At 60.1% G+C, this 56196-nt stretch carries 52 protein-coding genes, 1 other RNA gene and 3 pseudogenes (1 of these 56 only partly in view); 29 read left to right on the top strand and 27 right to left on the bottom strand.

Annotation, left to right across the window (positions count from 1 at the left end):
- Positions 1 to 975 carry the 5' portion of a tryptophan synthase subunit beta gene (trpB, locus tag GOB82_RS07820; protein ID WP_166121835.1) on the bottom strand. Its footprint begins 273 nt before the window's first position, so only the first 975 of its 1248 coding nucleotides appear in the window; it begins with the start codon at positions 973 to 975; its stop codon lies beyond the left edge, outside the window.
- 295 nt (positions 976 to 1270) lie between these two features.
- Here trpB and GOB82_RS07815 point away from each other — a divergent pair, with 295 nt between their 5' ends.
- Positions 1271 to 2482: a magnesium transporter CorA family protein gene (locus GOB82_RS07815; protein ID WP_166121833.1), complete on the top strand. Its 1212-nt coding sequence runs from the start codon at positions 1271 to 1273 to the stop codon at positions 2480 to 2482.
- Between the two features lie 282 nt (positions 2483 to 2764).
- Positions 2765 to 4060 carry a transcription termination factor Rho gene (gene rho / locus GOB82_RS07810; RefSeq protein WP_166121831.1) on the top strand — a complete coding sequence of 432 codons (1296 nt, stop codon included), beginning with the start codon at positions 2765 to 2767 and terminating at the stop codon, positions 4058 to 4060.
- Positions 4061 to 4131: 71 nt separating this feature from the next.
- On the opposite strand, the gene GOB82_RS07805 is transcribed toward rho, so the two are convergent.
- Positions 4132 to 4428 carry a sulfurtransferase TusA family protein gene (locus tag GOB82_RS07805; protein WP_166121829.1) on the bottom strand — a complete coding sequence of 99 codons (297 nt, stop codon included), beginning with the start codon at positions 4426 to 4428 and terminating at the stop codon, positions 4132 to 4134.
- Positions 4429 to 4646: 218 nt separating this feature from the next.
- Here GOB82_RS07805 and GOB82_RS07800 point away from each other — a divergent pair, with 218 nt between their 5' ends.
- The 4 genes from GOB82_RS07800 (at position 4647) to GOB82_RS07785 (ending at position 8445) form a co-directional block, all read left to right on the top strand.
- Entirely contained in the window at positions 4647 to 5066 is a 420-nt protein-coding gene (locus tag GOB82_RS07800) for a Fur family transcriptional regulator (RefSeq protein WP_166121827.1), read from the top strand.
- The gene (locus tag GOB82_RS07795; protein WP_166121825.1) at positions 5063 to 5911 is read left to right on the top strand and encodes a GNAT family N-acetyltransferase; all 849 of its coding nucleotides are present in this window, start codon (positions 5063 to 5065) and stop codon (positions 5909 to 5911) included. Before GOB82_RS07800 ends, GOB82_RS07795 begins: the two co-directional genes overlap by 4 nt.
- Before the next feature lie 96 nt (positions 5912 to 6007).
- Entirely contained in the window at positions 6008 to 7627 is a 1620-nt protein-coding gene (gene lnt / locus GOB82_RS07790) for an apolipoprotein N-acyltransferase (RefSeq protein WP_166121823.1), read from the top strand.
- Positions 7628 to 7974: 347 nt separating this feature from the next.
- Positions 7975 to 8445, top strand: coding sequence for a helix-turn-helix domain-containing protein (locus GOB82_RS07785; RefSeq protein WP_166121910.1), 471 nt, complete (start codon positions 7975 to 7977; stop codon positions 8443 to 8445).
- A gap of 61 nt (positions 8446 to 8506) precedes the next feature.
- Here GOB82_RS07785 and GOB82_RS07780 read toward each other — a convergent pair whose 3' ends face one another.
- Entirely contained in the window at positions 8507 to 9295 is a 789-nt protein-coding gene (locus GOB82_RS07780) for a DUF2076 domain-containing protein (RefSeq protein WP_166121821.1), read from the bottom strand.
- Positions 9296 to 9539: 244 nt separating this feature from the next.
- Here GOB82_RS07780 and GOB82_RS07775 point away from each other — a divergent pair, with 244 nt between their 5' ends.
- Positions 9540 to 10424: a glycine--tRNA ligase subunit alpha gene (locus GOB82_RS07775; protein ID WP_166121908.1), complete on the top strand. Its 885-nt coding sequence runs from the start codon at positions 9540 to 9542 to the stop codon at positions 10422 to 10424.
- Positions 10425 to 10428: 4 nt separating this feature from the next.
- Entirely contained in the window at positions 10429 to 12489 is a 2061-nt protein-coding gene (glyS, locus tag GOB82_RS07770) for a glycine--tRNA ligase subunit beta (protein WP_166121819.1), read from the top strand.
- A 60-nt stretch (positions 12490 to 12549) separates the two neighbouring features.
- Here glyS and GOB82_RS07765 read toward each other — a convergent pair whose 3' ends face one another.
- From GOB82_RS07765 to GOB82_RS07720, 10 genes are all read right to left on the bottom strand, one after another.
- Positions 12550 to 12894 carry a tRNA-binding protein gene (locus tag GOB82_RS07765; protein WP_242007264.1) on the bottom strand — a complete coding sequence of 115 codons (345 nt, stop codon included), beginning with the start codon at positions 12892 to 12894 and terminating at the stop codon, positions 12550 to 12552.
- Between the two features lie 156 nt (positions 12895 to 13050).
- A complete protein-coding gene (locus GOB82_RS07760) occupies positions 13051 to 13218 on the bottom strand; it encodes a DUF1328 domain-containing protein (RefSeq protein ID WP_166121817.1) in 168 nt (55 codons plus the stop codon).
- Positions 13219 to 13347: 129 nt separating this feature from the next.
- Positions 13348 to 14112 (bottom strand): hypothetical protein, encoded by a 765-nt coding sequence (locus GOB82_RS07755; RefSeq protein ID WP_166121815.1) that lies wholly within the window; start codon positions 14110 to 14112, stop codon positions 13348 to 13350.
- Positions 14113 to 14229: 117 nt separating this feature from the next.
- The gene (gene purH / locus GOB82_RS07750; protein WP_166121813.1) at positions 14230 to 15807 is read right to left on the bottom strand and encodes a bifunctional phosphoribosylaminoimidazolecarboxamide formyltransferase/IMP cyclohydrolase; all 1578 of its coding nucleotides are present in this window, start codon (positions 15805 to 15807) and stop codon (positions 14230 to 14232) included.
- 91 nt (positions 15808 to 15898) lie between these two features.
- Positions 15899 to 16612 carry a tRNA (guanine(46)-N(7))-methyltransferase TrmB gene (gene trmB / locus GOB82_RS07745; RefSeq protein ID WP_166121811.1) on the bottom strand — a complete coding sequence of 238 codons (714 nt, stop codon included), beginning with the start codon at positions 16610 to 16612 and terminating at the stop codon, positions 15899 to 15901.
- Positions 16613 to 16626: 14 nt separating this feature from the next.
- Positions 16627 to 17814 carry a methionine adenosyltransferase gene (gene metK, locus GOB82_RS07740; RefSeq protein WP_166121809.1) on the bottom strand — a complete coding sequence of 396 codons (1188 nt, stop codon included), beginning with the start codon at positions 17812 to 17814 and terminating at the stop codon, positions 16627 to 16629.
- Between the two features lie 288 nt (positions 17815 to 18102).
- Entirely contained in the window at positions 18103 to 18897 is a 795-nt protein-coding gene (dapB, locus tag GOB82_RS07735; protein WP_166121807.1) for a 4-hydroxy-tetrahydrodipicolinate reductase, read from the bottom strand.
- Between the two features lie 100 nt (positions 18898 to 18997).
- Complete coding sequence (gene dnaJ / locus GOB82_RS07730; protein WP_166121805.1) at positions 18998 to 20146, bottom strand: molecular chaperone DnaJ; 1149 nt, start codon at positions 20144 to 20146, stop codon at positions 18998 to 19000.
- A gap of 150 nt (positions 20147 to 20296) precedes the next feature.
- Positions 20297 to 22210: a molecular chaperone DnaK gene (gene dnaK, locus GOB82_RS07725; protein WP_166121803.1), complete on the bottom strand. Its 1914-nt coding sequence runs from the start codon at positions 22208 to 22210 to the stop codon at positions 20297 to 20299.
- Positions 22211 to 22415: 205 nt separating this feature from the next.
- Complete coding sequence (locus GOB82_RS07720; protein WP_166121801.1) at positions 22416 to 23015, bottom strand: nucleotide exchange factor GrpE; 600 nt, start codon at positions 23013 to 23015, stop codon at positions 22416 to 22418.
- Between the two features lie 201 nt (positions 23016 to 23216).
- Between GOB82_RS07720 and GOB82_RS07715 the strand changes: the two genes are divergently transcribed.
- Both GOB82_RS07715 and GOB82_RS07710 read left to right on the top strand, forming a co-directional pair.
- Positions 23217 to 23930 carry a response regulator transcription factor gene (locus GOB82_RS07715; protein WP_166121799.1) on the top strand — a complete coding sequence of 238 codons (714 nt, stop codon included), beginning with the start codon at positions 23217 to 23219 and terminating at the stop codon, positions 23928 to 23930.
- 15 nt (positions 23931 to 23945) lie between these two features.
- Positions 23946 to 25733: an ATP-binding protein gene (locus GOB82_RS07710; RefSeq protein WP_377792255.1), complete on the top strand. Its 1788-nt coding sequence runs from the start codon at positions 23946 to 23948 to the stop codon at positions 25731 to 25733.
- Between the two features lie 32 nt (positions 25734 to 25765).
- Here GOB82_RS07710 and GOB82_RS07705 read toward each other — a convergent pair whose 3' ends face one another.
- Positions 25766 to 26083: a Rid family hydrolase gene (locus tag GOB82_RS07705; protein ID WP_166121795.1), complete on the bottom strand. Its 318-nt coding sequence runs from the start codon at positions 26081 to 26083 to the stop codon at positions 25766 to 25768.
- Positions 26084 to 26382: 299 nt separating this feature from the next.
- Here GOB82_RS07705 and rapZ point away from each other — a divergent pair, with 299 nt between their 5' ends.
- A complete protein-coding gene (gene rapZ, locus GOB82_RS07700; protein WP_166121793.1) occupies positions 26383 to 27366 on the top strand; it encodes an RNase adapter RapZ in 984 nt (327 codons plus the stop codon).
- 118 nt (positions 27367 to 27484) lie between these two features.
- On the opposite strand, the gene GOB82_RS07695 is transcribed toward rapZ, so the two are convergent.
- Entirely contained in the window at positions 27485 to 28525 is a 1041-nt protein-coding gene (locus tag GOB82_RS07695; protein ID WP_166121791.1) for a sulfate ABC transporter substrate-binding protein, read from the bottom strand.
- Between the two features lie 425 nt (positions 28526 to 28950).
- On the opposite strand from GOB82_RS07695, the gene GOB82_RS07690 reads away from it, so the two are divergent.
- Positions 28951 to 30666, top strand: coding sequence for an alginate export family protein (locus GOB82_RS07690; RefSeq protein WP_242007262.1), 1716 nt, complete (start codon positions 28951 to 28953; stop codon positions 30664 to 30666).
- Positions 30667 to 30672: 6 nt separating this feature from the next.
- On the opposite strand, the gene GOB82_RS07685 is transcribed toward GOB82_RS07690, so the two are convergent.
- Positions 30673 to 31278, bottom strand: a complete 606-nt coding sequence (locus tag GOB82_RS07685) for a YqgE/AlgH family protein (RefSeq protein WP_166121902.1) — start codon at positions 31276 to 31278, stop codon at positions 30673 to 30675.
- Positions 31279 to 31432: 154 nt separating this feature from the next.
- On the opposite strand from GOB82_RS07685, the gene GOB82_RS07680 reads away from it, so the two are divergent.
- Positions 31433 to 32329: a polyphosphate kinase 2 family protein gene (locus GOB82_RS07680; RefSeq protein WP_166121789.1), complete on the top strand. Its 897-nt coding sequence runs from the start codon at positions 31433 to 31435 to the stop codon at positions 32327 to 32329.
- A gap of 12 nt (positions 32330 to 32341) precedes the next feature.
- Entirely contained in the window at positions 32342 to 32842 is a 501-nt protein-coding gene (locus tag GOB82_RS07675) for a hypothetical protein (protein WP_377792256.1), read from the top strand.
- Positions 32843 to 32938: 96 nt separating this feature from the next.
- Here the strand turns inward: GOB82_RS07675 and clpA are convergent, their stop codons facing one another.
- Both clpA and clpS read right to left on the bottom strand, forming a co-directional pair.
- Positions 32939 to 35284, bottom strand: a complete 2346-nt coding sequence (gene clpA / locus GOB82_RS07670; protein ID WP_166121787.1) for an ATP-dependent Clp protease ATP-binding subunit ClpA — start codon at positions 35282 to 35284, stop codon at positions 32939 to 32941.
- Between the two features lie 152 nt (positions 35285 to 35436).
- Positions 35437 to 35817, bottom strand: coding sequence for an ATP-dependent Clp protease adapter ClpS (clpS, locus tag GOB82_RS07665; RefSeq protein ID WP_166121785.1), 381 nt, complete (start codon positions 35815 to 35817; stop codon positions 35437 to 35439).
- Positions 35818 to 36096: 279 nt separating this feature from the next.
- Between clpS and GOB82_RS07660 the strand changes: the two genes are divergently transcribed.
- From GOB82_RS07660 to ggt, 3 genes are all read left to right on the top strand, one after another.
- Positions 36097 to 37272 carry a D-alanyl-D-alanine carboxypeptidase family protein gene (locus tag GOB82_RS07660; protein WP_377792257.1) on the top strand — a complete coding sequence of 392 codons (1176 nt, stop codon included), beginning with the start codon at positions 36097 to 36099 and terminating at the stop codon, positions 37270 to 37272.
- A 110-nt stretch (positions 37273 to 37382) separates the two neighbouring features.
- Positions 37383 to 38183, top strand: a complete 801-nt coding sequence (gene map / locus GOB82_RS07655) for a type I methionyl aminopeptidase (RefSeq protein ID WP_166121783.1) — start codon at positions 37383 to 37385, stop codon at positions 38181 to 38183.
- Between the two features lie 113 nt (positions 38184 to 38296).
- The gene (gene ggt, locus GOB82_RS07650; protein WP_166121896.1) at positions 38297 to 40027 is read left to right on the top strand and encodes a gamma-glutamyltransferase; all 1731 of its coding nucleotides are present in this window, start codon (positions 38297 to 38299) and stop codon (positions 40025 to 40027) included.
- Positions 40028 to 40036: 9 nt separating this feature from the next.
- Here the strand turns inward: ggt and GOB82_RS07645 are convergent, their stop codons facing one another.
- Positions 40037 to 41086, bottom strand: a complete 1050-nt coding sequence (locus tag GOB82_RS07645; RefSeq protein WP_166121781.1) for a lysine-2,3-aminomutase-like protein — start codon at positions 41084 to 41086, stop codon at positions 40037 to 40039.
- 20 nt (positions 41087 to 41106) lie between these two features.
- Here GOB82_RS07645 and epmA point away from each other — a divergent pair, with 20 nt between their 5' ends.
- The 3 genes from epmA (at position 41107) to GOB82_RS07630 (ending at position 43693) form a co-directional block, all read left to right on the top strand.
- Positions 41107 to 42144, top strand: a complete 1038-nt coding sequence (epmA, locus tag GOB82_RS07640; RefSeq protein WP_166121779.1) for an EF-P lysine aminoacylase EpmA — start codon at positions 41107 to 41109, stop codon at positions 42142 to 42144.
- Between the two features lie 96 nt (positions 42145 to 42240).
- On the top strand, positions 42241 to 42645 hold the full coding sequence (locus tag GOB82_RS07635) for a hypothetical protein (RefSeq protein WP_166121777.1): 405 nt from the start codon (positions 42241 to 42243) through the stop codon (positions 42643 to 42645).
- Between the two features lie 70 nt (positions 42646 to 42715).
- A complete protein-coding gene (locus GOB82_RS07630; RefSeq protein WP_166121775.1) occupies positions 42716 to 43693 on the top strand; it encodes a fasciclin domain-containing protein in 978 nt (325 codons plus the stop codon).
- Positions 43694 to 43755: 62 nt separating this feature from the next.
- Here GOB82_RS07630 and GOB82_RS07625 read toward each other — a convergent pair whose 3' ends face one another.
- The 4 genes from GOB82_RS07625 to GOB82_RS07610 form a co-directional block, all read right to left on the bottom strand.
- Complete coding sequence (locus GOB82_RS07625) at positions 43756 to 44199, bottom strand: DUF2501 domain-containing protein (protein WP_166121772.1); 444 nt, start codon at positions 44197 to 44199, stop codon at positions 43756 to 43758.
- 123 nt (positions 44200 to 44322) lie between these two features.
- Positions 44323 to 44946, bottom strand: coding sequence for a thiamine phosphate synthase (locus GOB82_RS07620; protein ID WP_166121770.1), 624 nt, complete (start codon positions 44944 to 44946; stop codon positions 44323 to 44325).
- A gap of 11 nt (positions 44947 to 44957) precedes the next feature.
- Positions 44958 to 45872, bottom strand: a complete 915-nt coding sequence (locus GOB82_RS07615; RefSeq protein WP_166121768.1) for a class I fructose-bisphosphate aldolase — start codon at positions 45870 to 45872, stop codon at positions 44958 to 44960.
- A complete protein-coding gene (locus tag GOB82_RS07610; RefSeq protein WP_166121766.1) occupies positions 45869 to 46402 on the bottom strand; it encodes a hypothetical protein in 534 nt (177 codons plus the stop codon). The genes GOB82_RS07615 and GOB82_RS07610 overlap by 4 nt, the downstream gene beginning before the upstream one ends.
- A gap of 56 nt (positions 46403 to 46458) precedes the next feature.
- Between GOB82_RS07610 and GOB82_RS07605 the strand changes: the two genes are divergently transcribed.
- From GOB82_RS07605 to GOB82_RS07585, 5 genes and pseudogenes are all read left to right on the top strand, one after another.
- Positions 46459 to 46725, top strand: a complete 267-nt coding sequence (locus GOB82_RS07605) for a hypothetical protein (RefSeq protein WP_166121764.1) — start codon at positions 46459 to 46461, stop codon at positions 46723 to 46725.
- A gap of 2 nt (positions 46726 to 46727) precedes the next feature.
- A pseudogene (locus GOB82_RS13665) lies at positions 46728 to 47087 on the top strand (cell division protein ZapA); the annotation flags it as partial.
- Positions 47076 to 47231: non-coding RNA, 6S RNA (ssrS, locus tag GOB82_RS07595), on the top strand. The pseudogene GOB82_RS13665 and the gene ssrS, both read left to right, overlap by 12 nt.
- Positions 47218 to 47808, top strand: a complete 591-nt coding sequence (locus tag GOB82_RS07590) for a 5-formyltetrahydrofolate cyclo-ligase (protein ID WP_166121762.1) — start codon at positions 47218 to 47220, stop codon at positions 47806 to 47808. The genes ssrS and GOB82_RS07590 overlap by 14 nt, the downstream gene beginning before the upstream one ends.
- 24 nt (positions 47809 to 47832) lie before the next feature.
- Complete coding sequence (locus GOB82_RS07585) at positions 47833 to 48648, top strand: YmdB family metallophosphoesterase (RefSeq protein ID WP_166121760.1); 816 nt, start codon at positions 47833 to 47835, stop codon at positions 48646 to 48648.
- Positions 48649 to 48696: 48 nt separating this feature from the next.
- Here GOB82_RS07585 and GOB82_RS07580 read toward each other — a convergent pair whose 3' ends face one another.
- Positions 48697 to 49548, bottom strand: a complete 852-nt coding sequence (locus GOB82_RS07580) for a TIGR01459 family HAD-type hydrolase (protein WP_166121894.1) — start codon at positions 49546 to 49548, stop codon at positions 48697 to 48699.
- A gap of 21 nt (positions 49549 to 49569) precedes the next feature.
- The gene (locus GOB82_RS07575) at positions 49570 to 50643 is read right to left on the bottom strand and encodes a quinone-dependent dihydroorotate dehydrogenase (protein WP_166121758.1); all 1074 of its coding nucleotides are present in this window, start codon (positions 50641 to 50643) and stop codon (positions 49570 to 49572) included.
- A 168-nt stretch (positions 50644 to 50811) separates the two neighbouring features.
- On the opposite strand from GOB82_RS07575, the gene GOB82_RS07570 reads away from it, so the two are divergent.
- The 4 genes and pseudogenes from GOB82_RS07570 to GOB82_RS07555 all read left to right on the top strand — a co-directional run bounded on the left by GOB82_RS07570 (position 50812) and on the right by GOB82_RS07555 (position 55550).
- On the top strand, positions 50812 to 51432 hold the full coding sequence (locus GOB82_RS07570; protein ID WP_166121756.1) for a hypothetical protein: 621 nt from the start codon (positions 50812 to 50814) through the stop codon (positions 51430 to 51432).
- A 133-nt stretch (positions 51433 to 51565) separates the two neighbouring features.
- Positions 51566 to 52651, top strand: a complete 1086-nt coding sequence (gene dinB / locus GOB82_RS07565; RefSeq protein WP_166121754.1) for a DNA polymerase IV — start codon at positions 51566 to 51568, stop codon at positions 52649 to 52651.
- A 329-nt stretch (positions 52652 to 52980) separates the two neighbouring features.
- Positions 52981 to 54507: an amino acid permease gene (locus GOB82_RS07560; protein WP_166121752.1), complete on the top strand. Its 1527-nt coding sequence runs from the start codon at positions 52981 to 52983 to the stop codon at positions 54505 to 54507.
- Positions 54508 to 54548: 41 nt separating this feature from the next.
- Positions 54549 to 55550 (top strand): annotated as a pseudogene (locus GOB82_RS07555) (transporter).
- Positions 55551 to 55585: 35 nt separating this feature from the next.
- On the opposite strand, the gene GOB82_RS13410 reads toward GOB82_RS07555, so the two are convergent.
- A complete protein-coding gene (locus GOB82_RS13410; RefSeq protein WP_242007261.1) occupies positions 55586 to 56068 on the bottom strand; it encodes a hypothetical protein in 483 nt (160 codons plus the stop codon).
- A gap of 29 nt (positions 56069 to 56097) precedes the next feature.
- Positions 56098 to 56196, bottom strand: a pseudogene (locus GOB82_RS07545) (IS5/IS1182 family transposase); the annotation flags it as partial.

Genomic DNA, 56196 nt, shown 5'->3' with positions numbered 1-56196 from the left:
CAGACCGGCACTGATGGAATGGGCCTCTTCAATCTGCCCGTCCGCATTCTGCAGCAGGTAGGTGCGATTACCGTGCAGCACACCGGGGCGGCCACGTTCAATGGAGGCCGCTGTCCTGCCGCTGTCCAGCCCGCATCCTGCGGCTTCAACGCCAATCAGCCGGACGGAGGCGTCATCCAGAAACGGATGGAAAATCCCCATCGCATTGGAGCCACCCCCAATGGCGGCGACAATCACATCCGGCAGGCGGCCTTCCTGAGCCAACATCTGCTCTCTGGTTTCCTCGCCAATCACGCTCTGGAAATCACGCACCATGGCAGGATACGGGTGCGGGCCGGCCACGGTACCCACCAGAAAATAGGTATCCGCAACGTTAGCCACCCAGTCGCGCATGGCTTCGTTCATGGCGTCCTTCAGCGTTCCGGCCCCGGAGGTCACCGGCACGACCTCGGCCCCCAGCAGACGCATGCGAAACACGTTGGGCTTCTGCCGCTCAACGTCCGTGGCCCCCATATAGACCACGCATTTCATGCCAAACAGCGCGCAGACGGTAGCCGTGGCCACGCCGTGCTGCCCGGCTCCGGTTTCCGCCACAATGCGGGTGCGGCCCATGCGGCGGGCCAGCAAAATCTGCCCCATGACGTTATTCAGCTTGTGAGAGCCGGTATGGTTGAGCTCTTCGCGCTTCATGTAGAGTTTGGCGCCGCCAAGCTCTTCCGTCATGCGGCGGGCAAACCAGAGCGGGCTGGGCCGCCCGACATAATCACGCAGGTAGAACGCCAGTTCCTTATGAAAGGCCGGGTCTGCCTTGGCAGCCTCATACGCCTCATTCAGCTCCAGCAGCAGCGGCATGAGGGTTTCCGCGACAAACCGCCCGCCATAGAGGCCGCCAAAATGGCCGCGTGCATCCGGGCCATGCCGGAGGGAATTGGGGTGTGCGGCCTGTGTGCTGTGCCGTTCTGCCTGATCTGCCATGGCTGGTTCCGCCGCTCCTGATCTTTGCGCGTTATGCTGGGTGCTCCCGCTGCCCCGGAAAGCAGGAGTCTGGCTTACCAGAAGCCACAAGCCCTTGCACAGGGGCCGCCTCCCCTAAATTTTGCACGTCAGGGTGCCGCAAACCCGAAATCCGCCCGCCGGAAAAACCAGCCCAAGCCTAAGGCACGGCAGCCCCTTTAAACCACTGCTTGTCAGCCCTTGTCCGCTCGGGGCATGGTCTTGCAACGCAAGACCCAAGCATGATGCAGGCGACGACACCCCAAGGAGAGGCTGAATGTTTCTGGCCCACACGCCCGGAGCCCCGGCGCGGGCAATCGAGAGTGAGGCCGATGCCGACGGCGTAGCGTGGATTGACCTGCTCAACCCCACCCCGCAGGAGCAGGCGCTCGCAACCCGCATCTGTGGCCAGCCTCTGCCCACGCTGGATGACCTGAATGAAATTGAGAGTTCCTCGCGTATCAGCGTACGCAACGGAGCCGCATTTCTTTCAACGCCTCTTCTCAAGAAAATCGGGACAGAATTCCAGACCTCTCCCGTCGGCTTTATTCTGACCGCCGAGCGGCTGCTTACCATCCGCTACCAGCCCTACCCCTCCTTTGAGACTGTCGCCCAGCTTGTGGCGGAGCACACCCTGCCCTCTACTGCTCCCGCGGCAGTGACAGCCCCCACCCCGGCGTCCGAAGCAGCACCAAGCCCTGCGCCGGGCAGGGAGAGCGCACCCGGCCAACCTCATGAAGCACAGTCCACCCCGGGCACGGCGCACAAGGGACCCGCTCCCGCATTCATCGGCCCCGGAGACATTCTGGTTGCGCTGATTGAAACAATCGTGGACCGGCTGGCTGATATTCTGGAGAGTTTCGGCACGTTGCTGGACAAGCTTTCTCTGGACATTTTCAGGCGGAAACAAAGCAAGCCGCCTGTCCGGAGCATCGCCGCCCGGCAGCGTGACCTGCTGGAACGTGTTGGCGCTTCGGGTGACCTGTGTTCTCGCTTGCGGGATTCCCTGCTCGGGCTGGAGCGCATCACCATTTTCCTGAGCGAAAGCAAAAAGGACAGTCTGGCCCTTGCCTCCGGCCTGCCGCTGACAAGCCGTCGCCTCGATACCGGCAACAGCACCCTTCCCGCCGAGAACGCTCCCTATGCGCTCTCCGGTGCCTTGCGCGCCCGCATGGCAACAGCCAACCGCGACCTGTCCTCCCTGAGCGATTACGTCTCTCAGGCAACAAGCAAAGTAGAATTTCTGCTGGATGCCACGTTGGGCTTTATCAGTATTGAACAGAATGGCGTGATGAAGGTGCTGACTGTTGTCAGCTTTATTGGTGTGGCCCCCACCCTGATTGCCGGGGTGTATGGCATGAACTTCAAGGATATTCCCGAACTGAACTGGTCCTTTGGATACTGGTATTCTCTGGGCCTTATGGCGGCCTCCATCGTGCTGCCGCTCCTGTGGTTCTGGCGCAAGGGCTGGCTGGGCGGCATCAAATAAAGCCGGACATACGGCGAGACGAACACAGCACCGGGCCGCCACAGCGCACCTGCCCGCCGCAGGCTTCTGAAAGTCTGGTTGACGAAGCAGGCTGGTGGTTTTATTCTCTGTCACCAGAACTGGCTGACTTCACCTGTCCAGTACTTCCCTCCCCGTCAGGATTGTCCTGCCATCCGGCCTCACACCGTAACCATGGCTGTTACGCGCTGTATCTTCGGGCCTCGCGCAAGACTGATCCGGACCTCCCCTTTTCTGAACTACTGCCAGTCAGGGCATTCCTAAATGCATCTTGCGGAACTCAAGGCCAAATCTCCGGCCGATCTTCTGGCCTGTGCCGAAGACCTGAATATTGAAAATGCATCATCCCTGCGCAAACAGGACATGATGTTCGCCATTCTGAAGGCACTGGCCGATAATGATCAGGCGATCTACGGTGATGGCACACTCGAGATCCTGCATGACGGGTTCGGTTACCTCCGCTCCCCCGAATCAAACTACCTCCCCGGCCCGGACGATATCTACATCTCCCCCGCCCAGGTGCGCCGCTTCGGTCTGCGCACGGGGGATACGGTGGAAGGGCAGATCCGCGCCCCGCGTGACGGAGAGCGCTATTTCTCCCTGCTGAAAATCAACAGCATCAATTTCGAGCCGCCCGAAGCCGTCCGGCACCGCATCAACTTCGATAATCTGACACCGCTCTACCCCGAGCGCCGCCTGAAGATGGAAGTGGAAAACGATGCCCCGCCGGTAAGCGAAACCAAGGGCAAGAAAGGCAAGAGCACGCAGGATTTCACGCCCCGCGTGATTGATCTGGTCTCCCCCATCGGGATGGGCCAGCGCGCGCTGATTGTTGCTCCGCCGCGCACCGGTAAAACGGTCATGCTGCAGAGCATTGCCTCCTCCATTTCCGCCAATCACCCCGAATGCTTCCTGATCGTGCTGCTGATTGACGAGCGCCCGGAAGAAGTGACGGACATGGCCCGCTCCGTGCGCGGGGAAGTGATTTCCTCCACCTTTGATGAACCGGCCCACCGCCACGTTCAGGTGACGGAAATGGTGCTGGAAAAAGCCAAGCGTCTGGTGGAGCACAAGCGCGATGTTGTGATCCTGCTGGACTCCATCACCCGTCTGGCCCGCGCCTACAACACCGTTGTGCCGTCATCCGGCAAGGTGCTGACCGGCGGTGTGGATGCCAACGCCCTGCAGCGCCCCAAGCGCTTCTTCGGCGCGGCGCGTAACATTGAGGAAGGCGGCTCTCTGACCATTATCGCCACGGCGCTGATTGATACCGGCAGCCGCATGGACGAAGTGATTTTTGAAGAGTTCAAGGGCACGGGTAACTCCGAGCTGATCCTTGACCGTAAACTGGCTGACAAGCGCACCTTCCCCGCCATTGACATCACCAAGAGCGGCACGCGTAAGGAAGAAATGCTGGTGGACCGCGCCACACTTTCCAAAATGTGGGTCCTGCGCCGTATTCTGGCGCCCATGGGCTCCATGGATGCGATGGACTTCCTGCTGGACAAGCTCAAATACAGCAAATCCAACGCGGATTTCTTCGAGGCCATGAACAACTGACCCCGGCTCCGGGGTTCATCCTCCCGCGGCTTTCTCTGTAAAGCCGCCTGACCCCACTCTGGCGGCTGTGCTCAGCCTGCTGGTGTGGGGTCTTTTTTCAGGATGGTCAGCACAACGCTGCCATCTGCTTCCGCCTGTTCCGCCAGCACAATATGCCCCAGCGCCAGCACGGAGCGCCGGACGTTCCTGTGCGGTTCTTCCCCCATCAGCCGCACGGCCAGAAGGCTGCCCGCAGCCATGCCATCCAGCGCAAGACGGGTGCGCACAAAGGTCATCGGGCATTTTTCATGGGTGATATCCAGCATGACAGCCTCCGGGTGTGACGGCTCGGCTGAGGGGGGCACTGGCAGGTCTGTTGGGGTTTTCATAAAACCATACTCCATGAAGCAACGCTGAAAGGCACTATAAGGCAGGGGAAACCAGAGCTAAAGAAACCTGCATACCCGTGTAAAATTGGACAACCCCCACCCTTTTCGGCTACCTGAGATTTTATGAACGCAGGTGGTAACAAGCAGGATTTGCGCCCTTGAAGTCACAGTCGACAGAATCTCGGATCGCGCAGCTCTGCGTCGAACATGGCCTGAAAATGACTGGTCAGCGCCGTGTCATTGCACGCGTTCTGTCAGATGCTGATGATCACCCCGATGTGGAAGAATTATACCGCCGTGCGTCCGTGCTTGATTCCCGCATTTCCGTAGCCACTGTTTATCGTACAGTGCGCCTGCTGGAAGAAAAGGGTATTCTCGAACGGCGTGACTTTGGCGGAGGCCGTGCGCGCTATGAAGCCACGGAACATGGCCGCCACCATTACCATCTGATTGATGTTGATAATGGCAAGGTTATTGAATTTGAAGATCAGGAACATGAAGAGCTGATGCGCCGTGTTGCCGAGCGGCTGGGCTTCGATTTTGTTTCCATGCGGCTTGAACTGTTCGGCAGAAAGCGCACCGTGCAGCAGGAGGCCAAAGCGCCTCAGCCCTCAAAACGTAAAGGAGCGGCTTCATGAGCGCAGACCAACTGTCCGCCGGTTCTCTCTCCACTCTGGATCTGGAACGCAAGGGCTTTCCCGAACTGCGGGGTGGAAACCTGAGTGTGCGCATTGCCGCCACGGATGATGAGCGGGATGCCGCACAGGCCCTGCGCTACCGTGTGTTTTATGAAGAAATGGGCGCGCATCCGGATGCGGAGACCCTCCGCCTCAAACGCGACTTTGATGAGTTTGATGCCGTGGCCGACCACCTGCTGGTGATTGACCACGCCATTGCGTCCGATGCCCGCGGCGTGGTGGGCACCTACCGGCTCATGCAGGGGGATGCCGCCGCCAAAATTGGCCGTTTCTACTCCGCCAGCGAATACGATATTTCCCCGCTGACAGAATTTCCCGGGCGGCTGCTGGAAGTTGGCCGCTCCTGCGTGGACAAGGACTATCGCGGGCGGGCCGCCATGCAGCTTTTGTGGCGGGGCATTGCCTCCTACATTTTCCTGCATCGCATTGATGTACTGTTCGGCTGCGCCAGCCTGCCGGGAACCAACCCCGACGCCATCGCAAACGAGCTGACATACCTCTATCACAATCATCTGGCCCCACCCGCCCTGCGGGTGAAGGCCCTGCCGGAACGGCGGGTGGACATGCTGCGGGTGGACCCGCATTCCCTCGATTTCCGCAGGAGTCTGGCCAGCCTGCCCCCGTTGATCAAAGGCTATCTGCGCCTTGGCGGCTATGTGGGAGATGGCGCGGTAATTGATACGCAGTTCAACACCACAGACGTTGCCGTTCTGGTGAAAAGCGAACTGCTGGCAGACAAATATTACCGCCACTATGAACGCCGCCTGCGCGATGCGCTGGATTAAGCAACACGCTCAGGCTGACACCACCTTTTCTGCCTGCCCTCCGTGCTGACCTCCCGCGCACTCCGGCGCTTTTTCCCTGCAGGGCAGGCTGAACACATGACCCCGACCCCCAATAAGTTGAGCCGTGGCCAGAAATGGCGGCAGGCAGGCCTCATGCTGGCCATGGGCGCACTCTCCGCTCTGGCCCTGCCGCCCGTGCATCTCCTGCCTGTGCTGCTGGTGACATTTCCTGTGCTGGGCCGGGTGCTGAACCGCGCCGGAAGCTGGAAAGCCGCCGCATGGGCGGGCGCGCTGTTTGGTTTCGGGCTATATGCCGCCAGTCTGTACTGGATGGTTAATGCCGTCATGATCCGTGCGGCAGAGTTCTGGTGGTTTGTGCCGTTCCCGTCACTGGGGTGCGCGCTCATTCTTGCCCCCATGGTTGCGGCTCCGGCCGCCCTGTGCCGCCTTGTGCCTGCCGGGCCGCGCCGGCTTCTGGCCTTTGCTGCTGGCTGGACGCTGTTTGATATGGGGCGCGTCTTCCTGTTCAGCGGGTTTACATGGAACCCGTTAGGGAGCGGTCTCGCCATTCCCGGCGCGGTGGGAGATGTGTTGATTCAGCCTGCGGCATGGATTGGCGTGGATGGTCTGACCTTTTTTGTGGTGTTTGGTGCCCTGTTCTGCGGAGAGGCCCTGCAGGATGCATTCCGGGCCCGCGCAGGGCACCCCTGCCACCTTTTCCCGCAGCGGGCAGACCGCCTGCGCGTGGCCGCCTGTGCGGCTGTGGTGGTGAGCCTTGCCCTGACCGCCAGCCTGATCCGGCTGAAGACCGTGCATCCCGCCGGGGAAAACGGGCCTGTTGCCGTGATCGTGCAAGGGAACGTGCCGGAAACCGAGAAAATCGGCCATCTCAACCCCCGTGATATTTTCCAGCGTTACCTGCGCCTGACAGCAGATGGCGTGCTTCAGGCCCGCCGTCTCGTTCCGCAGCCCGCCTTTGCGGATGCTCTCTCCCGCCCGATTGTCTTCCTGTGGCCGGAAACCTCTTTCCCCGGCTCTGACCTGCTGCAGGACAGCCCGCGGGCCCGCCAGATCATCATGGAATGGGGGGCCGGTGCCGATGCCGGTTTGATCGGCGCGCTGCGTATGGATGATAACGGGCGCTACCGGAACTCTGTTCTGGCTCTGGCCCCCAATGGAGACATTGCCGGGATTTATGACAAGGCCCGGCTTGTTCCGTTTGGTGAGTACCAGCCGCCCTTTATCCCGCTGCAAATTGTGCCCCAGGGTGGCATGGCCGCAGGCCCCGGCCCCCGCACATGGCATCTGCCAGGGGTGCCCCCCGTTGGCCCCTTGGTCTGCTATGAGGTGATTTTCTCCGGCCTGACGGTTGACCGGCATGACCGCCCCCGCTGGCTGGCCAATGTCACCAATGATGGCTGGTTTGGAAACAGTGCGGGCCCGCGCCAGCATCTCTCCTCCGTCAGGCTGCGTGCGGTAGAAGAAGGGTTACCCATTGCCCGCGCGGCCAATACCGGCATTTCCATAGCCTATGACGGGTTTGGACATGAGCTGGAACGTCTGGGCTGGGGCAGAACCGGCACGCTGGTTGTCCCCCTGCCACCCGCTTTACCTACTCCTTTATTCGCCCGATACGGGCGCACCCTGCCCGCCCTGCTGTGCCTGATTGCATTTCTGGCTGCTTTTGCCCGCACAAGCCGGAGGAAGCCTGATTGAAACAAAAGTGTGTTTTTTTCTAACAATTCGGATTTTCTGAATTGCCTTTTCCATTCCTGAAAGGTCCTCCACAAAGACCTTTTTCCTTTCTTGAAAATATATATGAGGTGTTAAATTTTTTCTGATATTCTCTTTTTCTTTCAAGGCATTATTTCAAATTCTCAAAAAACTCACGCGCCGTTGTGAATGACGTCACCAGCAGCACTGGAATGTTTAAGAAATGGTTTATAGTCTGGTTCAGTCGGGTTTATACAACGAACCCTTTCCAGATGAGTGACCGCGTGACAAAGACTGTCTCCCCCCCCTCTGACCAGAAAACACCCTCACCACGGGCGGGTTCTGTTGACATGCATGTTGGACGCCGGATCCGGCTCCGGCGCACGCTTCTGGGTATCTCTCAGGAAAAGCTGGGGGAGGCTCTGGGCATCACATTCCAGCAGGTACAGAAATACGAACGCGGTACCAACCGGGTGGGTGCCTCCCGCCTGTACGATCTGGCAAGTGCGCTGGATGTGCCGATCAGCTTCTTTTTTGATGATATGCCCACTCTTGACCGTCCGGCGGAACATCACGACCAGCCCCACCTGCACGACCATTTTTCACAAAACCGCAAGCCGTTTGAAAGCCCGTTTCAAACCGGCACGGCATCGGTTTTTTCAGAAAGCGAAGCCTCCCTGTTTTCCCGCAAGGAAACCATTGAACTGATCCGGGCCTATTACCGCATTCCAGACCCGACCGTTCGCAAACGCGTGCTGGATCTTGTGCGGTCCATGGCTCCGCCGCTGGACTCCATCAGTTCGCCAGACCAGATCTCCTGAAAAACCAAAGGGCGACCGAAGCCGCCCCTTTTTTCGAGACTACGCTTTCAAGGCAGCGCTCTCAGAAGTCCTGATCGTCACTCCAGCCGCCGCCGGCATCTCCGCCAGCATCGCCCCAGCCATTGCTTCCGGCATCAAAACCCGGATCAGCAGACGTTCCGGCTCCGCCAAACGGGTCAGCCCCGGCACCGTCACCATAATTATTGTTGATAATTGTCTCAGTCGGCTGCCCCGCACCCCATCCGGCATCTGCTCCGCCACCATGGTGACCACTGAACAGGTCTGTCAGGGCATTTGCGGCCAGCATCCCGCCCGCCACACCCGTGGCGGTTGAAAGAGCCGTGCCCAGAAAGCCGGTGCCACTACGGAACATGCCCGGCTGCGCGCCATAAGGCAGGGGCTGCGGCTGGTACTGGGGCTGGTATTGAGGCTGATACTGCGGTGCGGCAGCCGGACGGCCACCCCAGCCCGGCGGGGGAGCCTGCTGCGGCTGAGCCTGCGCATCACGCTGCCCACCCCCGAAAAGCCCGCCAAGAAAACCGCCGCCCGCAGGTTTCTGCTGCGTCTGAGCCTGCTGTAAGGCCTGCTGCGCCTGCTGAAGCTGAAACTGGAGCTGCTGGATACGGTTCTGTGCTTCCACCAGCGCCATTTCCTGCACAACGGCCATCTGCGTAATGCGATAGCGTGCTTCAGGATACTGCTGGAATTCCTGTGCCAGAAATCTGTCGGCTTCAGGGTCAACCGGCGGAAGATCAGGCCGCGTACTGGGCACGCTGCCAAAACCAGGCTGGGACGCACCACCCACTCTGGCTACAAATTTCGCAATGAGGTCACGTTCCTCGTTGGTCATCTTCTACCTTCCCTGCCTGCGGCATTCGTTTATCGGCTTCAGTCCGCCAGCTTCCAGACAGCCGGCATCACATAGCCCCACTCTGACCGTCATGTGGCGTGCAGGCAAGAGCGTTGCAAGGGGAGAGCCGCAGGGAGTTTTTCGCCTTCTCTTCCTGAATGCGCTGCACCCCTGTATGGTGTGCTCCCGCCGTGCGCGCCATGCGCACACCCTGACTGTCACACTGCGGAGTTTCATCCTGACCATGGACCCGGCGTCTCCCCGCCCTACCGAGCGGCCCCTTTCCTTTCAGGACCTGATCCTGACCCTCCACCAGTTCTGGTCAAGGCAGGGGTGCGCCATTCTCCAGCCTTATGATCAGGAAATCGGTGCAGGCACGCTTTCCCCCCATACCACCCTGCGGGCGCTGGGAAATACGCCGTGGAAAGCTGCCTATGTGCAGCCATGCCGCCGCCCGTCCGATGGCCGCTATGGGGAAAACCCCAACCGCCTGCAGCATTATTATCAATATCAGGTTCTGCTGAAGCCCACGCCGGAAGAGAGCCAGAAACTGCTTCTGGACAGCTACCGCGCCATCGGGATTGATCCGGACCGCCACGATATCCGCTTTGTGGAAGATGACTGGGAAAACCCGACCATCGGCGCATGGGGTCTGGGTTGGGAAGTCTGGTGTGACGGGATGGAAGTCACGCAGTTTACGTATTTCCAGCAGGTGGGCGGTATTCCGGTCACTCTCCCCTCCACAGAGCTGACCTACGGTCTCGAACGTCTGGCCATGTATGTGCAGGGCGTAGAGAACGTTTATGACCTGGATTATAACGGGGCAGGCCTGACCTACGGGGATGTCTTCCTGCGTGCGGAAAAGGACTATTCCCGCCATAATTTTGAACTGGCTGATACAGAGCTGCTGTTCCGCCACTTTGCCGATGCGGAAAAGGAAAGTGTGGCGCTGGCCGAAGCCGGTGTCGCGCAGCCAGCCTATGACCAGTGCCTGAAGGCGAGCCACCTGTTCAACCTGCTGGATGCACGCGGCGTGATCAGTGTGAGTGAGCGGGCCTCCTACATTGGCCGTGTGCGCACGCTGGCAAAACTGTGCTGTGAGACCTGGCTGGCTGGCGAGGACAAATAAGATCATGCCCGAACTGCTGATAGAACTCTTTTCAGAAGAAATTCCCGCCCGCATGCAGCAACAGGCCGGGGAAACCCTGCTGCGCCTGCTGTCCGAAACGCTGGCTCCCCTGAACCCGCAGGCCGCTGTGGCCTATACCGGGCCGCGCCGCATTGCCGCCTCCTGCACGCTGGACGCCACGGTGCCGGGCCGCACTGTTTCTGAACGCGGCCCGCGTGAGGGCGCGCCGGAAAAGGCGCTGGAAGGCTTCACACGCAAGCATAGCGTGACGCAGGATGCCCTGACCCTGCAAAACGGCTTCTGGGTGCTGGAGCGCGAAGAACCCGCCATCAGCGCCAGACTGCATATTGCCGCTGTCCTGCCGGACCTGCTGCGCCGCTTCCCCTGGCCGAAATCCATGCGCTGGGGCCAGGGCAGCGCCTTTACATGGGTGCGCCCCCTGCGCCGCATCCTGTGCATTCTGGATGGGGAGACCGTGCCGTTCTCTCTGGCTCAGGACGAGGATAACGGCCACCACCTGCACTCCGGCAACCTGACGGAAGGCCACCGCTTCCTCTCCCCCGGCCCTGTGGCTGTCAGCAATGCCGCGGAATGGCAGGAAACACTGCGCGGCCGGCATGTGCTGGTAAATGCTGCGGAACGCCGGGAAAACATCCTGCAGGGCCTCACGGCGCTTGCCTCGGCTGAAGGCCTGTCCCTTGTGCCCGATTCCGGGCTGGTGGAGGAAGTGGCCGGGCTGGTGGAATGGCCCGTGCTGTTCCTTGGCCGAATTGATGACCGGTATATGGACCTGCCGCCCGAGGTGATGCAGGTTTCCATGCGCGTCAACCAGCGCTATTTCGCGCTCCGCAACACGGATGGGTCAGCGGCCCCGCGCTTCGCATTTGCCGCCAATATCGCCCCGGCGGATGACGGCACCCTGATTGTCACCGGTAACGAGCGCGTGCTGCGCGCCCGCTTTGCCGATGCCCGCCACTTCTGGGATCTGGACCGCAAGCAGAGCCTTGCCTCCCGGCTGGGCGCGCTGGACGCCATTACCTTCCATGCCAAGCTCGGCAGCCAAGGCGCACGCACCCGCCGCATGGTCCGTCTGGCCGGTCTGATTGCCCCGATGGTAGGCGCATCAGCCGCCGATGCGGAACGTGCGGCAGAACTGGCCAAAACGGACCTGACCACGGGCATGGTTGGAGAGTTCCCTGAGCTTCAGGGTGTCATGGGGGGGTATTATGCCCACCATGATGGCGAGAGCCCGGCTGTCTGTCAGGCAATCAGTGAGCAATATATGCCGCGCGGCCCGGGGGACACGGTGCCCACAGCCCCGGTTTCCATCGCACTTGGTCTGGCGGACCGGTTTGACATGCTGGCGGCCTTCTTTGCCGCCGGTGAAAAACCATCCGGCTCGGGGGACCCGTTTGGTCTGCGCCGCGCCGCGCTGGGCATTATCCGCCTGATCCGTGAAAACGGTTTGCGGCTGGATCTGGTCAGGCTGTTCCTGCTGGCGAGTGAAGCCCTGCTGGAGCCCCTGCGCAATGCGCCGGATCTGGACCTGCTGCCACAGTTCATGGCGGAACGCCTGCGCGTGCAGCTGCGCTCGGAAGGCGCGCGGTATGACTGCCTTGCCGCCATTTCCACCGGGAACACAGATACGGACATCACCCGCCTTCTGGCCCGCGCGCAGGCGCTGGAAACCATGCTGGCCACGGAAGATGGTAAAAACCTGCTTGCCGCCACCCGTCGTGCCGCCAACATCCTGCGGATTGAAGACCGCAAGGATGGCCCGCATGACGGCACGCCAGACCCGGCCCTGTTCGCCCAGCCGGAAGAACAGGCTCTGGCCACGGCGCTGGATCAGGTTGAACCCGCTGTGGAGCACGCCTTCGCGGAAGAACGCTTCACCGATGCCATGCGCGCGGCCGCCAGCCTGCGTGGCCCTCTGGACAAGTTCTTTGAAGCCGTCACGGTAAATGCGGAAGACGCAGCCCTGAGGCTTAACCGCCTGCGCCTGCTCTCCCGCCTGGGCCGCATGATGCGTCTGATTGCGGATTTCAGCCAGATTGAAGGCTAACCCCTTCTCCGGGGCTGAATTCTGAAGGGGGACGTGGTGCCACACCACGTCCCCTTTTTTTCAGCTTAACCGGGTGCCGTTGGGCACCGGCCTTTCCAGAGAAGCCAGCACAACACCCTGTTCCGTTTCAAACCCCGCAAGCAGAAACTGGGAACGAAACGGACCAATCTGCTTTTCAGGGAAATTGATAATCCCGATAATCTGCCGCCCGATCAGAGTCTCCGGCGTGTAAAGGCGTGTGACCTGCGCACTGGTTTTGCGCTCACCATACGGCCCGAAATCCACCCAGATTTTAAAGGCCGGTTTGCGGGCTTCGGGAAAAGGTTCGGCACGCAGAATAGTGCCAGAAACCATCACAATTTTTTCAAAATCCGACCAGAGAATATGGTCCATCGGCTTTTCCATGAATGCAGGCCCTTCCCCCATACTACCTGCCCTACCTTACTCACTTCGGGCCCCTCTGGGCCACTGATCATAAAAAAAGCGTGCTGCCTTTTCAGGACAACACGCTTTTCCGTTTTTCTCATCTTTCCACATCAGGGCGTGTGGACGGCTGGCCCTTCAGCCGCGTGAGCGACCAAAGAAAAAACTGGCCACCAGCAGCACAACAAAAATAAACAGTAGAACTTTCGCAATACTGGCAAACCCGGAAGCCGCTCCCCCAAACCCAAAGAGGGAGGCAAGCATGGCCAGAATCAGAAAAGCCAGAAACCACCGCAGAATAGGCATCTCGCTTCTCCTCAGGAGTGCCGTAATCTCACGGAAGATCGATACGGCCTTGCATGTCCCTCAGCACAACGCAGGGAGAAAAGAAAAGTTCTCTCGCTTTGGACTCAAGCGGTTACCCAACGCAGCCTGTTAATGCCCTTCTGAGCCCGGAATAATATCATATCCAGCACTCCCCGGCGCAGGGCCAGGCGGGGGAGCATTCCCCACCGCCACTCCGACCATCTGATTGGCGGCTGGTCCTATTTCCCGTGCGTCGATCGCAACACCCAGATCACCACTGCTGCCCGTGCCCACGGCATAGAGCATCTGGCCCGGTTTCAGCCAGGCCGCCAGACGCGCGGCCTCACTGGGGGCAAGATAGATCACGGAATGGTCTTTCAGCACCGCGCCACTCAGCTTGCCGTCCAGATCATAGAGCGGCATCCAGACTTCGCCATGCAGCACCAGATCGGGTCCTGCAATCATCTCGGTGGACTGGCGCGGCATGGCAATGAAGGTGTCCTGCATACTGCGCCCACGCGGGCTGGTAATGCCAAACGCCCGGATAATAGGGAGTGTGCGGCCTTTAATCCCGCGAATCTCGACAGTCTCTCCAGGTTTGATCGACCCGGCCAGCGTGTGCCCCTGATCGGGCGAGACAAACACCTGTGTGCCATCCGCCAGCACAAGGCCGATCACGCTGCCATGGGAGGAGGGCAGAAACTGCGCCACCTGCCCCGTAAAGCGCGGCAGGCCGGACAGATCATAAACGCCGTCCGCTTCCTTTTCTGTCGCAGTCTGGTGTGAAGCAAACGCTGCTGCATCCTGCCGTCCGGCAGGCCCCTGAGAGGCGGGGGCAGCTAGAGCGACGGACGATGCCAGAAAAAAAGCTGGAAGCGAGAGCAGAGAGCGCATGGATCAACCAAAAGGAGCGATCCAGCCCGAAATCACGCGGACTTCAGGCCGGAACAAGGATGAAAACGCTCTATTCTTCGTCAGGAATCCGCATCCGGCAAGAGCCGGAAAAGCGTGTCAGTGACGGAAATGACGCATACCGGTAAAGACCATGGCAATCCCGGCGGCATCGGCCGCAGCAATCACCTCATCATCCCGGATGGACCCACCCGGCTGGATAACGGCGGTTGCGCCAGCGACCACAATGGTTTCCAGCCCATCCGCAAACGGGAAGAATGCATCAGACGCCGCCACGGAACCGTGCGTGAGCGGTGCATCCTGCCCGGCTGCCTTAGCTGCTTCTCCGCTTTTGCTGGCGGCAATCCGCGCAGAGTCGACACGGCTCATCTGGCCTGCGCCAATCCCTACCGTGGCGTTATTTTTCGCATAGACAATGGCGTTGGACTTCACGTGCTTGGCCACACGGAAGGCAAACATCAGGTCTTCCATTTCCTGTGCGGTGGGGGCGCGTTTTGTCACAACACGCAGGGACTCGGGGCGAATCTGCCCGTTGTCACGGGTCTGCGCCAGAAAACCACCGGCCACAGAGCGCACAACCACACCCGCCGCCGCCGCATCCGGCAAGCCACCGGTAAGCAGCAGGCGCAGATTTTTCTTGCTGGCCAGAATGGCTTTCGCCTCTTCCTCCGCATCCGGAGCGACAATCACCTCAGTGAAAAGCGTGGCAATTTTGCTCGCTGTTGCCGCATCCAACGTGCGGTTCAACGCGACAATGCCGCCAAAGGCCGAAACCGGGTCACACCGCAGCGCGCTGTCCCAGCAGGCGGAAAGCGTGTCACCCACCGCCACACCACATGGGTTGGCATGTTTGACAATCACCACCGCAGGGCGGTCAAACTCTGCCACGGCTTCAAACGCGGCATCCGTATCATTGATGTTGTTGTAGGAGAGGGCCTTGCCCTGCACCTGCACAGCCGTGGCCACACCGGGGCGTGTGCTGCCATCTTTGTAGAACGCGGCCTGCTGGTGCGGGTTTTCACCATAGCGCAATACTTCCGCACGCTGGCCAGCCAGCACAAAGCGCTCCGGCAGGGTGTCCTGCGCCTGTGCGGCAAACCATGCCGCAATGGCGGCATCATACGCGGCGGTGCGGGCATAGGCCGCACCGGCATAGCCACGGCGCATCTCCAGCGTGCTGCCGCCCTGCCCCAGAGCCTCGATCAGCCCCGCATACTGGGCGGTATCGGTCAGCACCACCACATGGTCATGGTTTTTAGCCGCCGCGCGGATCAGGGCCGGGCCGCCAATATCAATGTTTTCAATGCAATCTTCAGCGCCAGCGCCGGAAGCAACCGTTTTTTCAAACGGATACAGGTTGACCGCAACCAGATCGATCGGGGCGATGCCGTGCTCTTCCATCTGGGCCACATGCGCAGGCAGGTCACGCCGCCCGAGGATACCGCCATGAATCTTGGGCACGAGCGTTTTCACGCGGCCATCGAGAATCTCGGGGAATCCGGTGTGGTCAGACACCTCGGTCACGGGCAGGCCCGCTTCACGCAGCGCGCGGGCGGAACCCCCTGTGGAAAGAATTTCCGCACCGTGCGCGACCAGCGCGCGCCCGAGGTCAAGAAGCCCCGTTTTATCGGAAACAGAAATCAATGCGCGGCGCACGGGTTGCGTCGTCTGGTTCATTGGCGGACCTTTCGCACGGCTAAGCCTGAAGTAAGGCGGCTCATTAGCCAACAAGCGGCGCGGGAGCAACCGCCCCGCACCTCAAAACCTTTTACCGACGCGTAAAGGTCCAATACAGCGGCTGGCGCCCTGCCGCGATCGCCTTGGCTTCATAACGGGTCGGAAACCAGCCGTCCGGTCGTTCAGAAACCGGCGGCGGTGCATCGAAAAACGCCTGTGCGCCCATGACCTCTTCAACCCATGCCTGATAGGTCGGGTCATCACTCGCCACGCGCCAGACAGCACCGGGCTTGAGCAGGCGGGCAACAAGAGCCACGTTTTCCGGGTGCATGAAGCGCCGCTTGGCGTGACGGGCCTTGGGCCACGGGTCTGGAAACATCAGGAACAGCCGGTCCAGCGAGGCATCGGGCATGGCCCGCAGCAGCACGCGGGCATCATCATCCCACAGGCGCAGCATCTCGGGAACAGCGGAATGCGACTCCTGCCCAACCGGCACGAAGCGGGTCAGCAGAGAGCACAGGCCGTTATCAAAAACTTCAGAGGCAATATAGCCGACATCGGGGTGGGCATTATGCTGCGCCACCACGTGTTCTCCGCCGCCGAATCCGACTTCAAACCAGATCTGTTCGGGCGGGCGGGTAAAGGCTGTGCCCGGTTCACCCGCGCGATCCAGCGGAAAGCGCAGGCGGGGCAGAGCCTCATCCAGAAGGCGTTGCTGACGGGGGCGCAGCGAGTGGCCACGCGGGCGTCCGTAAAGTCGTTCAGGCGACGGCTTGACGTCCGGCCCGCGCACTTCCTCCGTCATCGTGTCTTCAAACCTTAGCGGTTGAAGGCGCCACGCAGGGCATCCACCAGATCGGTGCGCTCCCACGTAAAGTTATCACGCGCATCATCCGGCGTACGGCCGAAATGGCCATAAGCAGAGGTTTCCGCGTAAATCGGGCGGTTCAGACGCAGATGGTTGCGGATACCACGCGGGGAGAGATCCATCACCTCACGCAGAACGGCACCCAGACGGGCTTCATCCACATCCTTGCCTGTGCCATCCAGATCCACATAGACAGACAGCGGATGAGACACGCCAATGGCGTAAGATACCTGAAGCGTGCAACGGTCTGCAAGACCGGCAGCCACAACGTTCTTGGCCAGATAGCGGCAGGCATAGGCCGCGGAACGGTCAACCTTTGTCGGGTCCTTACCGGAGAAGGCACCGCCGCCATGCGGGGCTGCGCCACCGTAGGTGTCCACAATAATCTTGCGCCCGGTCAGACCGCAATCCCCGTCCGGACCACCAATCACGAAGATCCCGGTGGGGTTGACGTAGAGTTCGTCTTCCGGCGGCATCCAGCCCTCCGGCAGAACGCCACGCACGATCTCGCCCAGCTCTTCACGCAGCTTTTTCTGGCTTACGCCTTCATCATGCTGGGTGGAGATCACAACGGATGTGGCCCCTACAGGGCGACCGTTGACGTAGCGCAGCGTGACCTGGCTTTTCGCGTCCGGCTGAAGGCCGGCGGCGCGCGGGTCACCCGCACGGCGCAGGTCACGAATTTCGTGCAGGATGCGGTGTGCGTAATAGATGGTTGCCGGCATCAGGGTGTCGGTCTCGGTGGAGGCATGACCGAACATGATGCCCTGGTCGCCCGCGCCTTCGTCCTTGTCGCCTGCGCTGTCCACACCCACTGCAATGTCAGCAGACTGGGCGTGCAGGTAGTTGGCGGCATCAGCCGTGCGCCAGGAGAAACCCTCCTGATCGTACCCAATGTCCTTCACCGCAGCCCGTGCAGCCTCGATAAGGCCTTCGGACGTCACGGAGGAGGGGCCACGCACCTCACCGGCCAGAATGATCCGGTTTGTGGTTACCAGCGTTTCACAGGCCACGCGGGCTTCCGGGTCCGCTGCAAGATAAGCATCCAGAACAGTATCGCTGATCCGGTCTGCAACCTTGTCTGGATGACCTTCGGAAACAGATTCCGAGGTAAACAGGAAATCGCCGTCTTTACGCATGATGGTGCCGTCTGCCCCACGCACTATGAATAAGGAATTGTGACCGCCGCCTTAAGAAAAGGCGACGGGACCGTGTGGCGGAATAGTGGCGAATGGTCAAGTGTATTACGGCCATGCAGGGATCAGGACCGTCTCCCCCACCCCCTGAATACCGCATATTTCCCGCATCAAATGTGGCTTATTCCGGCACATGGGCCGCAGAATACTGCCATACACAAGCGGATATGAAAAAAAATCACTACCACTAAAAGTATATCGAGTCAGCGCATTAAAAAACTGCAACACACCTCAGCAGGGTGGCAGGCCGAGTACCTCTTCCATCCCGTAATATCCGGCTGGACGCCCTTTCAGCCAGAGCGCCGCCCGCACCGCACCAGCCGCGAACACGCGCCGGTCAAACGCCCGATGTGTCAGGGTGATCTGCTCATCCGCCGAGGTGAACAGAACCTCATGCTCGCCGACAATCTGCCCGCCTCTGAGGGCGGCAAACCCGATGGCGCCCGGCGCGCGCGGGCCGGTATGGCCATCCCGCCCGCTCTCCCGCACAGCAGCCAGTGCAACACCCCGCCCCTTTGCCACAGCCTCCCCAATCGCCAGGGCCGTGCCTGATGGCGCATCGACCTTCTGCCGATGGTGCATTTCAACAATCTCGGCGTCATAGGAGTTGGCGGGCAGCGCCTGCCCCATCATCTGCGCCAGACGCCGCACCAGCGTAACGCCTGCGGAAAAATTGGCCGCATGAACAATCCCGATCCGCTCAGCCGCCTGCATGACGGCCGCCTGCTGTGCTTCGGAAAGGCCGGTTGTGCCCAGCACCCACGCCGCGCCCTGCTCCGCCAGAACCTGCGCATGCGGCAGGACCGTTTCCGCATGGGTAAAATCGATCACCACATCACTGACAGCCGCCAGACTGGCCATGTCCGTATACAGAGGCAGGCCTTCCGGCAGACCGGCTGCTTTCGCCTGATCCCGTGCCGTGCCTCCTGCAAGCACAGCCCCGGCGGCCTGCACTTCCTCCACCAGCAGGCGGCCCACACGCCCGGTAACGCCTGCAATGCCGATACGCAGCGCCTGATCTGTCATGCGGAAAGTTCCTTCTTTTTACACGCACCATACCAGAAAGCCGGACACACAGAGTGCCCGGCTTACGGAAAAACCCATCAGGAAAAATGCCGAGGCAGCATTATCCCTTGTTTTCAAAAAAGTCCCGAACACGGGCGAAGAACCCCGTATGTTCCGGGCTTCCCTTCACGTTTTCACCCGCTTCCTTTTCAAACTCTTCCAGCAGTTCTTTCTGGCGCTTGCTCAGGTGCTGCGGCGTTTCCACCGTTACCTGAATATACATATCCCCCCGCGCACTGGAACGCAGAACAGAAAAGCCCTTGCCACGCAGGCGGAAATGCGCGCCAGTCTGTGTGCCCGCAGGGATTTTGACCTTGGCGCGGTTCCCATCAATAACCGGCACTTCAATTTCCGTGCCCAGAGCCGCCTGCCCCATCCGCAGCGGGACGCGACAATAGACGTTCGCACCATCACGCTGGAAAATGCTGTGTTCTGAAACAGACACATGCACATACAGATCCCCGGCAGGCACACCCTGACCGCCGGCTTCACCCTCACCAGAAATGCGGATCCGGGTGCCATCTTCCACACCGGCGGGAATCTGCACGGCCAGGGTCCGTTCCTTTTCGACCGTCCCTTCCCCATGGCAGACCTTGCACGGGTTTTTCACAACGCGCCCGGCGCCGTGGCAGGTCGGGCAAGGCCGTTCCACCACAAAGAACCCCTGCTGCGCCCGCACCTTTCCCGCACCATGGCAGCTCGGGCAGGTTTCCGCGCCGGCCTCGCCATCATTGGAGCCCGTGCCATGGCAGGAGTCACACGCCACGCGCGTGATGATCCGCACATCCTTTTTCACGCCGGCAAAGGCTTCTTCCAGCGTGATTTCAACATGGGTCTGAATATCGTTACCCGTACGGGCACGGCCACCACGGCGGCCACCCATCATATCTCCGAACATCTGCTCGAAAATATCGCCCAGACCACCGCCACCACCACCGCCAAAACCGTGGAAGTCAAACCCACCGGGGCCACCGCCACCGTTTTCAAAGGCGGAATGCCCAAAACGATCATAAGCCGCGCGCTTCTGGTCATCTTTCAGAACATCATAGGCCTGATTGATTTCCTTGAATTTCGCTTCAGCCGCTGCATCTCCGGGGTTGCGGTCCGGATGATATTGCATGGCCAGCTTACGATACGCTTTCTTGAGTTCATCGGATGAAACAGTCCGGGAAACTTCAAGAATTTCGTAATAATCAACCTTGATGGCCATAGAAGTCCTCTTGCAGGAAACTGCTTTTTACAAAAGCGCAACAGATGTCCGGGATAGCAAAAAGCGCCCGCCTTCCAAGAAGCGCGGACGCCGGAAAATAAAGGCCGGTGCTGCCCTGCGCACAGCGCAGCACCGGATAACAGCGTCCGATCAGGACTTTTTGTCGTTCACGTCTTCAAAGTCCGCATCGACAATTTTCTCGTCATGCGGCTGGGCACCCGCAGTACCGGCTTCTCCTGCCGGAGCGGCTTCACCCGCCTGACCAGCCTTATAGACTGCTTCACCAATCTTCATGGCGGCCTGTGTCAGGCGGTCACTTGCCGTCTTGATGGCTTCCGCATCGCTGCCTTCAAGAGCGGTCTTGACTGCCGCAATCGCGCTTTCAGCTTCCGTTTTGTCAGCAGCCGGAACCTTGTCACCGGCTTCAGACAGAGACTTTTCGACCTGATGCACAAGGCTTTCCGCGTTGTTACGCACTTCAACCTGTTCACGCTTGGCTTTATCGGCTTCAGCGTTCGCTTCAGCGTCTTTCACCATCTTTTCGATATCGCTGTCGGACAGACCACCAGAAGCCTGGATCTTGATCTGCTGTTCCTTGCCGGTTGCCTTGTCCTTGGCGGAGACGGAGACAATACCGTTGGCATCGATATCGAATGTCACTTCAATCTGCGGCACGCCACGCGGAGCCGGGGCAATGCCCGTCAGGTCGAAGTTACCCAGCAGCTTGTTGTCCGCTGCCATTTCACGTTCGCCCTGATAGACCTTGATGGTCACGGCGTTCTGGTTGTCTTCCGCCGTGGAGAAGGTCTGGCTCTTCTTCGTCGGGATGGTCGTGTTCCGGTCGATCAGACGTGTGAACACGCCGCCCAGCGTTTCAATGCCGAGAGAAAGCGGAGTCACGTCCAGCAGCAGAACGTCCTTCACGTCCCCTTTCAGCACCGCACCCTGAATAGCGGCACCAATGGCCACCACTTCATCCGGGTTCACGTTACGGGCAGGGTCTTTCCCGAAGAACTGCTTAACGGCTTCAATCACCTTGGGCATGCGGGTCATACCACCGACGAGGATGACTTCATCCACTTCGGAAGCAGAAATGCCAGCATCCTTCAGCGCTGCCTTGCAGGGCTCGAGCGTGCGCTGGATCAGGTCATCAACAAGGCTTTCCAGCTTGGCGCGGGTCAGCTTCAGCAGCAGATGCTTCGGACCGGATGCGTCCGCGGTGATGAACGGCAGGTTGACTTCCGTTTCCTTGGCGGAAGACAGCTCGATCTTCGCTTTTTCAGCCGCTTCTTTCAGGCGCTGCAGAGCCAGCTTGTCAGACCGCAGGTCAATGCCCTGTTCACGTTTGAACTCGTCTGCCAGATAATCGATGATACGGTTGTCAAAGTCTTCACCACCCAGGAACGTATCCCCGTTGGTGGATTTCACTTCGATCACGCCATCAGAAATTTCCAGCACGGACACGTCGAACGTGCCGCCGCCAAGGTCATAAACCGCAACCGTGCCGCCGCTCTTCTTTTCCATGCCGTAGGCAAGGGCCGCTGCGGTCGGTTCGTTGATGATACGCAGCACTTCCAGACCGGCGATGCGCCCTGCATCCTTGGTGGCCTGACGCTGTGCATCATTGAAGTATGCCGGAACCGTGATAACGGCCTGCGTCACTTTCTCACCGAGATAAGCCTCGGCGGTTTCCTTCATCTTGCCAAGCACGAACGCGGAAATCTGGGAGGGGGCATACCCCTTGCCGCGCGCCTCGACCCACGCATCGCCGTTATCACCTTTGATAATGGCGTAGGGGACCATTTCCTTGTCTTTCTGGACGGTCGGGTCATCATACCGGCGGCCGATCAGACGCTTGACTGCATAGAGCGTGTTGGTGGGGTTGGTGACAGCCTGACGTTTCGCGGCCTGTCCTACCAGCATTTCACCGACTTCGGTGAACGCGACCATGGACGGCGTCGTGCGTGCGCCTTCGCTGTTTTCAATAACGCGGTTTTCATTGCCTTCGCGCACTGCAACACAGGAGTTGGTCGTGCCAAGGTCAATACCAATAACTTTGCTCATGTCTGCTCCTTTTAAGCGACCCCGTCTGGCCCGAAGCACCGGACGGCGTCCTATTTCCTTCCGGCCTGTTCCCACACTGGAACCGGCCCTGGGATGTTATACCTGATGTATGATGCCCCAAAACCTGTTTCAAGAGCCGGACACCTGGCGAAAAACAATTTTTCCGCCGCCGCCTGCTCCGTCAGACGGCGGGGCCTACCAGACCTTATCCGCCAGCTTTGGCCACAACAACCATAGCCGGCTTCAGCAGGCGGCCATGCAGGGTCCATGTCGGTGTCCAGGCCTGAATGACCGTGCCTGGCGCATGCTCCCCGCTGGGCTGCTCGGCCATCGCCTGATGCTGGTTGGCATCAAACGCCTTGCCGGACGGATCATCACACTGAATGCCATTGCGTTCCAGAATGGAGATGAAAGACCGTTCAGTGCTTTCAATGCCTTCGCGTATCTTGGTGAGGACCGTATCTTCACCCTCCCGTGCAGCCGGAAGGCTGGACAGGGCGCGGCGCAGATTTTCAGCAGCTTCCACCACATCCCGCGCGAATTTCTGCACCGCATACTGGCGGGCATCATCCACTTCCCGTTTGGCGCGGGTACGCAGGTTCTGGTTTTCAGCTTCCGAACGCAGCCATTTTTCCTTCAGCTCGGCAGCTTCCTGCTCAAGCTCGGCAATGCGCTGCTCAGCGGGAGACAGCCCGGCAGCCTGGTCAGCCCCGGCTGCGGCGGCGTCCTGATGCTGGGCGGCGTGGTCGGACTCAGCCGGTGCGGCCTGCGTTCCAACCTTTGTAGGATCTGTATCTTGGGTCATGCCTTAAGAAGTAAGCAAGCAGACGGAACCCGACAAGACCTGCAACACGTCTCCGTGCGGATTTTGCCGCTGGTTTTACAATCCGCCCACAACGTGCTCAAAAAAATGGACGGATCAAAAATTCAGGGCCCATAGCATCCGGGCCCGGATGCGCGTATGCTGAGGGGCTTGCGCTGACCGAGAGGAAGGAAAACGCACACCATGGCAGACCGCACCAAGCAGACGATCGCTCTGGTTGATGATGACCGTAATATCCTGACATCGGTACAGATGACATTGGAAGCCGAAGGGTTCCACGTCCGGACCTATACGGATGGCGAATCGGCTCTTCAGGGCCTGACAGCCTATCCGGTTGACCTCGCGGTTCTGGATATCAAGATGCCCCGCATGGACGGCATGGAACTGTTGCAGCGCCTGCGAGCCCGCTCTCACCTTCCTGTGATCTTCCTTTCCTCCAAGGATGAGGAAGTTGATCAACTGATGGGCCTGCGCCTTGGCGCGGATGACTACATCACCAAACCCTTCTCCCAGCGCCTGCTGCTGGAGCGCATCCGCGCCCTGCTCCGCCGGAACGAAGCCAGCCGGGCGGAAGCCAGTGGCACCCCCACCGGGGGCGCTCTGGTGCGTGGGGCACTCTCTCTGGATGAGCTGCGCCACAAATGCACATGGAACGGGGAAGATGTGCCTCTGACGGTGACGGAATTCCTGCTGGTCAAAACCCTTGCCATGCGGCCGGGGCTGGTCAAGTCACGCGATCAACTGATTGACGCCGCCTATGGTGACACCGTGTATGTGGATGACCGCACCATCGACAGCCATATCAAGCGCGTCCGGAAAAAATTCCGGCAGGTTGATGACAATTTCAATCAGATCGAAACGCTGTACGGCATTGGCTACCGATACCGGGAAGACTGAGCCCGGTACATATACATGACGAGCCGGAAACGCATGCCTGTTTCTTCCACGCTTTCTTCCGGGTTGCGCCGCCTGCGCATCCCCGGTCAGGCCCCGCGGCAGGGGCAGAACAGTGTGGAAGCCACCGCCGCCTATGCGGCCTCCCGCACGCGGCTGCTCTCCCCGCTCATGCGGCGCATCATGCTGGTGAATGTCCTGCCGCTGGTGCTGCTGGCCGTCACCATGCTGTTTCTCAACCAGTTTCGGAACAGCCTGCTGGCAACCGAGGTCAATGGCCTCAGAGAGCAGGCGCGGATTTATGCTGGCGCGCTCGGCCAGATTGCTGTCCGCAGCATGCGCCAGAAAGGGACAGGGCCGGATGGGTTCACCCTTGAATCGGCCCTCGCGCGCCCGCTGCTGCTGCGGCTGACTGAGCCAAGCCCGAACGCCCATGCCCGCCTTTTTGGCCCTGATGGTCAGGTTCTGGCGGATAATCTGGCTGATGTGCAGGACACACCCCCACCGCATGGAGACGCACAGACTCATGCGGAAGACCACCAGGCACATCCTTTCCACCACCAGCACGCCGCGCCGGGGCTGTATGAACGCACGCTGACATGGCTGTGGAGCACCCACAGCTCCAGCATTGTCACCCTGGATACGGATGAAGCCGATACCCCGGCAGACCCTGCCCGCCCCACGGATGCCAACGGCACCTTCCAGCGCCCGCCGCCGGAAGCGCCCCCCTACATCCGGCGCACGGCCAATGGCCGGCTGATTATCACGGTAGCGGAACCGGTCATCCATGATGGGCGGACCGTGGGCATCATTCAGCTCACCCGCGCGGCCTCTCAGGTTGATCGCGCCCTGTTCGCCATCCGCTCTTCCATCCTGTCCCTCTTCCTGATGGTGCTGGTCATTACCGTGCTGCTCTCATGGTATCTGTCCCTCACCATTGCGCGCCCGCTGCTGCGGCTTGCGGCCTCTGCCCAGATCATGCGCGAATCCTCCGGGCGCACCGGCACGGTGCCCGCCCGCCTGCTGGCCCGCCGGGATGAAATAGGCGATCTGGCCCGCGCCCTTCAGGCCAGCGCACAGGCCCTGTGGAAGCGGATGGACGCCATTGAACGCTTTGCCGCGGATGTCAGCCACGAGATCAAGAACCCGCTTTCTTCCATCCGCTCCGCCATTGAAACGCTGCTGCGCATTGAAGACCTGAACCAGAAGCGCCGGCTTCTGACCATTATCAATGATGACGTCCGGCGGCTGGACCGGCTGATTACCGATATTTCCGACGCCAGCAGGCTGGATGCCGAAATGTCCCGCGCCCAGCCGGTGCCGGTTGCCATCGTGCCGCTTCTGTCTGTTCTGGCGGAAATTCATCAGGCCACCCGCAAAGAGGGTGAGCCAATACTGCTGACACACAGCGAAGGGGATACGCCCGAGCACCCGCTCAGGGTCATGGCTGTGGAAGACCGGCTGGTGCAGGTGCTGCGCAACCTGATTGGCAACGCCATTTCCTTCTCACCCCCCAATGGCCGTATTTTGCTTGAGGTCGTGCCAGCGGGCACGATGCTGGCCCTCTCGGTATCAGACGAAGGCCCCGGCATTCCTCAGGCCAAGCTCGACTCCATTTTTGACCGGTTTTATTCTGAACGCCCCAAAAACGAGCATTTTGGCCAGCATTCCGGACTGGGGCTGTCCATCAGCCGCCAGATTGTGGATGCGCTGCATGGCACAATTTCAGTGGAAAACCGGCATGATGCGCAGGGAAATATTGCCGGAGCGCGCTTTACCGTCCGGCTTCCGCGCGCAGCGCCCTGATCCCGGATGCCCCCGGCCTCTGACTTGAGGCGTCAGAGCTGAGCGGGTTCAATCCCCAGCTCAAACTCAATCAGCACGTGCGGGTTGGAAAATTTTCTGACCCACATCAGCGTGACGGATGGGGAAATTTTTGAAAAAACATGGCGCAGTGTCGGAAAGCAGGACGGGAAATCCTTCGTGTCCGACACAAGATACGTCACCCGTGTCACATCCTGCATGGAATACCCATAGTCAGAAAGCAGCGTGGCCCCGTATTCCAGTGCGGCCCGGCACTGTTCGGCAATTGTTTCACCTTGCGGCTGCGGCGCGCGCAGGCCGGTGATCCTCAGCCCACCCTGTATGCGCTCCACTTTGGCACATGAACCGGGCTTGTGTCCTGATCTATTCTGAACAATATTCCCCATAGTCTCCCGTTATAACGGCATGTCCCGGCAAACGGCAAATTTCTCTTTCGTAACAAACAAATAGCTTAACATCTGGTATAAGCTTGGCGCTTTTCCTGCAGTCTCCCCACAGCGCCTATGCGTGCTTGTGTGTTGCGGAGTTGGGGCGAAGCTGGTCATACTCTTTGCCCAAAGGGCGGGGATGCCCTACCTTGGGCTTTCGCCGGTTCAGGATCATGTAACGACACTGGAGGGAAACAGCTGAAATGCGCACGGTGGATGATACCCTTGTCCCACGCCGCATCCTGCTGGTCTCAGGCCTGTCTGGTGCCGGAAAGTCTTCCATTCTGCGGATTCTGGAAGATCTGGATCACGAAGTTATTGATAACCCGCCGCTGGGCATGCTGGATGATATTGTCGCGCGGGCAGAGCGCCCCGTTGCCATTGGTGTGGATTCCCGCACGCGCGGGTTTGATGCCTCTGCCGTGCTGGAGGCCATTGCCCGCCTGCGCATGAACCCTAATCTGCGTGTGGAACTGATTTACGCCACAGCGGAAGAAAATGTGCTCCTCCGCCGCTATACCGCCACCCGCCGCCGCCATCCTCTAGCGCTGCATGGCAGCATCAAGGAAGGGATTGAAGAGGAAACAGCCCTGACAGCCCCGCTGCGTGCGGCGGCCGATCTGGTGATTGATACCTCGGACATGCCCCCGCCGGAGTTGCGGCAGTTTGTGGAAAGCCGCTTCAGCCCTTGGGAAGGCGCTCCGGGAGAGGGGCTGACCGTCGCCCTCATGTCCTTCGCCTACCCGGCGGGGCTGCCGCGTGAGGCGGATCTCGTTCTGGATGCGCGCTTCCTCAGAAACCCGCATTATGACCCGGCTCTAGCCCCCAAAACCGGGCTGGATGCCGATGTTGCCGCCTATGTGACGGAAGACAGTGATTATCTGCCGTTCCTGAACCAGATTCACAGCCTTCTTCAGCTCGTCCTGCCGCGTTTTGTGCAGGAGGGCAAAAAATATGCCACCATCGCCATCGGGTGCTCAGGCGGCCGCCACCGGTCCGTGACACTGGTGGAGGCTCTGGCCAAACGGCTTTCCGCGCCGGACGGCATGGGCAATTACAAAGGCTCCGGGCAGTGGCCCATCATGATCATGCACCGGGAACTGGCGCGCCTTGGTCTGGGCACATGGCAATGGGCCCGCAGACCCGCTGAAGCGGCCAAGACTGAACCGACATCTCCAGTTTCCTGACAGCTTTCTGAAACCTGTCCCGGCTGCGGTCTTGCCCCCTCCCCCCGCACCAGCGGAGAGAGCCTTCCCGAAATGCCGCAAAGTCTCTCTCTTTGCGGCTTTCAGCGCGGCTCCGCACTCACCCCTGAGAAATCTGGTCAAACACTCCATTTTCGCCGAAATGGGTTTTCTGAAGCGCCGTCCAGCCGCCAAGGCTGGCAACATCGAACGTTTCAACCTTCGGGAAACGTGACGTATTTTCCGCCGCAACGGCCGCATCAACCGGGCGGAAATAATGTTTGGCGCCAATCCGCTGCCCTTCGGGCGAGAACAGGAAGTTCACATAGGCCTGCGCCTGTGCCTGCGTGTTGTGCTTTGCCACATTACTGTCCACCACAGCCACCGGCGGTTCAGCCAGAATGGTGAGCTTGGGGACCACAAGGTCAAACCTGTCCGGCCCGATATCCCGCGCGGCCAGCAGGGCTTCATCTTCCCATGCCAGCAGAACATCTCCCAGACCACGCTGCACAAAAGTATTTGTCGCCCCGCGCGCGCCGGTATCCAGAACCGGCACATGCGCGAACAGCGCCTTGAGATAGGCGCGCGCCGTCTCTTCAGAACCACCGGGCTGCCGCAGCGCCCAGCCCCAGGCTGCCAGATAGTTCCACCGCGCCCCACCGGATGTTTTCGGGTTGGGGGTGATGACCTTCACATCATCCCGCACCAGATCCGCCCAGTCATGAATCTGCTTCGGGTTCCCCTTGCGCACCAGAAAAACAATGGTGCTGGTATAAGGTGTGGAATTATGAGGCAGGCGCTTCTGCCAGTCCGCGGCCAGCAGGCCGTGCCGGGCCAGAACATCAATATCATACGCCAGCCCCAGACTGACGATATCCGCCGGAGCCCCTTCCAGCACGGACCGGGCCTGTGCGCCTGACCCTCCGTTGGAGGTTCTGACAAAAACAGCCTCGCCCGGATGGCTCTTCGCCCAGAACGCCGCAAAGGCACGATTAATGTCCGCGTACAATTCCCGGGTCGGGTCATAAGAGACGTTCAGCAGCTGGGCCGTTGCCGCGGATGACGGTGATCCAAGCAGCCTGCTCCCGGCAGCAAGCCCCCCCGCCAGAGACGCCGCCCCCAGGAAGGACCGTCGGGATAGAAAGAAGGATCCGTTTGTCATGTCAGTCTCTCCGCCGCCTGATATCTGCCCCACCCTGAACATTCCGGACCAAGGACGAGAACGCGAGAATAGTATTCCACGATACCACACGATCCAATCCCCGCAACCGGAATATACATTTTAACTTCGTTTTTATGCTCCGCACCCGCACCCCGCGAACAACGGCAGTCATTATCGATAATTTCTATATTTTTCAGACTTATAACCGGTAGAAATTTTCACACACCCCCTCTCTTCGGCCTGAAAATTTAATGCGATATCCGATCGATTCCTATATTGCGATTTTTATCGTATTATGTTTGATTTATTAAATACGATAATTATTCGTGTTTATTGGATGACGCATCTCCCGGTTTTACGCCTGCTTTCTGGAATGTCTCATGGCTCACTTCAGGTCTTGCTCCGCCCCCGCCGGGAAAACCGGCATGCACCGCTCTCTCTTTCGGGGTGCGCTTTTTCTGGCCTGTGGCATGGCTTCCTCCGCCCTTCTCCTGCCCGGTGCGCTGGCTGCCCCGGCGGAGAGTTCCGGCGTGGCGCAAGACAAACCGGCAGGTGCGTACCTCTCCCATCATGGTGAACATATTCTGGTTCAGCCTCTCAGCGGGGCGCAGGCACCGCCATTTCCGCCTGTTGTGTTGTACCCGCACGCCACCCCTACCGGCCAGCCGGTCCGCACAACCGGCAAGCAGGGGCGTGTCTCGGGCCGCCAGTATGACTGGGGTGTCTTCAACCGTGGCAACGGAGAAGCCGCGGGTTTTGGCCCGGTGGGGGAATATGGCGTGGCGCCTTGGGCTGAAGACTGGAGCCGCCTGCGGGACAAATCCAGACGGAAAGACCCGTTTGATGTCCTCAAATATATCGCCCTGAATGAAAGTGGCTCCATATGGCTGAGTTTTTCAGGAGAGACGCGCCTGAGAAACTGGTTTGAAAGCCGCCCCAACCTGGGCACCCAGCATAATAATGATTCCGGGCGGTTTGCTGTACGCAACCTGTATGGAGCGGACCTGCATCTTGGCGCACATGTCCGGCTGTTTGGTCAGTTGGTCAATGGCGATGCCGCAGGCTGGAACGCGTATGGATACGGAAGCACTTACCGAAAGCGCCTTGATGCACAACAGGCTTTCATTGAAACAAAGTGGACCATACTGAACGCCAAGAGCGGATTTATATTCGGTCGGCAGCAGTTTCTCGATGCCCCCTCCTACATGCTTTACAACCGGGAAACCCCGAACGTCCCCCTCTCATGGAACGGTTTTCGGGCGTATATGGTCTGGCCACGCATCCGCATTGATGGCTGGGATTTTGTCCAGACCAATGATGCCCAGACAAAAATGTTCCATGATACGGAAAATTACTCAACGCGCCTCTATGGTTTCAATATGACATGGGCTCCCCCGGATGGACGCTTTATGGGTGACAGATACAATTCCTTTCTGGATCTGTTTTACGTCGGATATAAACTCTCAGGAACATCCGGCGCGATTGCCACACCCAAAGGCACCGAGAAAGGGTCCAATACCCGCAATAACTTTGGTGTTCGCTGGCATGGGATAGCCGGGCCATTCGAATTTTCTCTTGGCAGCATCTGGCAGGGTGGCGTTTTCAAAGATGCGAAAACAAATCAGGCGCGCACTGTCAACGCTTATGCGCTGAATACACTTGTAGGGTATCGTATCCCGCATGATCCCTTTCATACCTTCGCAGGTGTGCAAACGGACGTGTATTCCGGTGGCAATGTGCGCAAAACCTCCGGTGCCATAGGCACTTATATCTCGCCCTTCAGCCCGCAAACCAACTATCTGGACACAACCACCTACATGACAGGGTCAAACCTGATCAGCGTGGCACCCCTTATCAAGGCAACATTCCTGAAATCTTTCAGCTTTCAGGTCAAATATCCTTTTTTCTGGCGGTACAGCCAGAATGACCCTGTCTACAAATCCTCCGGGGCCTACAGCTTTCCCTATCAGTTCAAAGGCAAATTTGTGGGCATGGCACCGCAGGCCTCGCTCGCCTGGCAGATCAATACGCATCTGTCCTGGACGCAGTATGTCTCGCGCTTCATGACATCCAGCGCGTTGAACCATGCGGGCGGCTCAAGCGGCACCTATTACCAGTCCAATTTTGTCTTCCGCTTTTAAACCGCCTCAGGCGTGGCCGGGGCGGCTTGTCAGGCGGATCGGGTCGATATTGATCAGGGCAAGCGCCTGCCGCCATTTGGCGGTGTGATCATGCCCGAAGACCACCTCCCGGCTGAAAGGGGCGAGCAGCCAGGCATCATGCTGGAAAATTTCCTCTTCCAGTTGCCCTGCTTCCCAGCTTGCATGCCCCATGGCCAGCAGAGCATCCTGCGGGCCGCCCCCCTTGGCCATGACATTCAGTACATCCAGGCTCGCTGTTAAGGTCGCCGCCTCTGAAATCTGCATGCTGCCCTCACCCTTCCAGTCAGAGGAGTGCAGCACAAACCCCCGCATTTCCTCCACAGGGCCGCCAGCACACAAGCCCAGCCGCCGCAAGGGGGGAGAGGGTTCAATATCCAGCTGTTCAAGCAGTTCTTCAAAGCCGGGCCTGGGCAGACGCCGATTGATGACCAGCCCCATGGCGCCTTCCCCCGAGGCGTGCGCGCAAAGATAAATGACACTCCTGTCAAACTGCGTTACGCTCAGAGCCGGTGTTGCCACCAGAAGAAGGCCAGCCAATGTGCCACCGGGACGGGCAGACTGTTCAAGAAGGGAAGCATGCGGAAAAACCATAAGCTGCATATGTGGCTCCCGGCACCGTTTAGCAACCTTTGCGCATGGGGATGCCTGTTTCCGGCATTTCTCTCCCTGACGCCCGGAGTTCTGTTTTTTACCCGTTCTGTCGCCGGATTTTAAGAGTGGCAGGCACTTACCAAGAGTCAGATCCATGAACAAACTCGCCAAGTTTCTGCACGCTCTGGACAGCTATCACATTACCGACGGAGCACAGTTTGACCTCAGCCGCCACAACCCGGATGATAATGGCAATCTGGGCCTGACCAAGGAAGAAGGGGCGGAGCTTCTCAAAACCGTGAAAACACGCCTGCAGGATTTGCAGGGGCTGCTTTACGCGAACCAGACCCACTCCATGCTGATTATTCTCCAGGGCATGGATAGCGCAGGCAAAGACGGCACCATCAAGCACGTCATGTCTGGCGTGAACCCCCAAGGGGTGTCTGTCACGTCTTTCAAGCAACCCGGCCCGCTGGAATTGCAGCATGGGTTTCTGTGGCGCATTCATGCGGCCGCCCCGCAGGTTGGCCGCATCGCAATCTTTAATCGCAGCCACTATGAAGATGTTCTGGTGACGCGCGTGCATCCGGAACTTCTGGACAGCGAGCATCTGAGCGGCCCCGTCAACACACCGGAATTCTGGGCTGGCCGTTACAAGGATATCCGCCATCTGGAACACTACCTGTCCCGTCAGGGCACGGTCGTTCTGAAGTTTTTCCTGCATATTTCCAAGGAAGAGCAGCGCGAACGGCTTCTGGCGCGTCTGGATATTCCCGACAAACGCTGGAAATTCTCACCCTCTGACATCAAGGAGCGAGAATACTGGAACGACTACACCAAAGCCTATCAGGATGCCATTGCCGAGACGGCACGCCCATATGCCCCATGGGTTGTGGTGCCTGCCAACCATAAATGGTATGCACGGCTGGTCGTGATCGGCGCCATTATCCGCGCACTGAAAAACCTGGACCAGACACCCCCGCAGCCCGCGCCGGATGTCTCACAGTTCCTGAACGAGTACCGCGCGCACCTGATGGCCGAAAAACACTAAAAGGTCTGTTCCATGATGGCATATGCCCGTCTTCTTCCCATCTCTGCCTTGCTGCTGGCAGGCCTTGCAAGCCTGACACCCCCGGCCCTGAGCCGAGGCAGGCATTATGAAACCTCTGATGCCCCCCAGACCGTTTCCGCAACGTGCGATAATCAGGATTTTATCTCCAAACAGCTCGCGTATGAGAATGGCGGAGACAAAGCGGATACGGCTGTGCATATCTGCGGCAGGGTTCTGGCTGTCAGCCCCAACGCGAAACGCACCCGGAGCGGCTGGCACGGATATTTTTACGTGGCTGTAACCCCGACAGTCTCCATCCGCGTTGTCTCAGGGCTGGATGAGATGCAGGCACCCGCATGGCCTTGGGTGGCCAAGGGAGATCAGGTCGAAGTGGTTGGCCGCTATTATTTTGATTCCATGCGGCGTCAGGGCATTGACTGGACCCACCATGGCACCGGCTCTTCCTGGCATGTGCCGGGCTATGTGGCCGTTAACGGCACACGCTATCAGTAAATCCGGCCGACACGCCGGGCTGCTCCCCGCCTGAAAAGGCGCGCATAAAAAAACGGCCAGCCTGACTGATCAGGCTGGCCGCAGAAGCAGGCTGTATCAGTCAGCCGCTTCTTCTTCCCGTTCATCTCCGCGCTCATCTTCTTTCGTGCTGCCGGACGTTTTGCTCGGCAGGATATCGAACACGAGTGCATCGTTCTTCAGGCCGATTTTTACAGCGCCGCCTTTTGTCAGCTTGCCGAACAGAAGTTCTTCAGCCAGCGGCTTCTTGATGTGCTCCTGAATGACACGCGCCAGCGGGCGCGCACCATAAAGCCGGTCATACCCACGCTCCGCCAGCCACTCCTTGGCTGCGGAAGAAAGCTCGATGGTCACGTTGCGGTCTGCAAGCTGGGCTTCAAGCTGGAGCACAAACTTCTCAACCACGCAGCCCACCGTTTCCGGCGTGAGGTTGGCAAACGGAATAATGGCATCCAGACGGTTCCGGAATTCCGGGGTGAACAGACGTTTGATGGCCTCTTCATCCTCCCCGGTCCGTGCATCACGCCCGAAACCAATGGCCTCCTTGCTGAGATCCGAAGCCCCGGCATTGGTGGTCATGATCAGAATGACATTCCGGAAATCCACCGTCTTGCCATTATGGTCCGTCAACCGCCCGTGATCCATCACCTGCAACAGCATGTTATACAGGTCAGGGTGTGCTTTCTCGATTTCATCAAGCAGCAACACCGCATGCGGATGCTGATCAATGGCATCGGTCAACAGGCCGCCCTGATCAAACCCGACATAGCCCGGAGGCGCACCCAGCAGGCGGGAGATGGAGTGCCGCTCCATGTATTCGGACATGTCAAACCGGATCAGCTCAATCCCCAAGGTGGTGGAAAGCTGGCGCGCCACCTCGGTTTTCCCCACGCCCGTCGGGCCGGAGAAGAGATAGTTGCCAATCGGCTTTTCAGGGTCACGCAGCCCGGCGCGGGAAAGCTTGATGGCGGCGGAGAGCGTATCAATCGCCTGATCCTGCCCGAACACCATTCCCTTGAGGTCACGCTCCAGAGACCGCAGCACTTCCTTGTCATCCGCCGAAATGCTCTTGGGCGGAATGCGGGCAATGCGGGCGATGATATCTTCCACATCCTTCAGGTTGACGGTTTTACGCCGCCGCCCTTCCGGCTGAAGCATGCGTGAGGCACCCACCTCATCAATCACGTCAATCGCCTTGTCCGGCAGTTTGCGGTCATGAATATATTTGGCGGAAAGCTCCACGGCCCCGCGAATGGCATCATCCGTGTAGCGCACCTTGTGGTGCTTTTCGTAGCTGCTCTTCAGGCCGCGCAGAATTTTGACGGCATCATCCACACTGGGTTCCGGCACATCAATTTTCTGGAACCGGCGCACCAGAGCCCGGTCCTTTTCAAAATGCTGGCGGAATTCCTTGTAGGTGGTGGAGCCGATGCAGCGGAGTGTGCCCGCGGCCAGAGCTGGCTTCAGCAGGTTGGATGCATCCATAGCCCCGCCTGACGTAGCCCCGGCCCCGATCACGGTGTGGATTTCATCAATAAACAGAATTCCGTGCGGGTCCTGATCCAGCTCCGTCACCACCGCTTTCAGGCGTTCTTCAAAATCCCCACGGTAGCGGGTGCCGGCAAGCAGCGCCCCCATATCCAGAGAATAGATGGTGGCTTTCAGCAGCACTTCCGGCACGTTGCCTTCCACAATGCGGCGGGCAAGCCCTTCGGCAATGGCGGTTTTCCCCACGCCGGGGTCACCCACATAAAGCGGATTGTTCTTGGTGCGGCGGCACAGGATCTGGATGGTGCGCTCAATTTCCTCATCCCGCCCGATCAGCGGGTCAACCTTGCCCGCCAGCGCCTTGGTGTTGAGGTTGACGCAGTAGGTGGAGAGCGCATCCTGATTTTTCTGGCTGCGGCTTTCACCCCGCTCGGCATCCTCACCTTTTTCCGGGCCGGAATTCGCGCCGGTTCCCGTCACGGGGCGGCGCGTCGAGCGGTCCGGTGCCTTGGCGATACCGTGCGAGAGGAAATTGACAGCGTCCAGACGCGTCATGTCCTGCAATTGCAGGAAATAGACAGCATGGCTTTCACGCTCGGCAAACAGGGCCACAAGCACGTTGGCGCCTGTCACCTCATCCCGCCCGGTGGACTGCACGTGAATGGCCGCACGCTGGATAACGCGCTGGAACGCGGCCGTGGGTTTTGGTTCGGTGGGCCGGTCAGAGGCCAGACCGGCCAGATCCTTGTCGAGAAAACCTGTCAGATCGGTGCGCAGGCGATCAAGATCAACGCCACACGCCCGGAACACCGTTACGGCATCCGTATCATCAACCAGGGCAAGCAGCAGATGCTCCAGCGTGGCATATTCGTGATGCCGCTCGCCGGCCAGAATAAGCGCCTGATGTAGCGTCTGCTCAAGATTGCGTGACAACATGACGAGACGCTCCTTTCCCCAGATGGCCAGAGTACGGAGACTATGACCGCCACCGTGTCTGGTATCTTCGCATCATATTTGGCTGCTTTGCGAGGAATTGCGAGTCACAACTGCATAAAAAATAGTATGTGAGCTTTTTTGCTGCCCTGTACTCAGTCCTTTTCAAGCGTGCACTGTAGCGGATGCTGGTTCTGCCGGGCCAGATCCATCACCTGCGTGACCTTTGTCTCGGCCACCTCGTAGGTGAACACGCCACACACGCCCACACCGCGTTTGTGCACGTTCAGCATGATGCTGGTCGCCTCATCCCGATTCTTCTGGAAAAACCGTTCGAGCACATGCACGACAAATTCCATCGGCGTGTAGTCATCATTCAGCATCAGAACCTTGTACATGGCGGGCTTGCGCGTTTTGGGCCGCGCCCGCACCACCACGCCGACATCGTTCATATCGTCACCCGAATCCACCCCTCCGGCATCACGCCGGGAAGGCCCGTTGCCTGTGTGCAGGACTGAAAAATGACGCGATACCATCGGGTTGGAACTCCGTTCCCGGTTTCTGACAGAAAAAATCATAGGCTATCATATTGGTAATCAAGGAAAGGATGGAAGGGGCTTTGACTCTGAGAAACGTTCCAAAATCAAGACAATACCGTGAAAAATGCCTTATTTATGCCACATGATACCCTGACACCATGAGGTCAAGAGCACCGCGCAGAGTCCGGAGTCTCCAGATTTCTTATAGACGCGGCCTTATAATCTGAAGTACCACAACCCTGATATCCTGAAGAAAAAAACAGGTAGGATCGCGCAGTGCCAGAAATTCACGCAGCAGGACACGGGACAGGCCACCACACACAGGCCGCACCTTCATGCTTACGTCCCTCCCGGTTGCGCAAATGGGCCGGTCTGCTGGCCGGGGTTGCTCTGGGCTCCTTTATCACTGAACGTGCAGCCCACGCACAATATGCCGGGCAGATGAGCTCTATCGTCATGGATGCCCGCACAGGCGCCGTGCTCGCTCAGGATGATCCGGACCTGCGCCGCTACCCCGCGAGCCTGACCAAGCTGATGACGCTCTACATGGCGTTTTCCGCACTACGTGCCGGCACCATCACGCTTGACCAGAGTGTGCCTGTCTCCATCCATGCCTCTATTATGGAACCCTCAAAACTCGGTCTGGTTCCCGGCTCTCATCTGACGGTCGAGCAGGCTATTCTGGCGCTGGTCACCAAATCCGCCAATGATGCCGCGTGTGCGCTGGGTGAACTTCTGGGCGGCGGCAGTGAGCCGCAGTTTGCCGCGATGATGACGCAGCAGGCCCGTGCTCTGGGCATGACCAACACGACCTTCCGCAATGCTTCCGGTCTGCCGGACCCCGAACAGCTGACCACCGCGCGTGATCTGGCTGTTCTGGCACGCCATATCGTGACAGACTTCCCGGAAGATTATCATTACTTCTCCGTAGCGGCTTTCCGCTTCCATGGGCGCATGATCCCCAATCATAACCCCATGCTGAAAGTCTATGCCGGGGCGGATGGCATGAAAACCGGCTACACGCAGGAAGCCGGGCACAACCTTGTCACATCCGCCATCCGCAATGATGTGCGGCTTGTGGGCGTGGTGCTGGGGGCCTCCTCCAACGGCCAGCGCACGATTGCCATGGCAAACCAGCTTGACCGCGGCTTTGATGCCGAGGGCGTGGCGCCGGTGCCGCGTCCGCTGGTTCTGGCTCGCAATACGGTTTCCGCCCGCCGTACCCGTGGTGGCCGCGTGATCATGCTGGCGGCGGCCTCCGCCCGCCATGCACCGCTGGAAGTGGCCGAAGCCCCCACAGGCCGCCGGTCCCTGCGCCACGGCCGCCGCTATGTGCTGGCAACGCCGGTTACAGGGGGGCACCATGTGCGGCTGATCGGGGCAAAAGTACGCCCCGCCACCGCCACAACACACCGCACACGGTCTGGCCGTTCCTCACGCAACCACACGTGATTTTTTCCTGAATTCCCCGCTTCCACTCAGGAAGCGGGTTGCCTTTGCTGCGCCCTGTCTCCATTTTGCATCTCTCTGAAATGAGCGCTGTATCAAAAGGGAGCATCAGCATGGCAGGCAGAAACGGCATTATTCTGTATAACGAACAGGATTTTGAGGGCCTGCGCATCGCGGGGCGCCTTGCTGCGGCCACCCTGGATATGATCACCCCTTACGTCAAACCCGGCGTAACCACGGGTGAACTTGACCGTATCATTCACGAATACACTCTGGACCACGGTGCCATTCCGGCCCCGCTGAACTATCGTGGCTTCCCCAAATCGAGCTGCATTTCCATCAATCATGTGGTGTGCCACGGCATTCCCGGAGAGAAAGCCCTTCAGGAAGGGGATATCGTCAATATTGACGTCACCTCCATTGTCGATGGCTGGTATGGTGATAACAGCCGCATGTATACCGTTGGCAAAGTGCCCCTGAAAGCCGCCAAACTGATTGAAACCACGTACGAGTGCCTGATGCGCGGTATTGAAGTGGTCCGCCCTGGCGCGACGCTGGGTGATATCGGGCACGCCATCCAGACACTGGCTGAAAAACACCGCTACTCCATTGTGGAAGATTTCTGCGGGCATGGCATTGGCCGCACCTTCCATGCGGAACCCACGGTGCTGCATTTCGGAAAACCCGGAGAGGGCATGAAGCTGAAGGCCGGGATGGTGTTTACCATTGAACCGATGCTGAATATCGGCAAAGCTGACGTGAAGATTCTTGATGACGGATGGACAGCCGTCACGCGGGACCGCTCTCTGTCCGCCCAGTTTGAACATATGCTGGGGGTTACCGAAACCGGCTACGAGATTTTCACCCTCTCGCCCGCTGGCTATACCTGCCCGCCCTATCCGACTGAAGGCTGACCCGCATGTCCATTCTGCCCAACCGCCCTCTACCCAGCCGCTCTCTGGCAGGCCGCCCTCTGGCCGCCCTGCGTTCTGCCGCTCTGGTTCTGCTGACGTGTGGCGCGGGCAGCATGCCTGTTTCCTCCTTCGCGGCACCTCAGCCCGCCAGTGCACCGGACCCACTGGCATATGGCTCCCTTCAGCCGGGCGGGCTTCCGCCCCTCGCCCCCACACCGGGGGAACATGGCATGGCTGTTTCGGCCCAGAAGCTGGCCTCTCAGGTCGGGGCGCGTATTCTCGCGCAGGGCGGGAACGCAGCCGATGCGGCCGTGGCCATGGGCTATGCTCTGGCCGTTGTGTATCCGGCGGCAGGCAATATTGGCGGCGGCGGGTTCATGCTGCTGCGTGAACCGGGCAAACAGGCCGTGTTTATCGATTTCCGGGAAAAGGCCCCCCTAGCCGCCCGTGCCGATATGTATCTGGACGCCAAGGGCGCTGTGATTCCGGACCTTTCCGTCACCGGCTGGAAGTCTGTCGCCATTCCCGGCACCGTGGCGGGGCTGGACAAGGTGCATCGCACATGGGGGCATCTCTCCCGTAAAGCTGTGATGGCCCCGGCCATTGCGCTGGCCCGTGATGGATTTGTGCTGGAGGAAGGCGATGTCTCCCTCCTGAACACATCGACCGAAGCTTTCAGGGCTGATCGCTTCGCCCGGACCATTTTCCTGCGCCCAGATGGCTCACCCCTGCAGGTGGGGGACCGTCTGGTGCAGAAAGACCTTGCCCGCTCTCTGGAACAGATTGCCCAGAACGGCCCGGATGCTTTCTACAAAGGGCCAATAGCGCAGGCCATTCTTGCAGAATCCAGTAAAAATGGTGGTGTGCTGCAGGCCTCTGATTTTGCACGCTACACCCCGCGGGACCTCACCCCCCTCCGCTGCACGTATCGCGGATTTCTGGTTGAAACCGCGCCGCCGCCCAGCGCTGGCGGGATTGCCCTGTGTGAAATTCTCGACATTCTCTCGGGCTATGACATGCATGCTCTGGGCCTGCATACCGCCCCGGCCCTGCACTATGAAATTGAAGCCATGCGTCACGCCTATTCCGACCGGCGTGACCTTGGAGACCCGGCCTTCGTAAAAAATCCGGTCGCGCATCTGCTGGACCCCGCCTATGCGGCGGAAATCCGCGCGCACATTCCCACGGATATCGCCATCCCTTCCGCGACACTGAAAGCGGGTGACGCCACCCCGGAAAAGCACGAAACAACCCAGTTTTCCGTTATTGATAAAAACGGCTTTGCCATTTCCACCACCTACACGCTGAACGGCTGGTTTGGCTCAAAGGTGATTGGCGGCAACACCGGTATTTTCATGAATGACGAGATGGACGACTTCTCCGCCAAACCCGGTTCGACCAACATGTTCGGCATTGTGGGGAGTACGGCCAACGCCATTGCACCGGGCAAGACACCCCTTTCCTCCATGTCTCCCACCATTCTCTCCCGTGACGGAAAACCGGTGATGGTTATTGGCAGCCCCGGCGGCTCCCGTATTCCCACCATTGTGCTCTCTGTTGTGCTCGGCGTGGTGGATTACGGGCTGGATATCCAGCAGGCTATTGATCTGCCGCGCCTGCACCAGCAGTGGCTGCCGGACTCCGTGGAGGCAGAAAGCGGTGCGGTCTCCCCGGAGGTTGAAAAAACGCTGGAGCACGAAGGGTATCATTTTTCACCCCATGCTCCGTGGGGGATTCCCGAAGGCATTCTGGTGGGTGGCCCCCGCCTGAACGAAAAAGGCTCAGCCCGCTACTATGGCGGGTATGACCGCAGGCACCCCGGCGGCGCAGCTATAGGCGAGTAACCTGCGCGCCTACAGCCGCCGCACGGTATGCGAGCGCCCTTCCGGGTCTCGTACCTGCAGGGCGCCCTCAACATAGCCCGGGCCTAACGGCACCTTGCCGTAACCGCCCGGGATATCCAGCACGTAGGTGGGCCAGGCCAGCCCGGTAACGCGCCCGCGCAGGCCCGCCAGCAGGCGCTGCCCCTCCTCCACCGGCACATGGAAGCGCGCCGTGCCGGGAGCCGGGTCGAGCTGATGCAGGTAATAGGGGCGCATCCGCACCGCCACCATACTGCGGAACAGGTCTTCCAGAGCCTGCTCGCTATCATTCACGCCGCGCAGCAGAACAGACTGGCCCAGCAGCGGAATGCCCCGCCGCACAAGGCGCTTCAGGCCAGCCCGGGCGGCATCCGACATCTCCCGCGCATGGTTTATGTGGACGGCCATCCACATGGATTTATCCGTCTCCAGCACATCCAGCAGCGCCTCTGTCATCCGCTCCGGGGCGGCCACCGGCACCCGGGTATGCAGGCGAATGGTGGTGACATGCGGCATGGCGGACAGTGCGGTGATAATCTGCCCGAGCCGGCGCGGGGAGAGCATCAGCGGGTCTCCCCCTGTCAGGATCACTTCCTGAATGGCGGGGTGTGCCCGCAGCCAGTCCAGCGCTGTTTCCAGCGCGGCATCATCCAGCACGCCGCCATCCGGCCCCACATGCTCCCGCCGGAAACAGAACCGGCAGTAAAGCGGGCAGACCAGCAGGGGCTTGAGCAGGGCACGGTCCGCATAGCGGTGCACAATACCCGGCACGGGAGAGAGTGCGTCATCCCCGATCGGGTCAGACTGCTCTTCCGGTGTGACCAGCAGTTCTTCAGGAGAGGGGATGACCTGCACGCCAATCGGGTCATCCGGATGGGTAATCAGGTCCAGAAACGCGGGCGGAATGGCTGTGGCATAGGCCTGCGCCACGGCCTCCAGCGCGTCCTTCTGTTCAGGAGGCACCAGACCAGCGGCAATCAGATCCTCAGGCGTGCGTAAAAGCCTGCGGGGGATGGGATGGGGCTTGACCGGATGAGACATGTGACGGCTCTACTCTCACCATGTCCAGTTCTGCAATCCCACACCGCCATTCCGCGCTGCCGGATCCGGCGCATATTCGTGACCGCCTGCCTTTTCTGCGCCGCCGCGGGTTGATGGTGCGCGGCATCCGCGCCTTTCTGGAAGCACAGGGCCATATGGAAGTGGAAACGCCCTACGCCGTGCCCGTACCGGGAGAGGAGGTGCATCTCTACCCCTTCCGCACCGAGCGTGAGACACCGCAGGGCGAGCAGGAAACCCTGTTCCTGCATACCAGCCCGGAATTTGCCATGAAGCGCATTGTCGCCGCCACGGGCCTGCCGGTGTTCCAGTTCGCGCGGGTCTGGCGCAATGGCGAGCAGAGCGCCCTGCATGCGCCGGAATTCACCATGCTGGAATGGTATCACCCCGCCGCCGGGCTTGCCGCGCTGATGGATGAAACCGAAGCCCTGATCAAGGCCGTGCTGCCCCCCCGGCTGGAGCATACCGGCCCGGAGCGGGACCGGACTCTGGAACTCCACACGCCATTTGAGCGCCTGACCATGGAGGAGGCCTTTCGCCGCCATGCCGGTGTGGACCTGCTGCCAACGGAAGGGGATGCCAAAGCTCTGGCACAGGCTGCAGGCTGCACGCTCCGGGCGGATGAAACATGGGAAGACCTGTTCTTCCGGCTGCTGCTGGAGCGGGTGGAACCTGCCATAGGCCGCACCCGCCCCACGTTCCTCACCCACTGGCCCGCCAGCCAGGCCGCTCTTGCCCGGCGGGACTCGGCAGACCCGCGCGTTGCCCTGCGGTTTGAGCTGTATGCGGCGGGCATGGAGCTGGCCAATGCCTTTGAGGAACTGACAGACGCGGAGGAACAGCGCCGCCGCTTTCTGGCAGACCGGGCGGCCCGGAAGGCGCTCTACCCCACACGGGCGGAGTGGCCGCTGGATGAAACCCTGCTGGAGGCCCTGCCCCACATGCCCCCCTGTTCCGGCATTGCACTGGGGTTTGACAGGCTGGTGATGCTGGCCTGCGGCACACGCCGGATACAGGATGTCTTGTGGCTGAGCCGTTAGTCTGCAAGATTTAGGGTACGTGTTTGTTAACCTTGGCCCGGTAGCATTTTGCACATGCTGCCGGGCTGGCATGTTTCACCCTGTCTGGATTGTGTCATGACGCATAAAAAACTCCTTCTTCTGGTGAGCATGCTGTCTCTGGCAGCCTGTGAGGTCCCAACTGCCAAGGAACGCCGCCAGCTTGATTCCATGATTGGCAAACAGGCGACAGACGTTGTCCGGGCCTTTGGGGTGCCCACCCGCCAGTTCACCTCCGGTCAACACACCTTCCTTGCCTACATCACCCAGCAGACCGATTACTCCATGCCCATGAGCGGCTGGGGCTACGGTGGCTGGGGGTATGGCGGCTGGGGCGGCCCGGGCTGGGGCGGTTGGGGTGGACCCGGCTGGGGTGGCGGTTGGGGCGGTACAGCCTATAGCTATACATACACCTGCCAGACCACGTTTGAGCTGGTAAACGGAGTTGTCTCCGCCTGGACCATGCGGGGAGACGGATGCTGACCATGCCCGGCGCAGTCTGCCACACGACTCCAGTCCTGTTTTTCAAGGCATGATTTTTTGGGAGACGCCCATGTGGCCTCACTGCGCACCGGCACGTACATCCAAGCCGGCATCTTTCAGACCGGTCTCTTTCAAGCCAGTCTCTTTCAAACGAGTCTCTTTCAGGCCAGTCCTGCTGGCTCCGGCGCTTCTGGCGCTCACGGCTCTGGCCGGGTGCCAGAGTCAGGCCCGGCAGGACCCCTACCTTACCCATGCCTCAACCTGCTCCTATATGCTGCCCACCATTTCCGGGGCTCGGACCTATGCGCCGGGTAAGGCCGCGGCAGAAAACCAGAAAGGCATTCCGGACAGCCTCATTGCCTATGCCGACCCGGAAAGCCCCGCCTTCTGTGACCGCCCGCTGTCTGACACGCTGCCCGCCTCGATCGAGATGGCGGATTACGTTCACGGCCTGAACACAACCGGGCTGTTCGCCACCCTCCAGCAGAGCGGGCCTTTTACCGTTTTCGGTATCCCGAACACTGTGCTGGAGCAGTATGCAAAACGCACCAATGGCAAGCTGACCACCCCGGAAAACACGGCGCTCCTGCGGGAAATTCTGGCCTATTCCATCGTGAAGGGAAAATGGTCAGCCGATAAGCTGCGTGCCGCTGCTCTGGCCTCTCCCACTCATTCCGTCGGACTGCCCACACTGAATGGCCGCACGCTTTCCGCATGGATTGATCAGCCCACAGGCCAGATCATTCTGGGCAACGGGGAAGGCATGACCACACGCCTGTGGGTGACCGGCGTTCCGCAATCCAACGGCATGCTGTATTTCACGCAGTCTCTGCTGCTGCCGCCTGTCAGCCAGCCTGCGTCGGCCCCACGCCATGCACGGGCCGCCACCCGCACGACCGCCCGCAAAGTGACGCACACTGCAATGGCCAGCCAGGCCGCAGCCGCCCCGGTTGCCGCCTTTACCAGCCAGCCTCTGCCGGGCCATCGGGCAGCAAGCGCCAACACGCTTGCCACGCCCCCCGGCCTGCAGGATGATCTGGTGCGCTGAGCACAAAAAAAAGCCTGCCGGTTTTTACCGGCAGGCGTCTTTATCAGCCCATCAGAGACTGATTACAGCAGGGACTGAGCCTTGCTCAGCACCATGTTGCACAGCTTGGTTTTCAGCTGGCCCTGCAGGTTTGCCAGAGAAAACATCTGGTTATTCCCCGTCTGAAGCAGGCCCTGCTGGCCAGCGCTATAGCTGCTGGACGAGGTCACGCCCTGCTGCTGCGTCAGGGTGCCCAGAACGGAACTGGCAGAGGTTGCGCCCGCGCCGGACAGCACATTGTTCTGCACGCAGTATCCCAGAATACCGGTCAGGTTGCTCGTGCTGGCGGAAGACAGGCTGGGAAGCATGTTCCCCAGCATTCCGGCAGCACTGCTTTTCATGCTGCCAGTCGCAGCGGAAAGGGCATTCTGCCCGATGCTGCCAAAGCTCTGCGCCTGCGCGGAAGACACGCCTCCGGCCAGAGCGGCAGTAACGGCCAGTGTCAGAAGAGTTTTCTTGTTCACCATGGACCCACCCCTTTTTCAAACGTCCTTGTCGTGTATGCGATCATACCGACAGGTCTTCAAGCTGAAGATCAGGCTGCAGGCATGGCAGACGCACATGGCTGAACTATGGCGCCCCAAGGGGCCTCAGCCGGAAAACGTCCAGAGAGACGGCTGTTCCCAGAAAGAGGGGCCGGGAAGAACGAAGTCCGCGCCCGCCTGTATGAAGTCCGCCACCTGAGCAGGGTCTTCCACTTCAACCACGGCAGGCAGTTCCATCACCAGACACCACCAGCGCACAAGGGCCGCGAGGCTTTCCGGAGCTTCCCCTTCTGCCGCCACAACGGGTGTTGCTGTTGAAAAGCTGATGTAATCAGCCCCGGCCTCACCCGCACGCATGGCGGCATCCCGGCTGCCGCCAACAGCCACGCCAAGCTGAAGGTCATCCCCCACCTGCCGGCGGACATCCTTGATGGAGGCTCCGGCAAAGCGGGTGGACAGATGCACGCCATCACACCCGGTTCCGGCGGCAAGCAGCGGCCTGTCCTCCAGAATCAGGGCAATATCCTGCGCCTGAACAACAGACTGAAACGTCTGGATCTGTCTGGTCAGCTCCGCATCCGGAGCGTCTGCCAGCCGCAGCAGGACAGCTGCAGGCTGGCACTGCAGCCCCCGCGCCAGATCTGGCAGAAAAGACCCGGCATCCCGCAGAACGGGGGTGGCGAGATAGACATCACACGCCGTCACCCCGGCCCCCTGTCCTGTTGTCATGCCTGTGGTTTTCAGCTTTTGAAGATGGTGATGATCTGGTTGAGCAGATCCAGAGCTTCCGCCTTCGGGCGCTGGAACACGTTCCGGCCGATGATGGAGCCGAAGCCGCCACCTTCCTGAATGCCCTTGATGGTTGCCAGCAGGTTATCCGTCCCGGCTTTTTCACCGCCGGAGAAGATCACGATGCGGCGGCCGGCAAAGCTGGACTGCACCACGTGGCGGATACGCGCCGGCAGCGTGGAGACATCAATCTTGTTCTCCTCGTAAGCCGCTTTGTTGACAGGCAGCGCGACCTGATCCGTCGGCGGTTTGACCTTGATGATGTGCGCACCACACAGAGCCGCCATATGGGCAGCATAGGCACACACGTCCACCGCGGTTTCCGCTACCTTGTCCAGCATCGGGCCACGCGGGTAGCTCCACAGGATAACAGCCAGACCAGCGGCCTTGGCTTCTGCTGCCAGTTCACGGAATTCTTCCATCTGCTCGAAGCAGTATTCAGAACCCGGATAGATGGTGAAGCCAATCCCGGCGCAGCCCAGACGCAGGGCGTCCGCCACGGTGCCGGTCACGGCCTGGTCTTTTTCCGTAGCAAGGCTGTTGGAGCTGTTGCATTTCAGGATAAGCGGAATTTCAGACGCATATTTTGCTGCGCCACATTCCAGCATGCCCAGCGGAGCCGCATAGCCGCTCAGCCCGGCTTCAATCGCCAGCTCAAAATGGTAGTGCGGGTCATACGCAGCAGGGTTGGCGGCAAAGGAGCGCGCCGGGCCATGCTCAAAGCCCTGATCAACCGGCAGGATGACCAGCTTACCCGTGCCTGCCAGCTTACCCGCGTTCAGGAAGCGGGCCAGATTTGTTTTTGTACCGGGATTGTCACTCTCATACTGGTCAAGAATAGCCTTAACCTTCGGGGTAAGCGTCATTGAGAAATCCTTCCTCTTGGTTTTATTGCCGGGCCTCTGTTTCCCGGTACCATCTTCTCGCAATAACTGCGTGCGAAATACGCGGCAAGATGCGTTTGTGAAGATAGCGGTGCGGTAAGGTCAAATGATGGCGGACGGGCGAAAAAAAGCAGCCCTCCGGCTATTTCACACACACTCCGCACGGCGTCCATACGCCTGGAATCGGTTTGCAGGATCACGTTTTTCTGGCCCTGCGTGAGAGCCATCATGGCATGGCCTACACTGCTGCCGCAATCCAGCGCATCAAACCACCGGCAATCGGTGGCCTCTTCCATCCGCCCAAGCAGCGCCCGCCACCACCCCATCCCCATGAACCCCGCGGCACCGGGGGCGGACACAAACCCGAACGGGGCCATCCCGGCGTCAGGTTTTAGCACACCCGCTTTGTGCGCCGCGTGATAAACTGCCATGCCGGTGGCGTAATCATGAAGTGTAAAGAAGCCGTATGGCAGAAAAGGAGCGGATAAAATTGTCTTGTTTTCCGTAACCATGCTTGACGCCGCCGCGTTTTGCGGGTGATTCCTTTTTGACTGAAGGGTAGACAAGAATGCAAGATCAGGGCCACGGGCCATCTGTAACAGAGTCAAACGCACCCGCAGCGCACCCGCTGCCAGCACCCCCCGCACCCGCGGCAGAAGATCCGATTGACCGGCTGAACCGCGCCCTGCAACGGATTTCCTTTGCGCTTGCCCAGAGCCGGCAGGCCAAAGACCGCAAACGTGTGGACAGGCAGGAACTCGTTGCAAACGTAGACGTGCTGATCAGCCGTGTACGGGATGCTCTGGCCCACGCGGACCGACCGGAAGATAAATAATTATGGCGCTCGTTTCAATTCGCATTAACGGTCACAGCTACTCCGTCGGGTGTGAAAACGGTCAGGAACGGCATGTTCAGGCCATGGCCCAGCAGGTTGAACGCCGCGTCCAGCGCGTGCGGGACCTCGGTTTTACCGGGGAAAGCCGTGTGCTGGTGCTGGCAGCTCTGTTCATGGCGGACGAAATTCAGGATCTTTCCAGCCAGCATGTGCCCGAGAGCACCACACAGGCTGTTGAAGAGGCTGAACGCCTGCGGACAGAGCAGAAACTGATGAACAGCCGCCTGATTGACATGGCGGAATGTGCGGAAGCTATTGCAGCCACCCTTGAGCAGGCCTACATAGAAGAGGCGGAGCTGCCCGGCACGTCAGGCGAGTCATCCCCTGGGCCGATAAGCACTTCCTAAGGGAGCTGGCTCTGTTGTGGCCCTGGTCACATTATCCGGCGCCCACCTGCACACGCAGGTCCTGGAGGTTGAAAGACCAACGGCCATGGCGGCTTCGCACTCCCCTTCTTCCCTTGTGTCAGACCCCCCGGCGGTTGCCGAGGCCAAGCAGGCCCTGCGCGCGCACTGCCTGACACACCTTAAAACCCGCCCCGAGGGTGCAGATGCCCTCCTGCGGGAACGGCTGGCGGCCCTGATTCTGGCAACCCCGGCCCGCGCCATTGCCTGCGTCTGGCCTCTTGCGCACGAAATTGACCTGCGCCCCCTGTGCCACCAGCTCAGCGCTGCCGGGCGGCATGTGCTGCTGCCGGACACGCCTCCGCGCGGGCAGCCCCTTTCCTTCCGCCTGTGGACGCCCCAAACCCCGCTCCTGCGTGGCCGCTTTGGCACGCAGGTGCCTGATGGCCCTCTGGAAACGCCAGACCTTATTCTGGTCCCCCTGCTGGGGTTTGACCGGAGCGGCAACCGGCTGGGATACGGCGGCGGCTATTATGACCGCACCCTGGCAACGCTGCCCGGTGTACGCAGTGTGGGGTATGCTCTGGCCGCGCAGGAAGTGGAACAGCTTCCCACCGGCCCCTATGACCAGCCCCTGTCCTGTCTGGTAACAGAACGGGAGACCCTGCATTTTGACTGATTGCAAACGAAGAAAGATGACGGCGTGAGAATTCTGTTTCTGGGCGATATTGTTGGCCGGTGTGGCCGTGAGGCCGTTTTATCCCGCCTGCCAACGCTGCGGAAAACGCTTGCGCTGGATCTGGTGGTGGTCAACGCGGAAAACGCCAGCCACGGATTTGGCCTCTCTCCCGCCATTGCGACTGATCTGTTTGAAGGCGGGGTGGATGTCATCACGCTGGGGAACCATAGCTGGGACCGGCGAGACCTGATCGGGCATATCGCCTCCGCCCCCCGCATTATCCGCCCCATCAATTTTCCGCCCGGCACACCGGGCAACGGCAGTGTGCAGGTGGACCTGCCGGACGGGCGCAAGGCGCTGGTGGTCAATGCCATGGGCCGCCTGTTCATGGACCCGATGGATGACCCCTTCCGCTGCATGCATGAGCTGCTGGGCCGCCACCGTCTGGGTGTAACCACGCAGGCCATTGTGGTGGATATCCATGCGGAAGCCACCAGTGAGAAATGGGCCTTTGGCAACGTGCTGGATGGCCGGGTTTCTCTGGTGGTGGGCACCCACACCCATACCCCCACGGCAGACCACAGGATTCTGCCCGCAGGCACGGCATTCCAGACGGATGCCGGCATGTGCGGGGATTATGACAGTGTGATCGGCATGACAAAGGAGCCCGCCATGGCCCGCTTTGTCCGCAAGATGCCGGGCGAACGCCTGCAACCGGCGGAAGGCGAGGCTACCATGTGCGGCATCATGGTGGAAACGGATGATGCCACGGGTCTGGCCCGCCGCATCGCCCCCATCCGGCAGGGCGGCCATCTGGCCCAGACCCTGCCCGATTTTTAAGCCGCCTTCGCGCTCAGGCGCGACCGGACCAGTTCTTCCAGACCGGCGCTACCAGACCAGCCGGGGCAGCGTCGCCACCGGGTGCAGCCCCTCCGCAGCCGCTTCCGCTGCGGCAAGGGCGGCATCATCCCCCACCATTTCCTGATGAATGCCGCCCAGAATCCAGGCCCCGGCAATACCGGCGGCGGCGGCACCGCGCATATCTGTCTCCAGCGCATCGCCAATCGCCAGAATGCGATCCTGCGGTACACCCAGCATGGAAAACACAGGCGCGTAAACATCCGTGTAGGGCTTGCCAACCCACCGCACGCTCCCGCCTTGCTGCTCGTAAAAAGACGCCAGAGCTCCGGCGCAGATCATCCTGCGGCCACCCTTGACCACAACCCTGTCCGGGTTCGCGCACAGCATGGGCAGGCCACGCGCGAGACCTACCCGCAGTTCCGGCAGATACGGCTCAACCGAGTCTGTCCCGCGCTCCGCATCCGGGCCGGTATTCAGAATGAACTGGGCTTCCTCAGGGTCTGCCACCCGGTCCAGATCCAGCCCGTCATACAGGCCAAGATCATGCGTGCCGCCCACATGCAGCACACGCCGCCCCAGCCGCGCGAACCACGGGTCATCCCGCTCCCGCAGGAGGCGGCGCACCTCCTCCCCGCTGGTCATCACGCCATCATGCAGCGCCCGGCTTATGCCGAACCCCTCAAGCTGGCGGCACACCACCTCTGCGGGACGCGGTGCGTTGGAGAGCATCACCACCCGCTTCCCCGCTGCCCGCAGGGCCTCAAGGCACGCTACCGCACCGGGGTAAGGCTGCACGCCATCATGCACCGTGCCCCACAGATCGATAATATAGCCATCATACTGGTCCGCCACGGCGGAAAGGCCGGAAAGCGTCTGCATGCCAGAGGGAGCGGAAGCCATTTACAGATCCACTCCCCGGATATCAGAGAGCGTTTCCACACCATCGGCCCGCATGCGGTCCAGCATCTCCTGCTTCAACCGCCCGAGAATGGCCGGACCTTCATAGGAAAACGCCGCGTAGAACTGCACAAGGTCCGCCCCCAGACGGATGCGGTCGAGCACATCCGCGCCGGATTCAATCCCGCCGCAGGAAATCAGCGCCATGCGCCCGGCAGAGGCCTCAGCCACCAGCCGCAGCATTTCCGTGGCCCGGGTGCGCAGCGGTCGGCCGGAAAGGCCACCGCTTTCCGTTTTATACGGGCTGAGCAGTGTGGCCGGGCGGGCCAGCGTGGTGTTGGTCACAATCAGGCCCTGCGCCCCACCGGCAATGGCCGCTTCCACAATCGGGCCAACCGCATCATTTTCCAGATCAGGCGCCAGCTTGACCAGCAGAGGCGGCCGCTCGGGGTGGCGCTGCGCTATCGCATCGAGAATGCCGCGCAGGCGGGCTGCATCCTGCAGGCCGCGCAGCCCCGGCGTGTTGGGCGAAGACACGTTGAGCACAATGTAATTCACATAGGGCTTAACCCGCGCCACCAGCGCCGGGTAATCCCGCTCAGGGTCCGCCCCTGTCTTGTTGATTCCCAGATTCGCGCCGATTGGCACCCCCGCCCCGGCTCCCCGCCCGGATGGCAGAGGGCGATGCAGGCGAGCCAGCCGCACGGTAAACCGGTCAATCCCCTGATTGTTGAAGCCCATCCGGTTGATAACCGCGCGATCTTCCATCAGGCGGAACAGGCGGGGCTTCGGGTTTCCCTCCTGCGGGCGCGGAGTCACCGTTCCGGCTTCCACAAACCCGAAACCCAGCTTGGCCAGAGGGCGGATAACACGGGCATTTTTATCAAACCCGGCGGCAATACCAAGCGGGTTTGAAAAGCGCATCCCCATGGTGCGCGTGGCCAGTGCCGGGTCATCCTGCGGGCGTTTGACTGGCACGGACACACCCAGCATCAGGGCATCCAGCGCGAGTTCATGCGCGGTTTCGGGGTCCAGCTTGCGCAGGAGCGGAAGGGAGAGAGAAGCAAGAGCAGACATGCGTCTGTACTGCCCCAAGCAGGCAGACAAGAAAAGAGGAAAATCCCTCTGTCATCAGGCAGAATGGTGATCCCTGCATTTTTGTCTTGCAAATGAGAATTGTTCTCATTTAGATCAGGAGATCACCGCAAAAAAGGACCGAAGGGCCGCACCCTTCAGGATGACGCCATGACACGCTCACCGGTTTACCTGACAGACCTTGCCTGCAGCGAACGGCTGACTATCTGGACCATTCGCCGCCTTGCCGGAACGGCCTCCGGCTGCCCCCGCCCCCCCGGTGCCTCCGCCACCAGCCTGTTCCTGCCCTGTTTCCGGAAGGAATTTCTGGCTGTGGCAGACGCGTTCCATGAAACACTGACCCACATGGCCGCGCTGGAACTGCCCGCGCTGGATATCCGCTCCGGCCGCTCTCTGGCCGTTACCCCCACAGAATACAGCCTGCTTCTGGCAACGGAAGCCGCCCAGAATGAACAGGACACCACGGTTTACACCCTGCTGAAACCCCTGCTGACAGTCCCGAACCTGCTCACCCGCCTGACAACCGCCATCACCACGCTGGGAGCCTGCCTTGCAGGCGCGGGCTACTGGCTTTCACACCACACGGGGCGAACCCTGCCGCCTGTCAGGCCCTCTGCTGAAAACCCCTCTGCCGCACAGCAGAGGCGCCCCACCACAGCCGCCTCACTCTCTCTGGCACGCTGGCATGATTTTGAAATCACCCCTGCATCCGTCAGGTGGCCGCAGGCGCTCCAGAATCCCGCACCACACCGGCAGCCCGCCTTGCCCTGACAGCACGACCCCGCCCTTCCCGCGGGTAAGCACCAGAGTCTGGGCTAAAATCCCAAGAGTCTGGGCCAGAGTCTGAGTAGGCCCTTCTCTCCGGCTTTTTCAGGACCAGAGAGATCATGCTAGTCTGCGCTGCATGACTGAGCCTGTACGCCGGATTATTCATATCGACATGGACGCCTTTTATGCGTCGGTCGAGCAGCGGGATAACCCGGCTTTGCGGGGGCGTCCTGTTGCTGTCGGCCGTTCGCAGGAACGCGGCGTGGTTGCGGCGGCAAGCTATGAGGCCCGAACATTTGGCGTGCGCTCCGCCATGCCCTCCGTCGTTGCGCAACGGAAATGCCCGGAACTGATTTTCGTGCCCCCGCGCTTTGAGGTCTATCGCGCGGTTTCCGCACAGATTCATGCTATTTTCGCTCGCTATACGGCCCTTATCCAGCCCCTCTCTCTGGATGAGGCCTATCTGGATGTCACAGAGCCACTGCTGCCGCGCGACACGGCCACCGCCATCGCCAGGGAAATCCGCGCCGCCATCCGGGAGGAAACCGGGCTGACGGCCTCCGCGGGAATCTCCTACAACAAATTTCTCGCCAAGCTGGCGTCAGACTACCGCAAGCCGGATGGCCAGTTCGTTCTCCCGCCCGGCGCGGGAGAGGCATTTGTCGCCGCACTTCCCATCAACAGCTTTCACGGCATTGGCCCCGCCACCGCGGCCCGCATGAACGCTCTGGGGATCTACACCGGGGCAGACCTGCGAGAGCAGACGCTGGACACCCTCGTGCGCCATTTCGGGAAAGCCGCGACGTTTTATTACGGAATTGCCCGCGGGGAAGACCCGCGCCCGGTCGAGCCGCACCGCCCCCGCAAATCCATCGGGAAAGAAACGACCTACGAAACAGACCTGATCCGGGAGAACGATTTACAAAATGCCTTAGCCACACTGGCCGAAAGCGTATGGCACGCCTGTACCAGACGGCAACGTTCCGGCCGCACCGTAACATTAAAACTTCGCTATGTGAACTTCACTCAGCTCACACGCAGCCATTCCTTTACAGAGCCTGTACCCTCCGCTACTGCACTGGCCCATACGGCACACTTCCTGCTCCGGCCACTGCTACCGCTGCCAAAACCTGTGCGGCTGCTGGGCATTACAGTGTCGTCCCTGGCCTCCACTGAAGAGCAGACTGCAGCCGAGCAGCTCTCGCTCCTCTCTCACTTTTAAGTGAAAAATGACAAAAATAACAATAATCACATGATAATCACTGTCTCATTCTGAATTTTTCCCTTACAGTTTTGAACATGAAAAATAAAAATAAAAAAACCCCAAAGCTGGAAATCAATAAAAAAACGCCTGGACGCTCGTCATACTTCACACTCTGATTGGAATGACTGGCTCCTGAAGCGCACGGCGCAGACTTCCCGTGAATTTGCGTTTTCTCCAGAAACAGAGTCTCCCGCCCCTTCAGCCCCTCCGGGGTGCTGAAACCGCAGGAAGCACGTGCCGGACCGCCTGAGGAAAAGTCTTTCCCTGCCCCCCGCAAGGAACCCTCAATGCTGCATACCGCCCCCCACCAGCCTGATGCCCCACCAGCCCCGTCCCTTACGGAAGAAGGCTACCATCGCGGGCTCGGCAAACGACAGATCCAGATGATCTCCATTGGCGGCGCCATTGGCACAGGTCTGTTTCTGGGGGCAGGTTCCCGGCTTCAGCAGGTCGGCCCGTCTCTGGCGCTGGTTTATCTGGTGTGCGGGATTTTTGCCTTCCTGATGCTGCGCGCCCTTGGCGAACTGGTCATGCACCGCCCCACCAGCGGCAGTTTTGTCTCTTACGCACGGGAATTTCTTGGCCCGAAAGCTTCTTTTGTGGCCGGGGCCATGGCGTTCTTCAACTGGGCCATGACAGGCATTGTCGATATTACCGCTGTAGCACTCTACATGCACTTCTGGGGCACCTTTGCCGTTGTGCCACAATGGGTTTTCGCGCTGTTCGCCCTGCTCCTCATCACCGGGATGAACATGATCGGCGTGCGCTGGTTTGGGGAGCTGGAATTCTGGTTCTCGCTCATCAAGGTGGCGGCTCTCGCCCTGTTTCTGGTGGTGGGCGCGGTTATTCTAGGCTTACGTATTCCGGTTGGCGGTGAGACCACCGGGCTCCACCTCATCACACAGAATGGCGGGCTGTTTCCCCACGGAATTCTACCCTCTCTGGTGCTCGTACAGGGCGTTATTTTCGCCTATTCGGCCATTGAACTGATCGGCACCGCCGCTGGTGAATGCCGGGATGTCCACTCCGTACTGCCCAAAGCCATCAATGCCGTCATCTGGCGGATTGCCCTGTTTTACGTTGGCACCGTGACACTGCTGGTTCTGCTGCTGCCGTGGCATGCCTATCACGCCGGCGTCAGCCCGTTCGTCACATTTTTCGAGCGTCTGGGCGTGCCGGGCATTGATACCGTCATGAATATCGTCGTGCTGACCGCTGCTCTCTCCAGCCTGAATTCAGGCCTGTATTCCACAGGCCGCGTTCTGCGCGCGCTGGCGCTGGACGGCTCCGCCCCGCGGTTTCTGACCTATATGAACGCCCGCTCCGTGCCTTCAGCCGCCATTCTCATGACAGTCTCCATCTATCTGGTGGGCGTGGTGCTGAATTATTTCCTGCCCACCCAGATTTTTGAAATTGTCCTGAATATGGCCTCTCTGGGCATCCTGAGCACATGGAGCTTCATTGTTCTGTGCCAGATCAAGCTCCGCAAGGCCATTAACCGGGGCGACCTGCCCGCCACCTCATTCCCCATGCCGTGGGCGCCCGTCAGTTCCTGGCTGACACTGGCGTTCTTCGCCGGGGTTCTGGTCCTGATGGCTTTTGACTACCCCAACGGCACATGGACCATCTGCTGCATTCCCCTTCTGGCGGTCCTGCTGACCATTGGCTGGAAACTTGCCCGCCATACGCCGGACGCTGATGCAACGCTGCCCCCGCCCACCATGCCCTCCATCATGTTGACAGAAGATTTTCTGGAACATCCCATAAAACCCGGACCGGCTGACACCCCCCCAGCCACCCCGCGCAAGCCATGATGGCCCGGCTGGAGCGCAGCAGAAGGAGGTCGCTCACCGGAATGCGGTCGGGCCATACCTTCCTTGCTCTCCTGCTGCTTATCGGATCACTGGGAGTCGCCAGAGGCGAAGATACCGGGAACAGTCTCGCTTCAGGGTCACAAGTGCCGGATGTCCCGAAACCTCAATGGTATACCGGCTCTCTGGTCTCCCCCTCGGGGGCGCTGTCCCAGAAAGGTGTTCTCGCGTGGTAGCCCTACATGATGTACAGCCAGCCCACCGGCTATCTGGACGCACTCGGCAACAGCCACCCCCTGCACCCACGCCAGCAGACTGTTACCAGCTTTACCCTCTATAAATATTCCATTCTGGATACGCTCAGCGTGCAGACGACGCCCTCCATCTCGTATGGCTGGAAACGGCACAACGGCTCCACCAGCGGCCTGAAACTGGGAGATCTGCCCATTGATTTGATGTGGCGTTTTCTCAATGCACGGCCTGAGCGCTACATTCCGGCTCTCAGCCTGTTTGCCGGCGTCAGTATGCCGACCGGTGATTATTCCAGGCTGGGCCGCACGCAGGATGGTATTGGAACCGGGACCTATGTGTTCCGCGCCGCGCTCACGGAACAGTCCACCTATACTCTTCCGGGTCAGCACGAACTGCGTCTGCGCGTATGGGGCACCTTCCGCCGGGCTCTGACCACCGCCCGCCTGAGGGATGTCACCAGCTATGGAACAGACACAGGCTTCCGCGGCAAAGGGCAACCCGGCATGTCCGGGCAAAGCGGCTTTTCTCTGGAATATGGTGTGAACCAGAAATGGGTTCTGGCCATGGATCTGGCGCGAGACTGGGCGAACGGCGCCCGTGTGCGGGGGTATGACGGCAAGGGAAAATCCGTCGACTTCACCAGAGCCTCAACGGGAGACTGGCTGATTGCCCCGGCAATAGAATATAGCTGGTCACCCCGGTTTGGCGTGATTGCCGGTGTCTCAGCCTATTTTGCAGGCCACAACACCGGCACCGTGATTTCCCCACAGATTGCTTTTAACAGTGTCTTCTGAGCGTCAAACTACCCAAGAGGAACCGCGCCTGATTTTCAGCGAAGGGGGCGTTTTTCCTGGAAGCCGAAGCAAACATAATGGACAAACGGGCCGCGTTCGAATTCCGCCACATCCGGGTTCGCACGCAGATAGGCCTGGCTGTCAAACAGCGCGTTGGGGCTACGGCCTTCCTGTGACCCATGATTCAGAAAATGTTCCGGAGGGTCCACACCGGCTTCCCGCACATCGGGATACATGTCGAGATACCAGCCACCATCGAAAAAAATGACCGACTGGGTTTCCTGTTTTTCCTGCATGGACGGCTGTGCTCCGTTGGTTTTCGTGGCCGGCAACGCAGCATTCGGCGTAACGTCCGGTTGGGTAGGATTTACGGCCCGAAGCTCTGCAACTGGTTCCGAAGCAAACCCCGCAGACTTTCTGGATGCCTGAGGCCGACGCGTGGCCTTCAGGTTCTCCATCAGTGTCGGTTTTTCCGCTTTGGCCGTTCTGGTTTGAACCTTGCGAACACGCGCACTCATATACCCACTCACACTGTTACAGCGTGTCGTCAGTTAAGCAGTATGATGATTGAGGCGAACTGCACCGCAGCGAGGAAGGTTGATTTAAGCTTGTCGTAGCGGGTTGCGATCGCGCGGAACTGTTTGAG

It is taken from the genome of Acetobacter farinalis, from assembly GCF_011516935.1.
GTDB lineage: Bacteria > Pseudomonadota > Alphaproteobacteria > Acetobacterales > Acetobacteraceae > Acetobacter > Acetobacter farinalis.
Note: the sequence above shows the minus strand (reverse complement) of the source record. Positions and strands in the feature narration are given on the sequence as shown.

Bases quoted from the DNA above. Each gene is read 5' to 3' on its own strand.
- GOB82_RS07615 (WP_166121768.1), bottom strand. From the start codon at position 45,872: ATGACGCTTACCCCGAAGGTTAAGGCTATTCTTGACCAGTATGAGAGT.
- GOB82_RS07695 (WP_166121791.1), bottom strand. From the start codon at position 28,525: ATGACAAACGGATCCTTCTTTCTATCCCGACGGTCCTTCCTGGGGGCG.
- GOB82_RS07800 (WP_166121827.1), top strand. From the start codon at position 4,647: ATGACTGGTCAGCGCCGTGTCATTGCACGCGTTCTGTCAGATGCTGAT.
- GOB82_RS07815 (WP_166121833.1), top strand. From the start codon at position 1,271: ATGTTTCTGGCCCACACGCCCGGAGCCCCGGCGCGGGCAATCGAGAGT.
- GOB82_RS07775 (WP_166121908.1), top strand. From the start codon at position 9,540: ATGGACCCGGCGTCTCCCCGCCCTACCGAGCGGCCCCTTTCCTTTCAG.
- GOB82_RS07580 (WP_166121894.1), bottom strand. From the start codon at position 49,548: ATGCAGACGCTTTCCGGCCTTTCCGCCGTGGCGGACCAGTATGATGGC.
- GOB82_RS07690 (WP_242007262.1), top strand. From the start codon at position 28,951: ATGCACCGCTCTCTCTTTCGGGGTGCGCTTTTTCTGGCCTGTGGCATG.
- GOB82_RS07715 (WP_166121799.1), top strand. From the start codon at position 23,217: ATGGCAGACCGCACCAAGCAGACGATCGCTCTGGTTGATGATGACCGT.
- GOB82_RS07630 (WP_166121775.1), top strand. From the start codon at position 42,716: ATGTGGCCTCACTGCGCACCGGCACGTACATCCAAGCCGGCATCTTTC.
- GOB82_RS07710 (WP_377792255.1), top strand. From the start codon at position 23,946: ATGACGAGCCGGAAACGCATGCCTGTTTCTTCCACGCTTTCTTCCGGG.
- GOB82_RS07720 (WP_166121801.1), bottom strand. From the start codon at position 23,015: ATGACCCAAGATACAGATCCTACAAAGGTTGGAACGCAGGCCGCACCG.
- GOB82_RS07685 (WP_166121902.1), bottom strand. From the start codon at position 31,278: ATGGTTTTTCCGCATGCTTCCCTTCTTGAACAGTCTGCCCGTCCCGGT.
- GOB82_RS07590 (WP_166121762.1), top strand. From the start codon at position 47,218: ATGGCGGCTTCGCACTCCCCTTCTTCCCTTGTGTCAGACCCCCCGGCG.
- GOB82_RS07780 (WP_166121821.1), bottom strand. From the start codon at position 9,295: ATGACCAACGAGGAACGTGACCTCATTGCGAAATTTGTAGCCAGAGTG.
- lnt (WP_166121823.1), top strand. From the start codon at position 6,008: ATGACCCCGACCCCCAATAAGTTGAGCCGTGGCCAGAAATGGCGGCAG.
- clpS (WP_166121785.1), bottom strand. From the start codon at position 35,817: ATGGTATCGCGTCATTTTTCAGTCCTGCACACAGGCAACGGGCCTTCC.
- ggt (WP_166121896.1), top strand. From the start codon at position 38,297: ATGCCTGTTTCCTCCTTCGCGGCACCTCAGCCCGCCAGTGCACCGGAC.
- GOB82_RS07610 (WP_166121766.1), bottom strand. From the start codon at position 46,402: ATGGTTACGGAAAACAAGACAATTTTATCCGCTCCTTTTCTGCCATAC.
- GOB82_RS07645 (WP_166121781.1), bottom strand. From the start codon at position 41,086: ATGTCTCATCCGGTCAAGCCCCATCCCATCCCCCGCAGGCTTTTACGC.
- trmB (WP_166121811.1), bottom strand. From the start codon at position 16,612: ATGACGGAGGAAGTGCGCGGGCCGGACGTCAAGCCGTCGCCTGAACGA.
- rho (WP_166121831.1), top strand. From the start codon at position 2,765: ATGCATCTTGCGGAACTCAAGGCCAAATCTCCGGCCGATCTTCTGGCC.
- GOB82_RS07680 (WP_166121789.1), top strand. From the start codon at position 31,433: ATGAACAAACTCGCCAAGTTTCTGCACGCTCTGGACAGCTATCACATT.
- GOB82_RS07575 (WP_166121758.1), bottom strand. From the start codon at position 50,643: ATGTCTGCTCTTGCTTCTCTCTCCCTTCCGCTCCTGCGCAAGCTGGAC.
- clpA (WP_166121787.1), bottom strand. From the start codon at position 35,284: ATGTTGTCACGCAATCTTGAGCAGACGCTACATCAGGCGCTTATTCTG.
- map (WP_166121783.1), top strand. From the start codon at position 37,383: ATGGCAGGCAGAAACGGCATTATTCTGTATAACGAACAGGATTTTGAG.
- GOB82_RS07755 (WP_166121815.1), bottom strand. From the start codon at position 14,112: ATGCGCTCTCTGCTCTCGCTTCCAGCTTTTTTTCTGGCATCGTCCGTC.
- GOB82_RS07605 (WP_166121764.1), top strand. From the start codon at position 46,459: ATGCAAGATCAGGGCCACGGGCCATCTGTAACAGAGTCAAACGCACCC.
- GOB82_RS07570 (WP_166121756.1), top strand. From the start codon at position 50,812: ATGACACGCTCACCGGTTTACCTGACAGACCTTGCCTGCAGCGAACGG.
- GOB82_RS07785 (WP_166121910.1), top strand. From the start codon at position 7,975: ATGCATGTTGGACGCCGGATCCGGCTCCGGCGCACGCTTCTGGGTATC.
- GOB82_RS07675 (WP_377792256.1), top strand. From the start codon at position 32,342: ATGATGGCATATGCCCGTCTTCTTCCCATCTCTGCCTTGCTGCTGGCA.
- dnaJ (WP_166121805.1), bottom strand. From the start codon at position 20,146: ATGGCCATCAAGGTTGATTATTACGAAATTCTTGAAGTTTCCCGGACT.
- GOB82_RS07620 (WP_166121770.1), bottom strand. From the start codon at position 44,946: ATGACAACAGGACAGGGGGCCGGGGTGACGGCGTGTGATGTCTATCTC.
- dnaK (WP_166121803.1), bottom strand. From the start codon at position 22,210: ATGAGCAAAGTTATTGGTATTGACCTTGGCACGACCAACTCCTGTGTT.
- GOB82_RS07560 (WP_166121752.1), top strand. From the start codon at position 52,981: ATGCTGCATACCGCCCCCCACCAGCCTGATGCCCCACCAGCCCCGTCC.
- GOB82_RS07635 (WP_166121777.1), top strand. From the start codon at position 42,241: ATGACGCATAAAAAACTCCTTCTTCTGGTGAGCATGCTGTCTCTGGCA.
- purH (WP_166121813.1), bottom strand. From the start codon at position 15,807: ATGAACCAGACGACGCAACCCGTGCGCCGCGCATTGATTTCTGTTTCC.
- glyS (WP_166121819.1), top strand. From the start codon at position 10,429: ATGCCCGAACTGCTGATAGAACTCTTTTCAGAAGAAATTCCCGCCCGC.
- GOB82_RS07760 (WP_166121817.1), bottom strand. From the start codon at position 13,218: ATGCCTATTCTGCGGTGGTTTCTGGCTTTTCTGATTCTGGCCATGCTT.
- metK (WP_166121809.1), bottom strand. From the start codon at position 17,814: ATGCGTAAAGACGGCGATTTCCTGTTTACCTCGGAATCTGTTTCCGAA.
- GOB82_RS07765 (WP_242007264.1), bottom strand. From the start codon at position 12,894: ATGGAAAAGCCGATGGACCATATTCTCTGGTCGGATTTTGAAAAAATT.
- GOB82_RS07795 (WP_166121825.1), top strand. From the start codon at position 5,063: ATGAGCGCAGACCAACTGTCCGCCGGTTCTCTCTCCACTCTGGATCTG.
- GOB82_RS07805 (WP_166121829.1), bottom strand. From the start codon at position 4,428: ATGAAAACCCCAACAGACCTGCCAGTGCCCCCCTCAGCCGAGCCGTCA.
- rapZ (WP_166121793.1), top strand. From the start codon at position 26,383: ATGCGCACGGTGGATGATACCCTTGTCCCACGCCGCATCCTGCTGGTC.
- dinB (WP_166121754.1), top strand. From the start codon at position 51,566: ATGACTGAGCCTGTACGCCGGATTATTCATATCGACATGGACGCCTTT.
- GOB82_RS13410 (WP_242007261.1), bottom strand. From the start codon at position 56,068: ATGAGTGCGCGTGTTCGCAAGGTTCAAACCAGAACGGCCAAAGCGGAA.
- GOB82_RS07625 (WP_166121772.1), bottom strand. From the start codon at position 44,199: ATGGTGAACAAGAAAACTCTTCTGACACTGGCCGTTACTGCCGCTCTG.
- dapB (WP_166121807.1), bottom strand. From the start codon at position 18,897: ATGACAGATCAGGCGCTGCGTATCGGCATTGCAGGCGTTACCGGGCGT.
- epmA (WP_166121779.1), top strand. From the start codon at position 41,107: ATGTCCAGTTCTGCAATCCCACACCGCCATTCCGCGCTGCCGGATCCG.